Consider the following 57,671-nt stretch of genomic DNA (forward strand, 5'->3'; position numbering starts at 1 on the left):
TGTCGCTGCAGTATCAAACTTCTCTGCTAACGGAGGGACGCAAACTAGTGCTATTACATCAAATGTAAACTGGACCGTATCAGAAAATTCAAACTGGGTATCTATTACGCCTACAAGTGGTAGTGATAACGGAACTATTTCTATTACAGCAGCAGAAAATACAAACACAACCACTAGAACTGCGACTATAACAGTAAGCGGTGGAGATATTACAACTTCATTAACCATAACTCAAGAGGGAGCTGATATAACTACTGATTGCGATACCTTTGATGCATTTGAAGTTATTCAGGCAGAGAATTTTTGTGAACAATCAGGTATACAAACGGGAGCCACAGATTCGTACATAGGTTGGGTCAATAATGATGATTGGGTACTTTATGAAAATGTAGATTTTGGATCAGGAGCAATCTCTGTACAGGCTAGCGTATCAAGTGAAACTAATGGAGGGACAATCGAAATCCGAAATGGAAGTACGTCGGGAGCTCTACTTGGTACTATAAATGTATCAAATACAGGTTCTTGGACATCTTGGGATACGGTAACTGCAGATATTTCTAATGCTAGTGGAGAACAAGATATTTATTTAGTCTTTACAGGTTCTGAATCTGGGTACTTATTTGATATTGATTGGTTTCAATTCGTAGCGTCTACTACAGAATCTTTTACTCCAGATCCAGATAAAACCTACTACATAAACTGTCCTGTTCATAACTTACGTATTGCAGCTACAGGAGAAAGTGAAGATCCCTATACAACATCAATGACTACTACTGGCGAAGATGTAGAATGGAAATTTGTTGACAAAGGAAATGGATCATGGCATATTCAACGTGCCGCAGGAGGAACCATGCCAAGAATACGTACTGATAACACGCAATATGCAGATATGCAACCAACTGGCTGGTCAGGAACATATACCTATTTTGATATAACAGACGGAGCTAGTGATGGCACTTACTTCATAACATTACCTGACGGACCTACTAATTTTAAAAGGTTGCAAGTTGACAATACGGGAACTATACTTATGGTAGAAAATACCAGAAACGGAACCTGGGAATCTTTTACATTTACAGAGGTAAATGATTCATCTGTATCGTGCACTGCGGGAACAAATCTTGCATTAAACTCTAGTATTCTTGACTATAGTGACCAACAAAATGATGAGAATGGTGTTCTAAACGCAATAGATGGATTCGATAGTAACCGTTGGTCGGCATATGGATTCCCCCAAACAATGATTATCGATTTAGAAGCTATCTATTCTATAGATCAGATTAATCTATTCCCTTATAATGAAAGAGCATATCAATTTTTGATTGAAGGGTCTTCTACTTCTTCAACTACAGATTTCGAAATTATTACCGACGCAAGCAATAATACAGAAGGTGGTGATGTAATTAACAGAAGTTTTGATGAGATATCAGTGCGCTATATTAAACTTACTATTACAGGTGCTTCTGACTATACGGGTTCATGGTCATCTGTCGAAGATTTTCAAGTACTTTGTGCAGGAGGTGAAGCCTTTCAAAAGGAAACTCTCCAAAATGAAATTAGTATCAAGCTGTATCCTAGCCCTGCAACGGATTATATAAATATTGATGTAACAGGAGAAGCAGACCAACTACAACTATACTCACTAACTGGTAAGCTGGTTCACACGGCTCCTATGCAATCTGGAAATAACCAAATAGATATTAGCAAACTGGCTAAAGGTGTATATTTTGCCTATACAAAAGGTTCATCTTCAACCGAACCTTTGGTAAAAAAGTTTGTGGTAGAATAATTAATGGATATCATTATGTCTTTGTGTAAGTTTGATATCACATAAACTTATATTGGATTTGACAAAAAAAGCCCTGTAATTGTTACAATTACAGGGCTTTTTATTGAATCTTTCTCAGATGTTACTAGTTTCGTCCTTTTTCATCAGGATATAAATCGGGTAATGAATCACTTTGCCAAAATTCTTTGGTATCTATATCAAGTAGCGTAAGCTTTCCTGTAAAAGCAGCTCCTGTATCAATATTCCAGACATTGACACCTTGCATAGGAAATTCAGATTTATAGTGTAATGTTGGCGTATGCCCAATGTAAATTTCGTTGTACATTTTTAGTCTTTTTGGATACAAAAATGAATGTTTTACTATCCTTTTATCTGCCACCATAGCCATTTCCCAGAGGGTTCTATCCCATCTATAGTTTGTAAGATACACCTCATTCTCTGGGCCTTTCATAGACGAAAACCCTGCATGAATGAATAATCTATTCTCTGAATCGACCACATAATTTTTTAATTCTCTAAAAAAGTTTAAATGCGCAGTGGTATCATAATCATTAGATAGATATGATTTTATGGTTTCGTCACCTCCGTTTCTAAACCAAGTATAATTTTCTCTTTCCCGATCTAATAACCATTCATGACACCATACATCATGATTTCCCTTAATAAAAATGCATTTTTGTTTTTTATTGAGTTCAATAAGAAAGTCTACGACCTGTGCCGATTCACTCCATCCGTCTACATAATCTCCTAAAAAAATTAAGGTGTCTTTTGGGGTTACCTCAGCTCTTTCTAATACTTGCAGTAATGCTCTAAATCCTCCATGGATATCTCCTATGACTAATGTTCTCATTTATAATTTATACATTATATCAGTTCTTAAAACATATTTTATTCCTGACAAAATAGGTTTTCCTTCATGACGCAGTGGATGACGAAATAATAACGCATCTCCCTGATTTGGTGTAACAGTAACTCCAGACTCAAAATACGTTTCTCCTCCCTCAAATCCATCATTAAGATAAATCAAAAATGACAAAAAACTACATTCTTTTTCATTTCTTTTATAACTTCCATCACGATGCATTTTAAATCGCTGACCCTCTTCATATTTGTATATTCTAAACATCTCATTCAGGCCCACCGAATTATATAATCCTATCGTATCTGGTACATGAGGTCTAATTTCTTTCCATATTTTTTCCGCTAAAATTCCATCCTTAAATAAAATTCTTTTATTATTCCGAATTCCTTTAACTAGGACTTGTCTGCCATCAATATTTACCTTTGCTTCTTCAAAAGAAACTTCTTCTCCCTTATTAATAAAATGAATACACATATCATGTGAAAGGAATTCTTTCACCAAAAATACTTCAGGATGTAATTCTATTTTTTTCATAGTACAAATTTTAAAACTCAATATATTCAGGTAAAACATGATCTGTTAGCCAAACCCCGTTTTCTGATTGAAAAAACGCTGCTCCTTGTGCATGCATTTCTCCTGATCGTACGGTAAGAATAATAGGTTTCCCTCTTCTTTCTCCAACTCGGGTGGCTGTAATTCTGTCCTCACTAAGATGTACATGATGACGGTTCATTTTCAACAATCCATTTTCTTTGATTGCACTCATAAATTTTGCCACTGTACCATGATACAAAAATGCAGGCGGTTGCTTTGCTTCATAGGCTAATTCAACCGATACCGAATGCCCTTGACTGGCTCTAATTTTGGTCATATCCTCATTGAAGGCAAAGCGTTTTTTATCATTAGTAGCAACAATCTCTTTTAATAGCTTTAAGTTTAGAGTAGGCTGATATTTCTTGATTTTATGTAATAATTCACTAACATCTACCCATCCGTTTTCATCTAATTGTATCCCTATTTTATCAGGCGTATGTCGTAGAATAAGACTTAAAAATTTGCTTATTTGGTTATTATTTGTTTTCATGATTTTCTATACTTCTTTTTAACTCTTCATTATCTGGATGCTTATATTTATCACCAAAATATGCTTTGGTGACTCTTATATTACCCACTATATGTTTGTTAAAGTCTTCTAATTCTTGGGCAGGAATCCATAATTCATTATGAATTGCACCGCCCACATTTTCAATTTTATATCTACTTAAAAAAGTAGTATCCAGATCAAACTCAAGAACAAAACCCGAATATCCAGACCCTTCATCTTCTAAATTCCATTTTGTTGCAATTTCAATAGCATATGCTTCATTCATAACGGGATAAAAAATCGGTTGCCAGACTAATCGTGGTGGAAAATATTTCCAACCAGAATCAAAAATTAATTCTAATTCTTTTAACCCAACAGGTCTATACAATCTTGTTGTCATTTCATTACTTGTTTCTGGTATATTTCATAATTCTCCCAATCGAAACAGACAAAAATTATTTCCTTAAACATACCTATCTCTTTAAAATCTTTTATAGTATTTATTGCTATTTTGGCTGCTAGTTCCTTAGGGAACCTATAAATCCCTGTACTTATATTTGGAAAAGCAATAGTCTCAACTCCATTTTCTATGGCTATTCTCAGAGAATTAACATAGCAATTTTCTAATAGTTGTTCTTTTTCCCTTCCTCCCTGATTCCAAACAGGACCAACAGTATGAATTGTGTAACGCGAAGGCAAATTCCCTGCTGTAGTAATTACCGCTTCACCAACCTTACATTTTCCTTGTTTTGATATAATTTTTCTGCAAGCCTCAAGAATTTCTTTCCCTCCTTTACGGTGAATAACCCCATCAACACCACTACCTCCCATCAATGAAGAATTCGCTGCATTAACAATGGCATCAACTTCGATAGTGGTGATATCTGCTTGGATTACTTTTAACTTCATCTTATTTTTTTTAACCAAAGTCATAAACAAAGACTTCGATACCTTTAATTAGTAATGTTTCCTCGATTATAGGTTCTATTTGATCCCATTTACCACCAGCTAACCCACAACCTATTCTAGGCATATGGATACTTGCTTCTAACTTTTGAGCCTCTAAAGCAATTGTCCTTAAACATTTCATTACCGCATCATATCGTATAGGTACTTTACCACTATCTGTAACTTTTTTTATCCCATGCTGCGCGATCATATTACCAACATAAATATCATCCGAGACCTTAATGAGCTGAGTTGCCCCTAAACCAAAATCATTTTCTTCTCTATTTCTATACCAGCTTCTATAGGCTAACTCTGGTTCAGACCATTTTCGAGAAACTGCAACGACAAATCCCTTTCCCCAACCACCGATATCATTACAGATATGGACAATAATTTTATTTCCTTCCTTTTGAGGCGAGGTGGCATCACCTTTTAAGTAATTAATCTGTTTCATTCTAGCATTAGGTATTGATTCAACTTTTCATCGTCGAACACCAAAGGTTTTTCTTTGGGGGTCATTAGGTTTTCTAAAGTATTTGATGTTACGAATTCATATTGTTCTTTTACAAACTCTGAAATATCTTCTATTTCTATAATATCATCTTTGGCATAAGATGCTATATACTCTTTTCTCAATCCTATTTGGATGGCTCTTCTTTGCAATTTTCCACCATTAGGATTGTGATCAGGGTCCCATTGTAAGCGTACATTAGATCTTTGCACATCTGCTTGCCAAGCATCATATGAATCATATAATTCTGGTCGAAAAGATGAATACACTGCATTCTGTAGATACGACTCAAAAGCTTTTCTTTTGAGATGAATTGCTAATACTACTTCTTGACCTACTTTTGTTCCCCAACCATTGCGAAACATCATCCATAAAAAATTCGGTTTGATCCATGACATTCTATCAAGGCTAAAGGCTCCACCAAAATATTGATTTTTGGCAGCAAAATGTCCAATTGCTGGTCGGTAGGACTGGTACACAACAATTTTTTCTTCATTGTATTGGGCCATGATATGATATCCTTCATGAGGCCATTCTTTTTTTTGTTCTATATATTTTTCTAATTGTAATTTCATTTTAATTTCTTTTTAACGACACTAACCAATTCATCCAAATCGGCAACTTGCGCTACTCCATATCGTTCACAAACGACATCTACATTTCCTTTTCTCCAAAAACCATCAGCACAACAGACCACTAACTTGCCGCTTTGTGCATATAACCCTAGTTCTAATAAACTTATAGGTGATTTTGAGGCTTCATCCAGATACATAATAACCATATCAACTCGCTCTAGAGCATCTAACTCCCAACCTACTTGTTTATTAATTTTGGTAGTGTCTCTTGTATCATTATAATCCAAATTAGCTCCGTTATGTACCCAAACCGGATCAATTAATGTTACTTTTTCGTCACTAAGTTTTTTAATAACACGTGTTCTCCATTTTTCTGTAACATCTGCACTTTGCACACTCCCCGCAAGGAAAACACTAAACTCTCCCGCTACCTCAACCTTATCTATTGCTGTTATGACTCTCATTATAGTACCGGTATTTGAACAACTCCTTCTTCATCTATATCTCTAAAAGAGTTCGTTGTAAAAACAGTGTCAAAGTCTTCTCCCAGAACTTCTAGCCCTTTACTAAAAATACCATGACTAACCACTAAACTTAATTTACCAGCATTTTTTTCTTTTAATGCTTTTGCCAACCCTATAAAAGTACCCCCTCCGTCGCAAATATCATCAACAATCACACAATGCTTACCTTCCAAGTCCTCTTCGTATACCCTAAAACCAGAAAGTTTTCCTGTTTTTACATCTCTCTTTTTAGAACACTCGACCACCGCGATACCTCCCAAATATTCAGAAACCTTATATATTTTCTTTAGAGCTCCGCCATCAGGAGAAATCAAAATCACCTCTTCTCCTATCGTTTCCAAACACTTTTTTACAAAATCATAGTTATTAATTACCTCAACGTTATCTAAAACAGCAGGTGTTACCTCAGAGTGCGGATCAAAAACGGTAATCTTGTTGTAGTTTTGCGCATTCAAAATATCTGCATATACCTTTACAGACAATGATTCTCCTGCAATCATCACTCTATCCTGTCTTGCAGCCGGAAAATAAGGTATAAATACATCTATAAACCGAATACCCATTCTGCGCAATGCATCTGTAGTAATTAGTAATAACCCAAAATCATTAAAGGAGTTAATACGATGAGTGATCGTTACCTCATCTCCCAGAGACTGATCAAGAATTTTTATATGCGGCTCTCCACCGTTAAAAACAAATGCTTCAAAAGCAATAGATTCTTGAAAAGGCGTAAACGATTGATCCAGATGCAAATATTTCATAATTGTGTTATTTTTACGCAAATTTAAAACACAATTTGATATCTACCAAATATTTTGCGTAAAAACCACATTAAATAGATTAAAAAAACATAATTCTGCTCAAAACAGGCATCATGATCTACTTTATGTCAAACAAGAATCCTTCTTTTAGATGCTTAAAGTATTGTTTTTTATTAAATTGGAATAGATTGGCAGGTCTCCCTCTGCCTTCGGATACTTTTTCGTCCAGTTCTTCTAGGATATTGAAGCTTAGAATTTTCTTTCTAAAATTTCGTCTATCAATCTGTTTTTCGAGAATGATCATATACAACTTTTCGAGATCCGAAAACAAAAACTTGTCATTAAGCAGGTCAAAACCAATAGGCTCATAGGTTAACTTATTCTGAAGTCTTTTTTTTGCCATTTCTAAAATGGTTTGGTGATCAAAAGCCAACTCAGGAAGCTTTTGAATATTAAACCATTCTACATCATTAGCATCTGTATCTGCCTTAATTGTATGGTGCTCTGGTTTCACCAATGCAAAATAGGTAACACTAACTACTCTATTTCTAGGGTCTCTTTTTGGAGCTCCGAATGAATATAACTGCTCCATATAATCTACCGTTACATTGGTTTCTTCTTTTAGTTCTCTTACCACAGCATCTTCTAGACTTTCGTTTTCTAGAACCAATCCTCCGGGAAGTGCCCATGAATCCTTAAATGGCGCTATATCTCTTTTGATCAACAACACATTCAGCGCTTTATCTTTGTACCCAAAGACTACAGCATCTACAGCAACTTTAATATTTTGGCGTATCATACACGCAAAATTATGAATTTACTAGACATTCTATACCACTTATTAAAAAAAAGCGCCAATACAGATTATATTGACGCTTCAGACACCTACCTATTCACAGAGAATATATCTTTCAGTTGTTTTACCATACCACCATCTCCAGAGACACTAATCTCACCGATCTTATCAGCGATTTTTTCTACATACTCCATTTCTTTAAGCTTGTAGAGCATCTCATTCTCCTCCATAAGTTTTGCTGTATTTAGCAAACTACGTGTAGAAGCTGTCTCTTCTCGACGTGTGATACTGTTAGCCTGAGCTTTCTTTTGTGCTACCAATACCTGGTTCATAATTTCTTTCATATCCCCAGGTAAGATGATATCTCTAATACCACAATTCAATACTCGTACACCTAACTTTACTACCAAATCTTTGACATTTTCTTGTACTGCCCGGGCAATACTTTCCTTTTGTTCTAATAGTTCATCTAGTGTGTAGTTTCCTACGAAAGTTCTCAGTGCTAACTGCATCGCAATGTAGAGTTGTTTTTCATAGTCTTTATTCTCCAACATTGCTTTCTCGATATCCACAACCTTGTATTGTGTATCGAAATTGATACGCACAGCGGCTTTATCTTTGGTCAATAACTCTTGACCGGCAATTTCTAATTGCAACTGACGCAAATCTACCTTGGCAATTTTGATTGAAGTATCATTTTTCCAGAAACGATATACCCCACTCTCTAATGTCTTAGTATAAACATCATCCACAAGCAATACTGCCTTTTCGTATGCTGCTACCTCAAAAACTCTGATATATTTATTCAATGCATAATTGCTAAATAACGATTTATCAATCTTCTCGGTAATATAGATTTTGCTAAGGTCTACTTTGGTAAATTCATATGTAAAAACCTCTTTCCATAAGGTATACCTACCAGCACTAAATACGCTTTTGAAAATGCCATTCTCATGTACCAATACGATTTCATTATCCTTTACCTCGACCACATGTAGCATAGCCTCTAACTCCTGATCCTGTAGTAAGAACTCCAAGGCTATTGGTGCTGCAAAAGGCTGTGTAAGATCATATTGAATTACATTTTCATTAAATCCTAACCAATGGATTCCTTTAGTGATTACCCTACTGTAATCTCCTTTCTTGAAAACCAAACCTACTTTTCCCGCATTAATTCTTACTCGTTTCATTTTTTTCATTTTTAAATTAACTATTCAACAAATGACAATTCCTCTAACAGAAATCTTGTCAACTTTAATCAAGAACCACGGGTATAGTTCTTTTATAAAGTATATTTTTTGGGCGTGTCCTACGCTACACTTCGGTCGGGCTATCCGTTTTTACTCCTCGTAGTGCATACTTCGACAAGCTCAGTATTACACCACTGTGGGGTAACCACTACTATCCCTCACGCAAATTCATTCTTTTTATAAAAAACAGTGATGATTAATCATCCTTTTTATACGGAAATACAGGTGTGTTAGTATATCCATAATCCGTTTTAAGAAAGGGGTATAGACCTGTATTTGGTAGCTTACGCTTACTAATTACACTATCTACTACGCTATTCAGAAAAGGAATTATTTCTCATGCTAAGCATTCCAGTATTTCAAGGTACCATCCAGATTGTTTTACAGCTACTTATGCTGACAACCGATCTACCATCACCATTTTTTGTCATGTTTAACAGCGTGACAGGCTGGAGATCCGTTTTATAAGATGATCAGCTTACTAAAAATGGATTTTGAGTCCATATCCTACATTATGAGTGTAGTGCTCTACCAAACTGAGCTACAAAGCTTAAAAATGGTTGCTTTGACAGGATTCGAACCTGCGCTTCTAAACGTCTGTCGTTCTATCCACTAAACTATCCTGAAGTTATCAGGAGTGGGATTCGAACCCACGATTACAGATCCGGTGATTATTTTTTGGAAAATAACCAAAACCTTCAAGTCAAGTTGCATATAAGCTAGTGATACAAAACTGCAACCTCTTATACAATGGTGTTATACAGAAACACACAACAAGACTTGCTTGATATTTTTAAGAACTTGAATTTTGTACCAATCATCTACTAAATATTCTTACATTTCTTTTTTTCATTGCCAAAAAAAGAAACAAAAAAGTCTAGGCTTACAAAACCTTGTCTAAATTTATAGTTCAACACCTAAATTTTAGAAACTCGCTATCGCTCAAACAGTCTAAAATTTCACGGTATTTTCACTTCAAATTTTACGACAAACTTTTGATATGCCGAAAAATGACAAAACTCAATATAGGCGTTCGGGATCTCTAGAATTTACTCCCTAACTTATTCTAGTATTTTCTTCGGAAAAGTATCTAGTATTTTTTCTTCTCCCTCAATGTCAAAAATACTTACACAACATCCACATCCCAGTTCTTCAGAAACAAAAACTAAATCACTTCTATTCTTCTCTATCCAATCGTATAAAATACTTTGATTATCACCCTCTGCAACAACTATAAACTGCCTTTTATTTATCATATTTTTCTTTATCAAAACCCTACTACATCCCGATCTGGTAGCAGGGCACTACAACAACCCTCTGCGTATTTCCCCAACACACATGAAAAGTTTGTTTTTGTAAACATTTATCCTGTGTTGCTTTCCAATCACAGTACAAAGGTGAAATCACACTACGCAATTATTTTGCGTAGATAAAATTTTACTTATAAAAAGTTCGATGCCTATCATTTTTACTTTTTACTCCCTTGGTTTCTTCTGGATACAGTGCCCCAGTCATTGCATTAATGTATTTTGAAGCCCACTTTAGTACTATCTTAGTAATAAAAGGCTTCTTTTTTGCAATTTTTCTTTCGGTACTAGTTACGTGAGTTTTCATAATACGTAGATGAATTGATTAATTAATTTAGTTTTGATGTATTAGCAGAAATAGCAAGACTCGAACTCGCATCTTTGGGACCGTACCCCAATGTTCTATCCTTATCCGATGTATACAATAGAAAATCTATTACGTCTTTAAACCACTGCAAAGGCTATCGCCTTGCTATATTTTTTAATTTAACCGTAGTGATGCTACGCTTAAATCAATAAAATAGTAGCCTTTATTGTGTTTTAAATCCTCATAACGAAGTTCTATTACATACTCCGAATTGAACTATATTTCTTTGATTTTATAATTGTGGTACTGATCCCGCCTAAGCGGGATCAACATCCGAGAGACAGTCGGATATTTCAGTACCTTTTTATTAGTAATATTACCTTACAGATTTGGTGGGAGTTATAGGATTCGAACCTATTCAGCTTTCGCAACAGATTTACAGTCTACCTCGGCTCTCCAACTCCGACGAACTCCCATTATTGAGACAAGGACAGGGATCGAACCTGCAAATAATGGTGTTGCAGACCATTGCCTTAACCATTCAGCCACCTTGTCATTGAGATACCGGTAGGACTCGAACCTACATCTTGAGAGTTAACAGCTCCCAGCTCTACCGTTAACCCGGATTATGCAATAGAAAATCTATAATGTCCTTAAATCATTTCAAATACCGTCGCTTCGCTATATTTTTTAATTTAACCGTAGCGGTGCTACGCTAAAATCAAGAAAACATCGGTTTTTATTGCGCTTTAAGGCCTCATTACGAAGTTCTATTACATAACCCGGGTTTGAGCTACGGCATCTTTTTCTTTATACTTCTGATCCGAAACGGATAAAAAATTATTCCTTTTTGATCTTATATAAAGTGATGTTAGTTTTCAATATGTCAATGAACTATAGGCATAAAAAAAGACGCCTTGTTCGGGCGTCTTCATATATTTTTCGAGATTTGGATAAGCTATTTTCTTATCCTCTTCTTTACTATACAATAGACGCCCTGTTTATTCTCCACAGTACAATATGCTCTTTGTTTGCTAAAGAGGCGGGTAATTATATGTGCTGAAGTATTAGGTATCATTTGTATTTATTTTTGTTTATACTATTTCTATTTTTTTATTAAAGTAATCCAGATTTTTTTGTTTTGATTACGGTGCAAAGATCAGATCATTTTTTTTAAAACACAAATATTTTTATAATTAATTAATTGATAATCAGTTACTTATTTTTAAATTTAAAATATAGAATCCCTGTCCGTCTCTCAACAGATTTTGGATATTTTGGCAATAGACTGTCTCTCTGATGCTTACTTTCCAAGTACTACTTTTTATGTTTTTAATTAATTTCTAATCATATATTAAAAAAAATTCCGATTTTATTTCATTTGTTAGTGTTCTGTACTATCATTTGTTGTTTTTAAAAGTATTTGAGGTCACTTATTTCAATTATGAGTCAAAAAAATCCACAAAAAAAAGCGTCCAATTTCTTGGACGCTTTTCGTATATCTGGTTTTCTATTTTAAATCACTTTATCAAATGTTTAAAAAAATAGCTATACAACGCCCTTTTCGTCTAAAGACTTTAATCGTCTTACGATAGTCAGACTGACAATTCAGTAGTCCTTCTGTTACGGTATGTATTCTATTTGTTCTCATTTTGTTATACAAATATTTATTATTTATGGGCTAACTTCCAAATTTATTTTCAAAATATTTTTATTATACCGAAGTTTCACCTAAAACTAATCATCTAATTCTTTTTACTTTGCTCAATTAATTTGTCATTTTTCCAAACCCCCTGGGTCATTATATTTTTGTCCTTACCATAAAATGTTCCTTCGCCATTTCGTTGGTCATCTTTCCACTGGCCTGTATACTTTTCTCCATTGGGCCAAAAATAGGTTCCTTGACCAGTACGCCTATCGTTTTGATATTGTCCGACATAATACTCTCCATCGGTCCAGTAAAATGATCCATCACCATGTCTTAGATTTTCTTTCCACTCACCTTCATAACGACTTCCGGTATCAAAAAAAGCAATGCCATATCCATTGGCTTTATCGTTTCTTACCTGACCTACATAATGTACTTTATGTCGTTTTCTATTCGTAAATGTGAGGTATTCTCCGTACGATTTCTTCTGTTGCTGCTTTTTTACTCTATTAAGTTGTGCTTTTACTTTTTCTAGAGCAAAATGTAATGAATCATACTTGCGAACCTCACCCTTAGTAGTTGCTATTTTTACAGTACTGGTATCTGCTACTTTTTGTTCTATTGATATTGAGTCATCAGGATGTATACCTTTACTAAGTTGTATAAACTGTTTTGCCAGTTCAATGCGAAGTTTAATATATGTATTATCATCATCAACAATAGTCTTAAGTTGTTGTTTATACTCCTGTAAAGCAGTTTTATATCGCCCTTTTAGAAGCAACGAATCTATTTGAAGTAGCTCATTTTGAGAAGCCAAATTACTAGAAACCAATGCTTCTTTTGCTTGTGTCTCTCTTAATTGTTTTTTTAATTTTTGCTCCCGAAACTTACTACCTATCCCAACTACAAGTACTGTTAACAATAAGCCATACAAAACAACATTGGTCTTTTTTATTTTCATATTTAGCAACTTATATTATTGTTCTAAATTACACACTAATCATCTAAATGAATAGCAGGAAGTTTATTTTTTACTTTTCTGAAATCCGGTGAAAAATATACGTGAAACCTTGCTGTCCAGTTCTGTTTGTATACGGTACCATCACTTAAGTCTTGTCCTTGAGAATACATAATCCCTGTGGCTAATGTTACTCTGGGGGTGAGAATATATCCAAAAGAAGCATGTAATCTTAGGTCTTCAAATGGGCTACCTACCACAGGTTTTCCACTTTGCATGATCAATTCGGCTTCTGGTGAAATGTAAAAGGTCTTAGGTGCTAATTTATGAGAATTGACAGGGATTTTAGCTTTAAACATATATCGCCAACGATTTCGGAAGTCATAGTCACTATCTTCAGCAAAATCTTGAGTCCAACGATGTTCGATACGGATACGATGATAGAACATCATAGTAGACAGTGGCATCGCAAACATATACTGATGCCAAATTCGCCATTCGGGAACCAAATTTCGATCTACTGATTCGGGATCTGTATTAAAATTAAGTCGTAGTACACCTCCTAAACTAAAGTTGAACTTTTTAGAGTAAATATATCCTATAGCGTGTCGATTATAGACTTGTGCTACTTGACCAACAAAGGGAGTATCCTCGGTCTCCTGAAATCTAAAATGTGTCTGGGCAACCCAAAATAAGCGTTTTGAAATCCTTATATTTCCGTAGGTGTTGATCCACACCTTTGTTACTGGATCTTTAAATTTGGATTCTAGAGGCGCTTCATCGGCCTGAGCTTGTATAAAACAAATAGGACAGATCCAAAGCACAATAAAAACCAGGTATTTCCAGTAGTTTTTTATCATCTGTTATTTCTCTTTGTTTTTATCATAAATCTGAAAACGTTGCAGAAGCACTTGGGGGTCGTTCTCTTTTTTAAGTTTTCGCTCTAGCTTTTTGGTATCTTCCGTTCTCATTTCTAACATTCGTTGATGGGTCTTGTTTACCAAATCAATCCATTGGGCTGTATCTTCACAACTTAATCCTTCCTCTATTTCCTTAAGAAAATAGGGTATCAAAACACTCGCATAGGCCTCTGTAATGCGTTTCTTGACAGTTTCATTCATTATGGTAGCTGTAAACGGATTCCAAACAGCATCGACATATTTTTGTTGTATCTCGTTTTGTTGTCCGGGGAGCTTTACAATGGTATCTCCTATCTGATCTAATGCATCGAAACAATTAACCAGCTCACGCGCATATGTTAATTTTGCATCTACATTTTCTATAGCAGAATATTGACTGAGTTTATCTGCGGCATTCTCTCTAATATTTTGAAGTGTTTTTACATATACCTTAGGAATCGTATCTGTTTGAAAAGATGTTTCTAATTCTTCTAAATACTGAAGTTGAGCAATCATCTTTTCTTCTAAGTCAATGGCTTCTTGCTTCCGTTTTTGCTTGTTTATTTTTTTAAGAAGTATCTTCTGAACGGAATCTAAATACCTAAAAGTTTGGTTCGCGAGCTCTTCTGTACTGATAAGTGAATTTGTATTTTTTCCTTTATTTTGTGTGACCCATTGATTTTTGCGTACCTGCTGAATTGTGGGAACACCCGTTGACCAAGCCTTTTGGATCAGCTCACCCCTTGTAATATACTGAATAACAGAATCTTTATAGCATTGAACAATCTGTTCGATAGGATTAAGAATTTTTTCTGAAACAGCACTTACAGATTCTTCTAGCGCTCGTACATTATCATCTGACAGTTTCAAGATAGTTAGCTGCGTATCACCCAACAACGAACTAGTAATTTTTCTAGATTTCTTATATGCATTTTCTATGGATACCAGACTACTTGTTTCTGAAGCTTCTAAAGGGAAAAAAGGAACTTTTACCTTAAATTCAGGTGAAAACGAAGATGTGGTACTAAGTGTTGACAAAATACGATCAATACTTTGGTAATATCGATCGTTTTGATCAAGTAAATCTAAAATACCGCTTTGTGTTATCCTAGAAATATCATCACTTTTCAATTTAAGCTTTAAGATATTTAGATATGCCTTATCAAGTAAAATTATTTTGGTTTTCCCTGTTAGTTCAGGGTATATTTTAATAACATCAATATTACCTCTTGATTGTATTTGGATACGTTGTAATACACCTTCCTTAAAACTCCAGGATTCTGCCTCACCTATTTCATTATCTGAATATAAAGTCCAGTCATCATGTGCCACTCCATTTCTTAAGAACCTGCCGACTAATTCTTGTTGTTCATCCTCAATCCTAAAACTACGCTGAGGGATTCCATTCTCAAAATCAATAACACTTTTAAAAGTGACCTTATCGATCTCTGAATCTTTTATCTCTTGTGCACTACAGGTCCAAGTACCATGGGGTTTTCCTTTTTCTATATTTCCTTGGGCAGTTCGTTGTACCCCACTTACATTTACAACGTATTGATATCCTTCTACCTTACTTTTACGATCGGATTGAAATGAATTAAATCGAAACGCCCAAACACCACTGGGATAGTCGTTCTTGAAATTTCCCTTAATAGAAAAAGAAGTATCTTCCTTTTCTAATAAAGCTTCGATATCAGTACTTTGGAACCGAAATGAACCGTTGAGAATAGTATCGCCGTCTATAACACTATATTCATAATTGGCGTCGCCGATTAGTTTACCAACTTGTAGTGAACCACTATAATCAAGTTGATCTTGACTAAAAAGCACTAAAGGAAGATTTAAAAAAATTCCTAAAATCCAGATATATGGTAGATTTTTATGGTTCATAATTATACTCGTTCAAACATAGTAACACTTTTTGAAACGATTTATTATTGGGTACAAAAAGACTATAAAATTTGACCTAACAAGCTGCCACGCTAATTTACACACTTTATCCTAAGTTACAAATTATAGGAATACCCCAGATTATAAGTGTATTAGGGTTTATTTATACACTATACATTTTTGATGGTGATTTAAAAAAAAGCGTTGCGTAGACGCTAGAATTTAATGTAATTTTTAAATTCGATTTCTTTACGTATTGTAATTCGTGTACTGCTACATTTTCAAAACAAAAACCAAATCAATATTTTTTTATTCTTTCTTGTGCTTTTTACTTAAGGTAACCACACCAACCGACCAAACTTTATCAACTTAGTGGTTTATTATATTAAACTCATCTCGACTTTTTATAATTTCCTGCAAAATGATCTTTTTCACCTATATTTTACCTTTTTATCACTCCTTAGTGCTGCTATGAAATTCAAAAAAACCTTTATCTAAATAAAAAAACCTACGTTTTCGATCAAATGAAAAAAGTCGAGATGAGTGTATTGACTTCTTATTTGTCATTCCTTTTTGTTATTCCCTGTTTTTTTTTGAAGACTTCTTCTTTGCCTTTTCCTTCTTCGTCATTTTGGTTTTAGAGTTCTTTTTTTTCTTAGGCATTTTATCCCTAATTCGCTGTTCATCTCCTTCGACATCTGTAATAAAGCAGTTATTATAGGCATTTTCTTTGGCCAATTTTAATGCCTTTAATGCTTTTTTATACTCCTTTCTTTGTTCAAAAAGGATGCCTTTCTTAAGATAAATCAATGCTTTATCTATTCCTTTAATAGTTAATGCAAAATCAATTAGTTTTTCTGCATCCTTATCATCTTCATTCCATAATAATACATTAATATACTTAGGATATACATCTAATGCATATAGGTTTTCTGATAATGCTTCTTGATAGTACTGCTTTGCGGTTGCATAATCCTTAAGATTTTCTGCATATATCTGCCCCATTAAACATAAGGCTACTGGATTTTTGGCATCATAAGACAAGGCATAGTTTAATGACTCGACAGTTTCTTCTAAATCATATGGGTATGCATCTAATGCCTGAAAAAGATATTTATCTAGTAAATTACTCATGATGTTTATTTGTTTAACTGGTTTCTTAATTCTTTTTTTAATTGATTTCTACTTTCCTTAAAAGTTTTTACCTTTTTTTCTTTTTTGAAATCTGTTCCTCTGAATATCCTAACGGGGTTACCTCTCTGGATACTGAGGTGATTTTCCCACTGGTCGTTTAAGGATTGTTTTAGTTGTTCTAGCTGTATTTCTATCATCTTTTGTTGTAATCGCTGTATAGCAATTTTCTTATTTTGATATTGTGAACGACTATCCATAACGACCACACTTGTTCCTGTGGGCTGATGTATTGCTCGTACTGCTGAATTGACCTTATTTACATTTTGCCCTCCAGGCCCCGTACTCCTCATGGTTTGGAAAGTGATCTCTTTTTCTTTTATTTTTTGTTCTTTTACCTGATCTACTTCATATACTCCGATAAACCAGTTTTTTCGTTTGTAATATTTTCTAAATGTTGACTTACCAATCCATTGAATGGTTCCTATCCAAGAGTCTATGAAGGGTTTTAATTCTTTGCCTTCTATTGCAATGGTTGCAGATTGTACTGTGCCATTTTCTAATCCCTTTATTCTCTGAATTACCATATATGATAATCCTGCTTGCTGTACTTCTTCTAAAAAAAATTTGAGTACTTGAGCAGCGACCCAACAACATTCTGTTGGTCCTCTACCCGCTGTTATTTGTATGATAGTTTTCATTTTATTTCTATTTTTTTGTAGACCTGACCGGTTTTCGAAAACCGGTCAGGTCTTTTATCTACTCCAGTAATTTCATCTTCTTAGAAGTCAAATATGCTGCTACACCCTTCTAGGTCAATGCTACTGCATTATGATATAGGTTTGCTATTATACTATTGCTCCAAAAAATCGCTTGTTAGCCGTTGATCTAGTGCGTTTGCGTTAGGGATTGAGGCTTTGTTGGAGCTCCTCGTAGAGAGCGACTGCCGAAAGCCCGACCCGTAGGGTAACGCCCTACTCATTACATTATTTATCCATTCTGACAATCTTAGGTGTAAATGTTCCTACTACCTCTACGAGTTCTTGTTGATTTGCCATTACTTTATTAATATCCTTATATGCCATGGGTGCTTCATCGATTCCCCCTCCTATGAGTGTTACATCATTGGCTTTTAGCTCTTTTTTGATGTCACTTTTGGTGAATTTCTCTTTGCACTTTCTACGAGAATGTAACCGTCCGGCCCCATGAGAGGCAGATTGTAAACTTTCAGGATTTCCTAAGCCTCGGACTATAAATCCGGGTGCTGTCATGGATCCTGGGATAATCCCCAATTCGCCTTGGGCAGCGGGTGTGGCTCCTTTTCTGTGTACAATACATGTTTCTCCATTTACTTCTTGTTTCCATGCAAAATTGTGGTGGTTTTCGATTTTTGCCACTGGTTTTGCTCCTAACAATTTGCCTAATCGGGCATGTATATTATCATGGCATGCCTGTGCATAGTCTCCAGCCAGATTCATTGCTAACCAATATTCCTGACCATCATGTGTATTAAGGTCTAACCATGCCAATTGTTGCACATGTTTAGGTAAAGGACATTGTTTGGTTGCTAAATAAGTATAGTGCTTGGCAATATTGGCTCCTAATCCACGTGATCCACTATGGGATAATATGCCTATGTACTCTCCTATATTCAGTCCCCATTCGTTATTGGTATCGGTAATACTTACGGTTCCAAATTCTACAAAATGATTGCCTCCACCAGAGGTCCCTAATTGTTTATATGCTTTGTCTTTTAATCTTTTTACGAGTGGAATATTCATAAACTCATCTCGCTCAAAGATCTCATGATCATGCTTTACTTTATGGGTTTCATACATTCCGAATTTGGTATGCTCAGAAAGCATGTTCTCTAGCTGATGTTTTTTTCCTTTGAGATAAGAGATGGCTATAGGATATATTGTAAGACACATTCTACATCCTATATCTACTCCTACCCCGTAAGGAATCACTGCATTTTTGGTTGCTAAGACACCACCTATTGGTAGTCCATATCCTGCATGAGCATCGGGCATCAAGGCTCCTGCCACGGCAACGGGTAATTTTAAGGCATCATATAATTGATATTTTGCCTGTTCATCGATTTCGTTTTCGCCATAGATCATAAATGGAGATCGTCTTGTTTTGAGCTGATGTTTTTTGACCTCAACGGGTTTTAGTAAGCTCTCTGCAATTTTTCCCCAAATACCATCTCCTTGATATGCTTCTGGATTAAGTAATACTTTTTTGGCTTCTGATAATATTTGTTCTTTTTTTATTCGTTTTTGGTATCGATTAATCTGACCCAACGTCACATTAATACTATTATTTTTTGGAAAGCCTAATTTGATTAGGTCTTTTCCGCTTAGTTTTTTTCCCATGATTATAGTTTTCTTGATTTCTAATCTACCTTGGCTTCATTATTTTCTTTTTTTCATTGCCAAAAAAAGAAACAAAAAAGTCTAGGTTTACAAAACCTTGCTTAAATTTATTGTTCAATACCTAAATTTTAGAAACTCGCTATCGCTCAAACAGACTAAAATTTTGCGGTATTTTCACTTCAAATTTTACAGCAAACTTTTGATATGCCAGAAACATTAACTTTCTCACATATCGCTAACGATTTGATTTTGAAATGAGATTCATAAAAATTAGTGATGTTGTTTCGGGATTTTTGATAGAACTTATGTATTTCGTTTAATACGAAAAACTAAATTTTAATAAAGGGATAAAACAAAAAATCCGAAACGTTACTGGCTTCGGACTTTTCATATCATTTTTGCTTTTGTTCTAAATATGAATGAAGTCCCGAAGCATACTCAATAAAAGACCTTGTCCTTTTGGAGTATGTGTATATGATATTGTACATGTCATTTTACTTCGGTTTTTATTGATTAAACAATCTATTGTGTATTATCTTCTAAAACATGGTCACCTTTGGTCGTATTAACAACTGGGAGCTTATGTTACAATACTACTGTTTTGACGGTGCAAATATGAAATGAGTTTTTGAATTATGCAAATTAAAAATTAATTTAATTTATTGATTATCAATTACTTATTGTCAAATTTAGGCAAAAGGGTTCCTGTCCGTTTTTCAACAGATATCAGCTTTTTGGGTAATCAATTGTTTTGCAGAAATTTATCTTTCAAACTACATTTGATTTGGTTTGGCGTAATTTTCTAAAAAAAGATCAAAAAAAAACGTCCATTTTTATGGACGCTTTTGCTTTTTATATCTAATTATAGTTTTACTACCTATATTCCTGACTCAAAAACAGCTTGGCTGCGTCCTTTTTATGTACAAAAATCGATAACATAGGCTTAAAACTTTTTTTTTGGTTGATAATTCTGGTGCAAATATGGGATTTTTTTTAGTATGAGCTTTTTATTTTCGAGATTTTTAAAATAAAAGTTAATCATATCACAGAAAGTCGTTTATTCAAATATGTGGGTAACATAAAACAATATTTACTTTTATACCTCGTATCTTGAATAAAGTTAAATTTTAAATCCTTACTCTAATTGATGATATATTACTTCATTTGTTTTTCTTCTTTATAATTCAATGTCGTTTTTGTAATGATAATATACTCAAAATACCGATATAAGATATACGTAATACAATTAGCCCCCCTAAGTATTATATCGATTCCAAAACCCAAACAACGCTCGAGGCACGCATTTTATCGATAAAAAATGTCATTTTATCGATATTAAAGACATTAAAATTACTATATTAGCATACCTTTATTACGGTATTACCATAATTTTATTTAAAATGACCTTCTAAAAAATTAACTTAAAACATGAAAAAAACTACTTATACTATTTTATTATTACTATCAGTACATTTTGGTTTTTCTCAAACCGAGGATGACTATAAAAAAGTGATAGATCAAATAACTGAGAATTACAGCACTAAAGATTCAGAGAAATTGTTCAATTTATTTTCTTCGGATCTGCAAGCTACATTCACCATTGACAAGGTGAAAGAATTTATTGTTACTAATCACCTTGAAAAAGGTGTAATGGGCGAGTCTTCATTTTTGATGGATGAAGATAATTGTAAAAGGTATCTAACCGAATTCGAGAATTCTTCTATGCTGTTAATCATTTGTTTATCAAAAAATTTAAAAATAACAAAGTTAGAACTTCAAGAATACTAAAATAAGCTTGATTCAAAAAGTTCGCCAAAAAAAAGACTATCCAAAATTTAAAATTTCCATGAAAAATAACTACATGAATATAAAAATGATGTTAGTAGTATTAATATTAACATCAGTATTAACCAATGTAAATACGGTTAATGCACAACAAGAAAACAAATTCGGAATATTAACTTTTAACAAAGCTGTTAATATTTCTGGTAAGCAACGAATGTTAAGTCAGAAAATGGCCAAATCTTATTTATATTTGGTTTCAAACCCAAGTGATACAAAAGCAAAAAGAGACCTGATAACCAGTAAAATAATATTTGAAAAGCAAAATAAAATTATTTTACAAAATTCTAAATATAAGGTAACCAAAGATAAATTGGTTCAGGTAAATAATTTGTGGGAAAAGTACAAGAAAAATTTAGAGAGCACTCCTAATTATGAAAATGCAAAAATAATTATTGATCTTAATACTGACTTGTTAAAAGCAACTAATGATGTAGTTTCTGCCATAATCATAGAATCTAAAAGAGCCAACGAAGGTAAGGATAATGTATTTGATGAGGGTGGCGATGAAACGAGTACAGAGCTGAAACAAATCATTAATACAGCAGGTAGGCAAAGAATGCTTTCTCAGAGATTGGCCCTTTATTACTTCACAAATCAGGCAGCTTTAAAATCTCAGGATTATGAGCAAATGCTAAAAAATGTATACTATGAATTGGATGGAGCCATCACTATGTTATTGATATCTGAATTTAATAATTCTCAAATCGATGAAAAGCTGGGCATAGCAATGTCTAAATGGGAAGAAGTAAAGAATAATAAAGAAAAGTTATTCAATCAAGGCTTTCAACCTAAAGAAATGTATAGAATCAGTAATGAGTTAACAGCTGCCTTTAATGCTGTTACAGTGTTATATGAAAAAGTAAAACCATAAAGTTGAGGAATGTGTAGCTAATAAAAAGCACTTAGAATAATTAGCATATTTTGAAACTTAAAAATTTATTAATACAAGAAAGAGCGATAAAACCGCTCTTTCTTGTATTAATATAATTCTAATGACTATTTGTATTACTAATACCTGAATTCCATGTGACCTTTTAAAGGTTTTATACTCGTATTGATTATGGGCTGAATCCATTGAGGTATGTCTGGTAATTTTCATCCAATCTATCGGGTAGTCCTATTTTAAGAAACAAAAAAGTAGATAAAAGATACGTTTTACATTTCTTCAAATACAATTACATCAACTTCTCCTGATAAGAATAGATCATTTTCTGTATCATTATTGTCACCTGCTATCTGTAATGAAAAGGAAAATATCAGTTGATTGGTTTCATCGTCAAAACTATAATCAGTAATCTCTATATTAGAAATGCCATCTCCATTGTTCAAGAAGGCGTCATTGATTATAAAGTACTTGTAGTCGCTAGAGACAACTAAATAATTCCAAAGTCCAACGTCAAGCTCAAAGGTTTCTGTTGTTTCTCCAAAGTTATTTATCGTTAAGAAGATTTCACAACCCGGGTCTCCGGCAAAATCTTCTTCATGGGTTAAGAATCTAGTAAGATCAAAGGTATAATTATTATCGTTTGTAGTAAGGGTACTTATATTTTCTGCTAAAAGAGTACTGAATTTAAACTCTTCTGTCTTTGAAAAATCTACCCCATCGGGTCGTTTTCCTTCTATTAAAATTGAGATACTTCCATATTGAGTAAGTTCTTCATAGCTCGCAGAATTTTCGCCATCAACTCCGTCAACTCCATTAGTACCATCAATTCCATTGATTCCTGAAGCACCAAATGAACTTGTCCCATCAGTTCCATCTTCTCCTTCGCAATTCAAAAAGAAAAGAGCAAGACAACATAAAATTATTGTTTGTATTTTAAAATATTTCATCCTTTATTTTTTTTGATTGTATTAATTGGAATTTGTCGTCTCAATGAGATCTCTTAATAAAACATCGACCTCTCCAGATACAGTAAGCTCATTTCCTGTTTTGTTATTGGCAGGAGCTATACTAAAAGAATAAGAAAAAATAAGATGATTCGTCTCATCATTAAAACTATAATTAGTGATGTTGAGAGCCGTAATATCTTCTGATTCGAAAATATCAGACCACAAAAAATATTTAAGATCCTCTGTAATAATTGTATAATTATCTATATAAAAGCTAAACTCAAAAGGTATAGCACTCTCTGAATGGTTTGCTGTTAATGTAAAACCAATATTAGAGTTTCCAATTCTATCATTAGGAGCATTCTCAAATCGCGTCGCTACATAAATTGATGACTCTTCCTCGATATCTACCTGCTCAAAAACAGTAATGAGGTCGGCTGATACAAAACCATATTCAAAAATTTCGTTGTTACTCAAAATTCTTCCATCTGGGAAGGTTCCCTCTAGATTCATCGTGATACTACCATATTGTAGTAAGTTTTCGTTGAAACCCAAACCATCTGTCCCATTGATACCATCTCTACCATCAATTCCATCTTCTCCATTAATGGCAATCTCTGCATCCATCCCATCTTTACCATCCTCACAATTCGAAAGGAAAACTCCTAAACATAGGACAAGAGCGATTTTTATATAAAAAGTTTTCATTTTTGTTTTCTAATTAGAATAAAATTATCTTGTTTTTTAGTTATTCGAGATCTTAGTCTTCATAGAGGTCTTGATCAATTTTTTCCAAAACCGTGACATCAACTTCTCCAGAAATGGATAGGTCATAATCCAAAAAGGCATCACTTTCTACATCTAGAGAAAAGGATAACTTTAGATGATTGGTAGGATCATCAAAGCTAAAATTAGTAATTTCGAAGTTTGAAACACCATCGGGAAAGGCTGTATGAAAAGTGTCTTCTGTTAAAAAGAAGTAATCAACCTTATCAAAAGCAATTCCATAATTTTTGAAACTCAAAGCTAACTCATACGATTCTGTAGATTCTCCCATATCAGTTACTGTTAATCGAAATATACAGAATGGAGCAAAATATATGTCATCCATACTACCCTGGAATCTCCGAAGATAAAAATGGGTTTCATTAGAATTAAATTCAACTTGATTAGTGTTCTCAACTAAATATGCACTAACCGAAGTGTACTTAAATTCGTCTGAATGGATAAAAGGTATTCCATCTGGTCGTGTGCCATCCAATGTAATAGAAATACCCCCATATTTGGTTAGTTCTTCAAACCCGAGACCATCGTTGCCGTCTGTCCCTACTGTGCCATCGATTCCATTAGTACCGTCTATACCGTTAATAATTAAACCATCTTCTCCATCTTCTCCATCACAATGAGCAAAAAATACGGATAAACAACAGATCACAATAAAACGTAAGTATTTGTTTTTCATTGATTTTAGAATTTCAAAAAAGTTATTACTTGTAAAATTTCATGATAATTTATGTACTACGGATAAGAAAAATTCTTCGGGAAAAATTGATCTTAAACCTCTTCTCAAAAGAAATAAATCTATTAAATCTAATTTTTTGATTTAAGATTTTTTAAGGTTGCCGAAACTAGTAATTTTTGATTAAGGATATAGTTGGAATAACATTTTTTTGGGTTTCTATTAACGAAGTTGGTTAATCACGGTATACAGGGAGGTAATAGAAATAATATTTTTCTATATCTCTTTTTTACTTCGAAATCAAGGCTATAAAAAACTTGAGTTAAAATGTGATTTCTGATGAATTAAACACCTAATCATTAATGGATAAAGGATATTAACTTATCTATTTAGAAGGATTAATCGCTGTACTTAAAACATCAGTACTCAGTAAGCAAAAGTAACAAAGTCATTGCTAACGAATGTGTGAAAGCTTGGATATGCCTGCGGTGAATTTTATTCACTATCCTCAATATCTAAACTCCATGTGTCCTTTTAAAGGTTTTGTACCCGTATTGATTATGGGCTGAATCCATTGAGGTCTGTCTGGAATTTGGTTATTCTTTATTTGGTTTCTCCATTCTTCATCATTAAAGATTTTTCCGGTAAATTCGTAATACGAAAATACCGATCCACGGGCAATATGATATTCGCCTTTTATCGGAACTATTACATATATATCATCTGAATGACCTACAGCTACATTAAGATTTACTTGATTATAACTATATACATCAGCAATCAAAGCCATTGATTTTTCGCGCTCTGGGAGATGATCTGTTTCTAACAATCCTAATAATATATATTCGATGGTTCCTCCTATGTAATGCAATTCGTTATATTCTTCTGCAGTGATTTCTCTTCCTTCAATCTGTTTATAAGCAACCAATTTTAATAGTTCTCCTACCTCTTTTATCCGTCTTAATTCACTTTTATAACTGGACTCAAATTCTGAAAAATTTTCTAACCAATCCACCAATTCTAGTGCTGTGTCCCAAAATTTTAAATTTGGTTCTACATAACTATAGTGTTTTGGCGGCTCTGGCCCTCCTCCCTGTCCGGATTCTGCCGCAAATGGTTTTTCTTGATATAAAATCAAATCATGTTTGATATGCGTCCAAGATGCCAGCGAAGTTGATAATTCTTTCCTATTATAAGCATCAGTTTTCATATAATCTGGATAATTATCTTGCTCTGATGATGCCGATAATGCTGTATGCACTCCCTTAAAGCCATAATTATGTTCCCAATCCTTAAAAGTGCTAAACTGTTCCTGAAGCTTTTTTAATCTCATACCATATTCTGACCATTTTTCTTCTTCATTATACTCCTCTACTAGTATTTTTTTTGCTGTTTTATTATTAAAAACTGTGGGGATATCTAATCCATTAGGAAATGGTCTTTTGGATTGCGCTCCATCAACATGTACTAACTTTGAAAAAATCTCACCACTCAAAGAATAGGTGCTTGATAGAAAAAACATTCTTTTAATTTCCTTTTCTGGTGTTTTAAACGATTTTCCGAATACTTGTTTTATTTTTTCTTTCTCTAAATCATCAAGTTGATTCGCTATCTTAGTTATATGATCATCAGAAAGGGCATCAGTAAGAGTTTGCACAACTAATAACTTCATAATATCTGAAAGTGACAGATTATCTTCTTGCCCAGCTAATTTTTCTATAACAGAAACATACTCATTGTATTTTCGGTATAAATCATTGTCGCTTTTTATGACATAGGCAAATGTTATTAATCCTTTTAGTTGTTCTTTATTTTTTAGATTAATACCATTAAGGCTCATCCACTTAAAGGCTTTAAAATATTTTTGAAGAGTGTCACTTTTAGTATAATGCCCTCTTGGTTTTAATTCTTTATAACTCACTAAGCTATTCGGTATAAACTCTGCTTTGCCGCTTTGATTGTCAATATTATTTTTTTCTAAAGCAAATATCGATTTGTATGACTCTGGAACAACGACTTTATCTTCACCTATGGCATATTGTGCCAATGCACTGTACATTTTCGCCCAATCTACAGTCTTTAAAAATTGCGAATGTTCTATTTTGGACAATTTATCAAGATTCTCAGTAGCTCCTTTTAAAATTGATTTTAGTTGACCATACATATAATTCTCATCTAACTTTTCTAAACTTCTAGAGAAATACTTATGTAGTATAAACAGGTATAAATCGGTAGTAATATAGTGCGGGATATACTGGTAGGCATTCTCATCATATGCATAAAAAGGCATGGCTCTATTTGCTTCTAAGATGCTAAAATTCTGGTCTTTGAAATCTTTCTCTATGCTTTCAGGAATTTTTTCGAATTGCTTTTTATTTACGACTAAATCTGAATTATATAATTGTAATTTCCCGTTGGCTATCTTTTTATGTTCCTTTCTTCTTTTTTCTTCATCAAGAATCTTATTAATTAACTCTTTCTCTTCTTCATTAAGTACGACCTCAAAATCATCAACATCGAATATTGGCATGTACCACTCTTCTTTATTAAAATGTCCTCTCAAAAAACCATCATTAAATAAGTGTCCATTACGAGCATATATTTCGTTTCTCAATAGTCGTAATTCATCATATGGCAATGTCGATAAATCGTCTGGAAAATCGGGACTCCAAGGCTGATATTCCATACCCTCCCAACTGTAAAACTCTTTGATATGAGGTATTTCGTAATACTCTCTTAAATACTCTTTATCTGTAAACAACTCTGCATTGAATTCTTCAATTGATTCTCTATCCTCTGCTTTCGTTGTATCAGGTTTTTCTTCTTTGTCTTGTCTACTTTTATTTTTACAACTTATGCTAAAAGAAAGAAGTACAAATAAAAAAACAATAATCTGGTTAGTTTTCATGACTATTAGCTTGATTTGTGATTAATCCGAACCCAAAGTCATCCCACTCATAAGTTCTATAATATCGTTTTCCTTTTTTATCTATTTCGATAGTGGAAAGATAATTAAAATCTTGATTGCTATAGGTATCAAAATTTTGGACATCGTCAATAAATTTTGTTCCTAACCAAAGTGGTTTTAAACTTTTATTTTGATAACTATAAATATTAATCCTTTTCCTGTATACGGGATCAAAATTTACTTTCTTACTTATTCCCAAAAGTAGATCTATTACTCCGTCATTATTAATATCCGAAAACTGCATTTCTGATAAATCACCATGAAGTCTTACGGTATTTGAAGCATTATCTGGTGTCTCCAATTTTATTACATGCGTACCTGTCTTCATACGTTTTACCATAGACAATATCGTATCTGCAGACGCTATCCAAAGGCTAGTATTTTCTTTAAAATCTACTTTACTGAGAGGCTTTAATAACCAATCATCTTGCATTTCTAAAGCACAGACTTTATCAGAAAAAGATAAAAACTTTTTTATTTGAACATGCTGTTCTTCTTTATTTAAATTAAAAGGAAAATACCTTTTTATCTGTATCGGTGTTAGATATATCTCCTCGATCTTATCTTTAATAGAAAATCTAATAGTATAAGAAAAATCGGTATTGGGTAAATATGCATCTGCAATATAATTACCTAAACTATAAAATACAGGAACATCTTCAATAAACTCTATCGTCTGAACTACATGTGGGTGATGCCCAATAATGGCATCTACACCCGCATCAACTAGTTCTTTTGCTAATTCTCTTTGCCACCTCTCTGGTGTTGACTGTAATTCTAGCCCCCAATGAATGTAAACTATTAATGGTAGTAAGGGTTCTTCTTTAGAAAACTTCTTAACGCTATTTTTTAATTCTCTAACCGAAGAAATACATAACTTATCATTATGTGTTGTTAAGGAAGCTGCTAATACCGCACAAGAATACTTTCCTTTTTTTAATATTTGTGGCGAGCATTCATTGCCAAGCGTTATAATATTATTTTCTTTGAGCGCTTCTATTGTATCCTTAAAGCCTTTTTCTTTATAATCATAACTATGATTATTTGCGACAGATACATGAGTAACACCTCCTTCTGATAACAAAGCTGCTTTTTTGTGACTTACATTAAAATTAAAAACATCATTTTGATGGTCATCTGTATTTGTAAATGTTCCTTCATAATTAACAACCAAAAAATCTTCTGACACTACCTTTTGCAAAGCACTAATTAATAAGGAATCACCATGAAGATTCATCTGATCCTTAACGCCTCTGTCTAAAATTACGTCACCAGTAAACTGTATACTCATTTCTGACCTCTTGTTTTGGCAAGAAGTCAGAATACTAAGTATAAGTAGTAAAGCTCTAACTACTTTTATAGTGTCTTTAAAAAATATTGACATTTAGTTTATTTATCTAAAATTACCATATTGGTTGCAGGGTAACTTTAGTTTCATCAATCCCAATAAAATGGGAGGTCCAACAATCTGCTACTAAAATACCTATTTCATTTTTACACTGTGGACAAACTTGATTTAGTTCTCCAAATTGACTCGGTCCGCAACATCCTTGAAATCTTAATGAATCTTCATGATCTATAAGTAATAAACTTTTGGAATGTACAAGATACTTAATAGGGAAATCAAAATTATAATTTGCCTTATCTGTTCTTACATATTCCCATGCTGGTAAAAGTTCTTGTCCATCACCATACTGCACATCGATATATTTAGACTCTTGTAATGCTCTGGAGTGTATACGATACTTACATTTTTTACAATACAGTTCCATTATTTTCTTTTTTTATTCTGTCTCTTCTTTCTTCTCCATGGTGCATTTTTTTGCCAATCTCCTGCCATGATACAACCATAGGGCATCACCTCATCGATTACCGTTCCTAACCCGAACTCTTCCATCTGATGTCTCACGGTTTCTGCATTTTTATAGGCACTTGGTAATTCTGTAACATCAATCTCCTTAGAGAAAAACCGAACATCTAACCCTTGGGTTTCTTCTATAAATACTTCTTCATTAGTTTTCCCTTCTTTCGTTTTTCTATGCTGAGTTCTACTCATATTACGTCCTGCTCCGTGAGGCGCAAAGCCCAGATTAGTTGCAGTAGTATTACCTTCTACAATCAAGACTGGTTCAGACATATTTAACGGTATCAATCTTGGACCTGTAATATCAGGCATAAACTTAGGATCTAATGGTGTAGCTCCCTTGGCATGGTAAAACAAGTCTTCATCCTTAAAAACAAAATTATGTTCATTCCAATACCTATTCTTGGCCTCGATCTGTAATGCTTCTAAAGTAGCATCATGAATCACCTCATGATTCATTTTTGTCCACTTTCTTATGATTTGCAAGGCGTTCCAATAGATTTGTCCTTCTTCGGTATCAAAAGGTATCCATGCGTTCTGTTTTAGTGTTTCTGGAGATAGTTCCTTTCTAAAACGTTCAGCTATTTTCATCCCTTTTGTATACAAATTTGCTCCTGGACCTCTAGATCCATGATGTGTGATCATCATTGTATTACCCGTAATTTTTGATCGGCCGATGAACAAAAAATGATTGCCATCCCCTTGTGTCCCCAAATGTGATCTTGCAGCCTGAATCATTTTTTCATCATTCAGCATATAATTTCCCTTAAACTCCTTTAGTAATTCTTCTGGAAATCTGTATTGGGTATTTCTATCTCTTCCTCCTGGTCCAAAATGTGTATTGGCATGTGCTGCATCTAATACTTTTTTGGGCTCTGTTTTACCTAAATCAGTCAGCATTACAGAACAACAGATATCTGCACTATGCATCCCTGGATGAATTGCATTTTTGGCCACGGCTACTCCTCCTACCGGGATAGTGCCGTTTGATCCTGTGGGACATGCATCTGGCATAATCGCTCCATTTACCAATGTTGGAGTTTTCATTAAAGTATTCATAGACGCTATGACAGAATTAACATTGGTTTCTTCTAATTCATTTTCTGCTTTTATATTTATAATAAATGGTGCTGATTCTTTATGCAAATCAACTATAGGAGGTGATTTAAACTGTGCCAAATAAGTATGCATTGCTTCTCCTTCTAGTTGGTTGTCATTAATATGCGCTATGGCTTCTGGAAACCATTTCCCTGATCTAAACCCTAATGCTATTAATGTTTTCCCCGTTACGTTAATTTTGTTTTCCATACTTGTTCTTATTTATGAGACAAAAGTGAAATCCTTCTACGCAATCATTTTGCGTACTTTTAAAAATAGAAACCATTTATTAGTTTAATTGCAAATAAAATACACAAAAGCTTTTGACACGAATAATAAGTTCCTAATGTATATGTTCTCCCTTGTCATTTTGTTACTTCTTTTAGTTTTACTAAATGTTGACTAATTTGTGAGGTTGATTGACCAAAATTTGATGTTTCAATTTTGTTTTTTTGTACTACTAGTTTTTAATCAATTAGTGACAATGCGTAGCATATAGAAATATTCATTTGCAATATTTTATTTGGATCTAGAATATCATAAAAAAATAAGATGAAGCATTTAGAAATGTAAGAATTAGAATCAAACGACTAAAATCCAGAAATATTGAAAGCAATTATTTTAGAACATGAGCTAGTAAGTGCCCAAAGATTAACAAAGCTTATCCTAGAAATTGCCCCTGAAATCAAAATCATTAAAACACTCAAATCTGTTAAAGAAGCTGCACTTTTTTTTTCAAACCATAACCAACCTGATTTAATTTTTGCAGATGTTCAATTCTCAGACGGACTTGTTTTTGAGGTTTTTGAAAAATTTGAATTAAAGTCACCAATTATTATTACTACTGCTTTTAGTAAATACGCAATCAGAGCGATCAAAATATCTGCTATCGCATATATTTTAAAACCATTAGGGTCCCGTGAATTAAGAGAAGCTATTATGAAAGCTAAGCATATAAATGAAAAAAATAATTTCATCCAAAACTCTTTGCTAAGTCTAAACCATAATCTAAAAGAATCAAAAACATACCTAAAAAAAATCCTAATCGGAGATGCCTGTGGATATTTCGTAGTAAATGTTGAGGATATTATTAAGTGTCGATCAGAAAAAAATTACACCATATTTTTTCTAAAAGACGGAAAAGAGATTGTGTCATCAAAAACATTAAAAGAATATGAAAAGCTGTTGATTGACTGTAATTTTATCAGGGTACATAAATCAAATCTTATCAATTTAGAATGCATAAAACAGTATCTGAGAGGAGAAGGAGGTTCTGTTATTTTATCTGATGGGAGTGAAGTTGAGGTTTCTAGGCGTAAAAAAGGAGATTTGCTTACCGCTTTATCTAAGGGTTAAGTATATAAATTCTTAAAAACTCCTCCAAAATTAGGAGGAATTTTTAAGAATCTGAGATATTGATTTCAATCAATAATTTTGAACTTAATTAATAGGAATATTCCCTGCGCATAGTTCATCAGTATGATTCGTCTTAATTTGGCCCCAAATCCAGCAATCAATGTGATCCCAAGTTTGTAGTGATGGGACTTTATAAATGGCATAAAATCGATTATTGACATTGGATATATTCTGTATATAATTATTAGCAAAAACAGTATAACTACGGGATGAAGAACCTATCTCTCCACATTTACCAAAATTTATATCACCACTTACCCAAAAACCAACCTTATAAGGATTCCATGATACCCAAATAGGAATTCCAAATAAAAGATTTCTTTGTTTATATGTTCCTTTTACTATATAATATTGATTTCTGTTGTAACCTACTATGGGTCTATCACAATATGAACTGCATTCATCAATTATTTTCATGCTGTACGGATCCATACAATCAGGATCTGGCGGGCAATCTCCATAAATTGGAGTAGACGTATAATATAGATCTACTGTTGCATTAATTTTGTGTGTTGCAACCCCAATGGTTAATGTATTATTTTTGAAAGTATCTGATTTTGAAAAAGATGTAACCTTATTAGAATTAGAAACCTGTCCTCCCTGAATAGAAATTTCTTGTACAATAATATTTTGTTTACTATTTGATTTTGATGTACTATTCAGTAATGCTATTTTATCACTATCCCCATCAGTAATTATTTTATAATTATCTTCATTATATTGATATAAATCTCCTGCTACTTTTAATATTCCATTGTTATTCACCAAATAACTCAATTCTCCTGAGAAAATCTTAAGATTATCAATGAGTCCATCCTCAGTAAAATTAATCATATGAGCATATTCTTCAATTACATCCGGACGATTGAGAGTAATATAATTTGAAAGAGCCTCAGCGCTTTTAATATTCAACTTATCTCCCTCTTTCGATAATTCATCCAAAAATTCTGCTTCTGCGCTTATTAACTTATCATAAGTAATATGCATAGGATCGAAACCAAACTGATCTAACCATGCTTGTATCTCGCTATATTCAGCATTTTGGATAAAATCTTTTATTTGCTCCAACACTTCGGGTGATTCGAATTCTAGAAATTCTCCGTTATACCGAACCAATCTATCTTCACTGTAAACAAACTTACTAGTTTGATTTTTTACGGGTTCTTGTTCATCTATTACCGGTTCGGAACAGGAATAAATACTGCATATTGCAATACATATTGTTAGCGTTTTTTTTAAAATATTCATTTGTATGAGTTTTAAATTGTAATTTGAATTATGGTTGAGCATCCTCTGATCAAAGAATACACTAAAAGTAAACTGGAAACACCTATTAGTTTGACGAGTTTTATTGAGCGGTCATTAATCTTGAACGTTCGGATGTTCTGAGTTAATTAATGGAGAATCATATTTAAGGAAAAGTTCAGAAACAAAGAAAGCGCCTCTAAGCGCTCATATTACAATGGTAAAATTTCTATTACTTTACCATATACATTTTTAGTCCATCCGTTTAGATGTCCTCGATTATTACCTATTAGTAATCCTCGTTTTTCGTTCTTACCTTTTACTAAATGAGTAAAACAATTACCTCTTACTTTACAATACACGATATCACCTTCTTTGCAATCTTCCCATTGTATGGGGCTTAACAAAACCGGTTGTTTCGACTTAAGAATAGGCAACATAGAATTCCCTGGTTCTTTTGAGATAATGGTTTCTCCGTTCAGTAGCTTTTGAATTTTCCAATTCATCATTTTATAGTATTTAAATTAAACATAAATTCAAAGACTACTAACTAGCATAAATGATCAAGAACATTGCGCTTTTGCGCATAGCAAATATAAGGATCTTATTATCAATTAAAAAAAAAATCAATTTTCACAATATTTACGCAGGCAGAATACGTAGTTAAAAATTATTTTTATTTTACATCAAATATCTTAGATATGGCACTTAATAAAAATGCACTCATACGATATAAAACGATAGACAAATGTTTGCAAAATAACAATCGTAACTGGACTCTTAATGACCTAATCACGTCATGCTCTGATGCACTATACGAATATGAAGGAAGAGATATTAATGTAAGTAAACGAACTGTGCAGTTAGATATTCAGATGATGAGAAGTGATAAATTGGGATATAATGCGCCTATTGAGGTGTATGATAAAAAATACTATCGATATGCTGATGCAGACTATTCTATTACCGATATTCCCTTGACAGAAAATGACATGAATGTCTTATCAGAAACGGTTGAGATGCTAAAACAGTTTAAGGATTTCTCTTTATTTTCTGAACTCGGCGGAATCATACAACGTCTTGAAGACAAAGTATATACCGAAAAAACACAACAATCAGCTATTATTCATTTGGATAAAAATGAAAAACTACGAGGATTAGAACATCTAGACATTTTATATCAAGCAATTCTCAAAAAAATAGTACTAAAAATTACGTATCAATCTTTTACTGCCAGAAAAGCTACAGAGTTTGTATTTTACCCTTTTATCTTAAAAGAATTTAATAATCGATGGTTTCTAATAGGAAAACCAAATGCTAAAAAGCAACAACCGATCGTTACCCTAGCTCTAGACAGAATGATTGCTATTGATTTTGATACCAAAATCCCATATACAAACACAAGTTTTGATGGAGATGTTTTTTATAAAAACACTATAGGAGTAACGGTTCTTAATGATGAACAGCTACAAGAGGTTATTTTAAAAATTGATCGAAATAATGCCCCTTATGTAATTACAAAACCGTTTCATCATTCTCAAGAAATTGTAGAAAAACATGAAGATGGCAGTACAATTATTAAATTATTCGTTCACCTCAACTTTGAACTAGAACGACTTATACTTGGTTTTGGTGACGCTATCGAAGTTAGATCACCTAAGCTCCTTAGAAAAAAAATTCGCCAAAAACTAGAACGTGCACATAATCTATATAACCGCAATTAAGAAAACTGATAACGACGAATCTATTTTAGATAAAAAAATCAAAACCAATAGCAAGTAATCTAAATATTATATCGATTTTACAAACACACATCACCAACCTTAAAGATGAAAACTAAAAATACAGAAGCTCTAATATCAATAGTAACCGCAACCTATAATCGAAGTGAAATTCTGTCATTCACAATCAAATCTGTTCTTAATCAAACATATACTAATTGGGAATTACTAATTATTGGAGATTGCTGCACTGATGATACCGAATCTGTAGTAGCAAGTTTTAAGGATAAAAGAATTACCTTTTATAATTTTGAAAAAAACTTCGGGGAGCAATCTAAACCGAATAATTATGGGGTACAACATGCCAAGGGCAGTTATATTGCGTTTTTAAATCACGATGATATTTGGTTTAACGATCATCTGGAGGGTTTAATGAGTACTCTAAAAAAAAATGAATCTGACTTAGTTTATAGTTGGCACTATCCAGCTCCTATAGATGATGAGGTTGAGCTTATTAATTGTGTTTCTACCGATAAAACTCATCGTTATAATTTTGTAGCACCCGCTTCTACATGGTTATTCAAGAAAAGAATGTTTGATGAAATTGGCCCCTGGCGTTCCTACAAAGAAGTTTACGGCGCGCCCTCTCAAGATTGGCTTGCCCGAATGTATAAAAATGGTAAAAAAATCACAGTTCTTAACAAATTTACCGTAGTAGCCATACAATCAGGAAAACGAAAAAATAGTTACGTGAATCAGGAACAAACAGAAAATGCTATCCATTATGATCAAGTAACAAATAATCCATTTTTTAGAGAAGAGATCCTTACTAAGTATTTTGTCTACTATAGTAATCAAAATAATGACTCCGTTTTATTTTTTTTTAAGAAAGGTATTCTCAATTTTTTAAAAAAGACTATTTTAGTTTTTGGTATAAGACCAGTTGTACTAAAGCACTTTATTAGATATAGAAAAAAAGGAGCTTTTATTAATAAATTGAGAAAAACAAGAGGCTTAAAAGAAATCAGATGAAAAATTGGAAACTTCCGAATCTTACAAAAGATAAACAAGGTATTACCTCTGATTGGGAACTACTAAATCAAGAACTGATAGAAGGAGTTCAATTAAAAGAGGTTAAAAGTGTCATAAAGGATAATGGATTTTTGACTGAAGTTTTTAGAAAAGAATGGTTTTCTGAGTTTCAAGATGTAGACCAAGTTTTTCAAATTAGAATGAATCCAGGTGCTATATCAGGATGGCATGCTCATGAATCTACATGGGATAGAATTTTTGTCAATTTAGGAACCATAAAAGTTATTCTTTATGATTCTAGAAAAGAAAGCCCTACCTACGGTAAAATTAATGAATTTCGTTTAAGCGAATTTCGTTCTGGTATTGTTACTATTCCTCCAAAAGTATTTCATGCCGTATTCAATATCGCAGAAAAGGAAAGTGCTCTTTTAAATATTGTTGATGTAGCATATAATTATACGGATCCTGATCATTGGCGTATTCCCATTGATGATCCTTCTATTCCATACAAATTTTAGATGGCAAAAAAACAAGGGTTTTTAACATCTGGTGTACTCTATTTTGCCAATAATAGCCTTGTAAAAATATTAGGATTTCTTTTTACCTACTTTTCTAGTAACTATCTTGGTAGTGCATCTTACGGAGTACTTACTCTTGTAATATCTATTACTCTCCTTGCTGCATCCATAGGTGTGGGCGGTTTTCAGGTTGCCGCTCAGAAAATGCTGAATACCGGTAATAAAACTGAAGAAAACCAAATTATTGGATTCTTATGGATCACTACTGCTATTGTAAGCCTTATTTGCTTAGGATTTATACAACTAGCATTACCATATATTGATACTTTTTTTAGTAATGTTGAGATTTATGAAGTTCTAATGATTCTCTCTTTTGGAATCACTTTTGTAGCCTCTTCACAACTTATGCTTGGTGTATTTAAAGCAAAGGAAAAACCTGAATTTGTACTCATTGTTGATGTTTGCAATGCATTAACTGGAGTTCTAATTATTCTTTTAACAATTTTATTAAAATTAGATTTATATAAGCTGGCTTTATTATTATTGGCCAGAGATATTCTAACATTTATTATTTCTTCTTGTTTATTATTGAAGTTAGGGTTTACGTTTTCGAATATATTTAGGTTATCTAATAAGCTTAAAATTTTAAATTTTTCTTTTCATCTCTTCTTAATCAATCTGGGATACTTTTTCATATTCAACACTGGGCGCTATCTAAGCGGGTTTATTCTAACACCCAATGAATTAGGCATCTACTCCCTTGCATTATCATTAGGATTATTATTTCTGCTTACCCATGTAGCTTTTTCATCAGTATTTAAACCTCTAGCTTCAAGTTTTCATCAGACTAACGATCTAGAAACAATAGGACATTACTATCGATTGTTTAATCGTATTTCTTCGAGTTTTAATGGTATTATTTTTATGGTATATTTAGGTTTTAGCGCATCTGTATTATCTTTTTTTGGAGATGATTTTACAGTCAAAGAAGGGCAGCTAACCCTCATTATACTTGCAGGAAGCACCTATATATATTGCTGGACCGGATTGAGCAATGGATTGCTTCAAATGACAGAAAAACAAAAAAATGAACTCATTATAACTGTAATAGGGATACTTTTTAATGTAGTAGTGGGATACCTATTAGGCACTCTCTTTGGTTTGATCGGTATTGCGAGTGCTACATTCATTTCTATAGCTTTACGAACTATATTACAGCTCAAATTTATTTCTAGAAATTATACGTTCAAAACAATTCACCCAAGTCAATTATGGGGGCTATCGATCATTATTATTGCTTCGAGCTTAATCATATTTTTCGATTACAATATATTGATTTCTGCCAGTATGGCGCTATGTGGATTTCTTTTCTTCTTTTTCCAACTCTTTTTAATCTTAAAAAACTATAAGACCAATCTTCAGGCATTGATACATCGATTTAAAACGAATAGACATAATCCTAGGGTTTAATTCTATAGTAATAGAAAAAAGCATTCGTACGAATTCTAAATTGGTACCTAAAAAACCTTAAAAAAAGGAGCGGCTGAGATAAACTTCTAATTAGATGGAATATGCATCGGGGTTTTCTCTTTTTTAACAAGGCATAAAAAAGCTGCATTTCTATGATTGCCGACTCTAATTTCCCACATAATTCACTACCTAACAATTCTTTGTAAAAATCCTCTTTGACATCAAGATTTGCCAAATGTGAACTATTACCATCATGTATTCTGACATTTACATTGACTTTTTCAATGTATCCAAATCTAGCACCATTTTGTACCAAACTAAGAAAAAAATAACAATCTTCTCCCATAATTAGGCCCTCAGGAAACCTTATGTTACCAATTATCGATCTTTTAATAACAAGCGAATGTATAAGAGGATGATACATTAAAAAATGTAGACTAGGACTATTGCCTAATCCATAGGTATAGTTGGTTCTTAATGTTTCTTTTCTTATCAGAGCTCTAAGACTATTTACAGATGGTTCTCCCAAAGAGTTTACCACTTCTCCCCGACAACCAATTATATCGGTCGCACCATCTTCTCTAAATGCAAGTATTGCATCTTCGATCATATTAGTATGAAGTGTGTCATCATCATCCAGAAACACTACATACTGCCCTTTAGCTTCATTTAATCCAATATTACGACATGCCGAAACTCCTTTTTTGACCTGCTGCTTTAGCACTCTGATAAGAGGGCTTTTTTTAATAACTTCATCCAAAGCTTCTAGATGTTTCGTATCAGAGCAATCATCGACAATAAGTATTTCTGAGACCGAAAAACTTTGGGACAAGACAGACGCCACAGAGTCTGGCAACAAATTAGAACGATTGTATGTCGGGATAATTACAGATATACTTTCTCTCACTTAGCTACTACTTTGCCTAAAATTTATTATACATTGTCTTTAATTTCAAAGAACGTATTTATATCTCCTTATTCAAAATATTTACACTTCATTTTCTAAGGTTCGATAGGATATTACTTCTAATTTAAATGAAATAATTAGGCAGAAAGAGATCAAACTAACACCTCTATATTCTTAGTTACATATCAAAATACCAATATTTTCGCCCTAGAAAACAGGCCTTACGCGAAATTATTTCTTCAATAACAACATACAATCCTACCTACAAAAAAATTACAGATCATCTTTTTAAATGTTATAAACTCTAAACTTGATGAGTTATAAGTACTGAGTCCTTATTTTTTGATTGTTTTTTGTATGTTCTCCCATACCATAATAAAATACCACTCACCGGCAATGTTGCACAAATAAAACTCACTAAAAAAGCAATAATTTTACCCACAATACCCCCTATGGCTCCAATATGAATATCATAGTTCATACGGATTACTTTATCAGCAAATTTGGCATTCTTATATTTCCCATAAATACTGGTAGCTTCTATTTCTTTGAGTGTATTTTGATCAAAAAACAGATAATCCATATTATAGTATAAACCTCTAGAATTACTAACCTCTACTAATATTGAAGTAGTATCGTTTTCTGGGTAATGTAATTCAAAACTAAAGGCATCTCTATACTTATTTTTTAATAGCGGGACCAATTGATCGTAATTATGATTAGGGGATATAGTAGAAGTTATAATTTGCTCATTTTCGGGCATTACAAACCTAGGATCTTTATCTCCACCTGTAGCTTTATATGCTATAAAATAAAACCAGTTAAAGGCCATTACACATCCCGTAAATGCTAATATCAATCCAAAAGAAGAAACATAAAACCCTACGACTGTATGCAAATCAAAATTCTTTCTTTTCCATCTGGTTTTAGCATTCCAGTCAAACTTCAAACGTTGTTTCCAGTTTTTATTATTTCTAGGCCACCATAGAAAAAGACCACTTACCAAAATCACTAAGAACAATAATACAGAATATGATACAACTCTTGATCCTATGGCATCAGGTAGCCATAAACGCAAATGCCCTTTGAGCACAAAACCAAAAAAACCGGCATTATTATCAATTTGTTTGATAACATTTCCTGTATAAGGGTTTAAAAAAACACTGTGATAAAAAACTTCTGGTTCGGCCTCATAAAACACCACTTCGATTGCCTCGTTGGGTTTTCCGTAGACAACCCCATGAATACTCCTATTAGGAATCACATTTTCTGCTAATTCTTTTATTGTAGAGGCGGGAAGAAAGTCTTGATTTTGAGGAGTTACATATTTATAATCATCATAAAAACTTTCTATTTCCTCTTTGAACACCCAGAGGCAACCTGTTACAGACACAATAAAAATGACCAAACCTGTTGTCAACCCTAATATTTTATGAATATTCAAGATGGTTTTGCGAGTGTTCTTCTTTTTACCCATAGTATTATTTATATAAAAAAGGACACTCTCAGAAAAAATGAATGTCTAAGAGTGTCTTCTTTTCTAATCGAATGATTAATTAGTTACTTTAAAAATTCCTTTTAACCCTAAACCGAGAACCTTAGCGCCCTGAGTCGCTGAAGCCGTTTCTGGGTCTACTATATACACATGTGTTTCTGTATCTGTAGAACAGCTAATATATGCTTTACCATCTTCTACAAACATTGGTGATGTATAGCGATTACCATGATTAGGCACTCCATCAATATCGGTCACTGTCTTATTTTCTAAATCAATAACTACTAATTTGAAAGCATCCTTCAAGAAGAAGGCTCCCCATTCATAAGCGCCATTAGTATCATCCAAAATAATTCTTGCAATTGCCTTACCATTTCCTATATAATCCATCCAGAATAATTTACCTCCGTCAGTGGCATCTTCTATGTTAAAGAAATAATCTGCATCAAACTCCGTTTCTCCATCTTTAATCCTTAAGATCCCAGAAGGTTTTGTTGCCGAGGTAAATCCTGCACTTAATGCAGAGGTAGAAAAGGAATAAATATCACCATTTTCGGTAGCTTCTATACCTGTACTGTGACCATTGACACCGATAGGACTTGTTCTAGTATCTTCTATAATTTTTTCTAGTTCAAATTCTGGGTAATCAAAAACTGCAACATAGGCTCTATCTACATCTGGAGTAACATACAATCCATCTGCAGTCCATTTATGATAGGATACGAACAATTTGTCATCTCTAAGAACCATACCTGTTACCCACGGAGTAGATCCAGGATCTTCTTCGGTACCGCTTCCCATATCAGTATCAATAGGATGTTCTACTATCTCTTCTAACAGCCCTGTTTCTGCATTTACAACATGAAAACGTTTATCAGATAGTCCTCCGTACGTTAGTTCTACAGCTAATAAGGTATCATCATCTAGAGCAGCATAGTTATCTAGAGTAGATTGAAATGCAAAGTTTGCTTTTTCCTCTAGTTCTCCGTCTTCATTTAATTGATAAGCAATACAGGTATCGTCATCAGAATATCCTGCAGTAAAAATTGTATTTCCAGCACTATGAAAGAATCTCCAGCCTTTTAGAGGTGTTCCCTGACCCTCAACAGAAATTTCTCCCGTGGTTAATGATTCTAATGAAGATAGCTCAAGAATATAATCAACAGCAGCAGCGTCTCCTACAGGAAATGCCTCGAATCCAACCACATACTTAGAAATAGATGTTGGTTCTTCAGTACCTGTACCTTCATCGTCACTGTTACAAGAAAATGTACATATGGACAATGCCATAAATAACATTAGGTTTTTTATTAAATTTATAGTTTTCATTTTTGTTTTAGTTTAAAAAAATTAGCAATTATTTTAGTTTGACAAATAGTATCTCAGTTTTATATAAAAAGCTCTCCCTGGTTGCTGAATCTCGAAATTGTCATAAATTCTGGCATCCATAATATTACGAGCCAATAGAGAAATGTTGTATTTTCCATCTCCAAAAGAATACCCCAAGTGCATATTATGAGAAACTTGTTCAGGAATAAGGTCTCGTTCATCTGGATCTCCTTCTACAAAAGAAGTAAGCGGATATTCATGTACATAATAGGTACTCCATGAGATATTCAACTGATCCTCGTTTGTAAAGACATTTTTAAATCTCCCTCCCAACCTAGAGTTCCCGAATAAATAAGGAATATTTGCAATTCTCTGATTCTTTAAAAAATCTACACCAGCATTTTCTCCTGCATTACGATCTATGCTATTTTGGTAGGTTGCGTTGACGTCTAAAAAGTATCTATCCTTAAATAGTGTCCTAATTTCGCCTTCGACTCCTGTACTTCTTGCATCAGCAGTATTATAGTATCTAGAGAAAATACCTTCTGATCGAATGGCGATAAAGTTTTCTGATTCTCTTAAAAAAGTGTTTGTATCAACTTGCAATTTTAAATCATTAAAATCGGTAGAGAAAAGAACTCCTAAATTGGCATTGTAACTTTCTTCTGGCAATAACTGTGGATTTGATTTTAATAAAAACCCATCTCCAAATAGTTCGAATCCTTCTGGGATTCTAAATGTTCGTTCAAAAGATACTTTTACCCGAAGGTTCTCTAAAATTTTATAGGTAGAGGCGGCTCCATATCCCAGTTTATCAAAAGTATTTTCAAAACGCGTAAACCTATCTTCTTCTATATTGGTAAAAAGATCCTCTATTACCCCTTCAGAGTTGAGTAAGTAGCCCTTGGTAAACAAAGAAGTATTCCATTTAGAATCAAACAACTCAACATCATAGGATACTCCAAATATATTTTTGTTTACAATATGCGGGTCCTGAAAAGCAATTCTTCCTGATATTGCGGGATCCTCTCCCTTACGTCGAAAATAATTCTTAGTATAATTAAAATGTACCGAATGAGATTCGTTAAAGACATAAGATGTCAAAGCATTTATCAGGTGTAAATTATCCTCAAATTCAAACAATGTTTTGCTAGCTTCAAATTCTCCTAATGACTGATCGCCTCGTTCTACAAAACCTCCGAACCAATCATATTTTCTAGAAGAAGTATCTACTACTTTCTCGTTATTTTGAGTAACAGATCCATAAATTTTTAATTTGAGTTTTTCTTTTAGAAGCTTATTGTTTTCATACTCGATAGCCCCCGAGACGATATTGTTTTGAGTAAAAACTTCACCAAATGGGTTTTGCGGATCTATAGGATGTTGAATCTCATTCTTATTGGCCGAAGCGGTAAATCCTATAATCAAACGATCTGCATATGCCTTATCAACTACACCTGTTTTGAACTGTACCATTTGCGAATTATACGCATCATGAAAACGCTCTACATCATCTACACGAACACCTGTATCATTGCCTAGTTCATCTCTCACCTCTATACCATCAATGGTATAATTGTTATCAGAATAGTTATAAAATGAGGACACTTGAAACATCCACCCTTTTTTATTATAATATTGACCATTTACAGTGGCACGATGCGTATTAAATGAACCTATATCATAGGATACATCTAGAAAATCATTTTTACGCCTATTGGTTATAATATTTATTGCTCCTCCCAAAGCATCTGCTCCTAAATGAATAGGCACAACTCCTTTGTAAACTTCGGCTCTCTCTATTAACGTGGCAGGAAAATTATTGAGAGATAAAGAGCTCCCAAAATTCTCTATGGGGATTCCATCTATGAAGAACTTTACCTGCTTTCCCGATAGTCCATTTAGCGAAAAATCAAAAGCGGCTCCTAAACCTCCTCTCTGACGAACATTAACCCCGGGTATAGTAGTCAATACAGCATTCACATCAACACTTATATTCTTTAACTCTTTGGTTTGTATAACTTCTACCTCAAACGCTTTTTCTTTAATCTTTTGCGCTGCTGTCTTACTCTTTATAATTACGTCTTTTAATGCTTCAACGCTTTCTTCGAGAACAATGGTAATAGACTCCATCCTCGTATCAACTACCTCAATTGTAGTAGTCTTCGTTTTAAAACCAACGAAACTAGTTTTTAAGGTATATGTCCCCTTTGGAATAGCAATTTCAAACCTTCCGTCAAAATCACTTGTTGTACCAACATTTTTGAGCTCGACAACACGTATAGAAGCTTCAGAAACAGGATTTGAATTCTGATCTATTACTACACCTTGTATTGTCTTTTGGCCCTGACAAAAAAGAGCAACAAAAAGCAATAAAAAAACACTGTTTTTTCTTTTTAAAATAACCACTGACTATAATTATTTTTTGATTAATTTAGCGATCTGAAAATATTATTTATATTTAATCTAAATAAATTTAAAGTGCAAAATTAGTGTCTATAGCAAGAGAAAAATGACGCATTATGGATAAAAAAAGACGCAAAAAGACGTCGCTTAAAACCGAAGTATATACCGCAAAAATTGACACCTTACAAGAAGTTATTGAATTAACAGGGGTAAAAGAACATTGCGGAATTATATCAAAACGATACAAATTCCTTGAGTCTTACGGTATCGGCTTTTTTTTACATCATCAATTCGAAGGATTATCAATTGCAATATTTGATGTATTACTCAAAAAAGATATACTTCTTCAAGGGAATCTTCCTAAAGATTTCCTTGAACTATCATTTCTTATTGATGGTGAATTAATTATAAAAATTGAAGGTATATCAAAGGATTTTATTTACGAAAGTCAGGAATCGTATTTAGTATACCTATCTGAAATTCGGGGTTCGATTTCCTATCATAAGCGAAAAAGATTAAAGGAAGTCAAAATTAGGATGACCAAAGATTTTATTGAAAGACATCATCTTAATGATGAATTTAACATTTTAGAAACATTTTGTCTAACAAAACAGGAGCATAATTTCTTAAAACCATTATGCGCCAAAACACAAAACATTCTTTCTGAAATTTTATCGGATACCCGTCGAGGATTATTAAAACGTCTTTTTTTAGAATCTAAAACGCTCGAATTGATTTCTTTGCAATTAGAAAAACCTACAAAAGCAAAGCCTAATATATCTATTCCTGTCGACAATCTAATAAAAAAACTATATCAGACACAACATATCATTTCTTCTGATTTATCTATCCAATATTCTATACAACAATTGTCTAAAGAAATTGGTCTCAATGATTTTGTATTAAAAAAAGAATTTAAAAAGCTTTTTGGTAAAACCATTTTCGAGTATGCCATGGGGCTCCGTATGGATAAAGCAAAACAATTGTTAGATCATAGTAAAAAACCTATTTATGAAATTTCGGAACTGGTCGGATACAAAAACTCAACACACTTTACTGCTGCATTTAAAAAAATACAAGGTGTTACTCCAAAAAAATATAGAAACAAAGAAGTCTATTAATATTCTTTTTCGCTAGCCACCATCATTTTTCTATACTGAGCTTTTGCTAAGAATTCCATTTTTCGAAGGTCAAATGTTTTGGTTTTCATGCATGAAATTGCACATGGATTGTTTTTTTTCTTCTATTAATCCAAATGATTTCAAATATCTTAATTTATGAATACTATTCTCGTAATTACGATCTACATGACTCGACACTCACAACTATTTTTCTGGCCAAATAGGCTAAAGAAATACAATCAAATTGTCTCATAATATCATGTTTTTTGAACTGTTACTCGTTTGTTTATTATTGTTCGTTTTTTACTACTTTTATCAAGTAAAAACCAATCTAACAAGAATTTCTGAACTCCTAATGTCAATACCATATAAAAGGGTATTAATAAGAGTACACCTGTAACTCCAAACTGTTGATACCCCAAGACTCCCATTCCCCAACAAATGAGCACCCATTGGATAACATATATAGTAGTAACGTGCTTACTACAATAGTAAAAAAAGGTAATAATTTTATTTTCTTTTATTCTGTTTACAAAAAGATTTACCAACCATAGTAATACAAGATTAAATCCTGCCAAATACAAGGTTCCTCCCGGACCTAAATGAAAGTAATCTCCAAAATGATATTCAAAACTATAATAACACAATCCACCGCCCAACAACATCAAAAAGACTCCTGCAATCCCCATTTTATTAAAAAGATACGTTGTGTTATTGCCTTTCTCCTTATACCATCTTCCAAAAAACATCCCGATTAGGATAAACGAAAACCAAGGGAATACCGCAAAATAGACATTCCACTCAGCACCCCAAAGAAGATCTAATATATAATCAACACCGATAATTCCTAATCGAAAGCCATGTACTTCTTTGGCACCAATTACTATGAGTAAAGCGATCACCAGAAGTATATACTTACTCTTCGAAAACCTATTGATAATCCCCATGAATATTAAAGAAACTCCTGCCAATTGAAGAATATCTCCCGTTCCGAGCATATAGATCATATTGTCAATAGTAACCGGTGTAGTCCATCCATATGCCGCAATAAAGTTATCTGGTACTATATCTGCTAAAACTGGCAGTATGAACTTCAAAAAATTCATTAGATACCCTACTCCCAAAATATAAAAGGCTCTTTTTATAGAAAGTGCAACACTCTGATTACGTGATACTGTAAATGACACACCCATGGCAATTAAGAACATGGGAGTTCCTTTTCCGATAAAATGAATTAAGGACCCCAACCAGGTTTCTGATTGTGTATGTATATCACCATATATCCATAATGTGTGTACAACAATTACCATCAACACGCTTATTCCCCTTGCTAAGTCTATTGCTAAGATTCTATTGCGTTTTATATTCTCCATAAGTCTTTATTGTTAATTTTTAATTGCCTTCAACCAGTTCAGGTTGTTTGTTAGTTACTTTCATATTGTTAAACTTTGCAATTGGATTTTTTAATGTTCCTTCTAGAATCAAGCTATCGATTGGATCCGACAGATTGAGCATTTGTTGTGTATTTCTAAGCTGTAAACGATTTAGGCAGCATCGGTCAAATTCTGGCACAAAGAGATCATACCTTTCGTATTTTGATTGAAATTCGGGATGTTTTAACTGATATGTATGAATATTCTCTGCTACTAATTCCCAAAACCTGTCCTCTTGATATCCCAAATGTTTTTCTAGTATTGCAGACATAAACCTAAAATAGCAATCGAATACATCTGTAAATAACGCCAGTAATTTCATCTTATCCGAAGTTTGGGCATACAAGCGTTTTATTTTATTTGGTATATCTAAATCGGCATCAAAAACAATGATTTCTTCTGTAATATCTTTCATAAGGATTTTCACAGGAGTCTGATTTTCCATAACCATGATAATATTTTCGCCATGAGGCATAAAAACCAATTCATACGTAAAAAAACAATGTAATAAAGGGCTGAGGTACGTATGTAAATACTTGCGCAACCAATCTGTAGTATCAAATGTCGATTTTTTTATTAGTACTGCTAACAACGAGTTATTGTCCTTATCTATGTGCAGAAAAGCTGCCATGGTCATTAGTTGTTGTCCTTTTTTGATCTTTGAATAGGGACTTTCTCGCCATAATGCAGATAACATTTTGTTATGCGCGTTTGTTTTACCTAATACTTCATAATAGGTATTCTCGAAACCAACAGTTGCAACTTCGCCAAGCATGGCAAATCCTGTCTTTTTGAGATAGGTATCCTTTTCTAACAATGTGCTAATCCACTCCGTAATTTCTGGTGTCGTTTGCATATAATAAGGAGAAAGTCCTCTCATAAACCCCATATTCAAAATTGAAAGTGCCGTTTTGGTATACATCTTTTCTGGATGCGACATATTATACAACGTACGTATGGATTGTTGCGCAGAAAAATAGTCGTCTCCCTCTCCTAAAAACACAAGCATATTGTCAGCTATATCTCCAGCAAACACCTGTGATATTTTATTCTTCCATTGCCATGGATGCACTGGGATAAAAACATAAGACGCTATATCTAACCCTAAAGAGTTAAGCTTAGCATTAAATTTTGCTATGGTATTAACTCCCAATTCTTTTTTCATTAACGACTTATATCCGTGCTTCTTAGTCGCAGTAAACGTGGTTTTACTTTTATGCCCTGCCAACCAGAAAATGGTAAAAGGTCTATTGGTTTCAGGGGAGTACCTAATATAGTCCTCACTATTAAAACCAATCCGCCCATTATTAGCAACAAAACAAGGATGACCTTCGGTCATGGCATGCTCAATCGCCTGAAAAGAACTATTTACCAAGTCTTGAGAACAAAATATTTGATTATTTAACTTATAGGCAGCACTCGATAATGTACTCGAAACCTCTTCTAAATAAACTGAAAGTAAATGTTCAGGAATCCCCAATATGTATCTAAACTCGACAATAAACATAAGTGCAGAAATAGCGCAGATATCTCCGTTTTGTTTTTTTAGAATCGTATTTTCATCAATATCCCAATGATCAAGTGCTCTTTTTTGAGCCACAAACTCATACGTAATACCAGGTATATCTGAAATTAAGAAATAACGACTCTTACCCTCAACCTCTCCAATTTTTTTAGGTTTCAAAACCAATTCATGAGCAAATTCACTAATCGCTTTTTTTACAAGTGCAATATTTGCTTTTTCCCATACCTCGGGTGTTAAATGATTCACCGTAGATTCGATGTCAGTACTGGTTATATTCGTCATAGATTTTGATTGTGCTTTCAAAAATCCGTTAGATTCTTGATAATCGCTGAACTCGCAAAAGGCAAGTGCAGCAGTTTTTTCTGGTAACTCAATTTCTTTTTGATACTTGAATCCTGCCTTCTTATTGAGTTTATGAATTTTGTTATTTCGAATATCTGGTTCTACCACTACTCTATTAATATCGGGCTGCTCAAAAAAATATTCTAGTACGGTACTGAACACATTCCAGGTAAATCCGTGTATAATTTTTTGAGGAGGAGCAATCAGAATATGCATCCCATAATCAGTCTCTTTAGTAGTATAGTATGCCGAAATCCTATCTTCTGAAGCTTTATATTTTTCCATCAAAAAGATAGGCTCATTTTTATATATTCCTATAAACACCTCATAATTAGGTGTAGCAATGAGTTTTTTGTATTCTGAACGGACTTCTTCTAATGATTTATTGGTCATGCCCCAATATTGAGCATATGGTTTTGTCACCCAATTATGAATGACTTCTATGTCTTTGTCAAGATCCAAGCGATGTAAACGGATCTTGCCAAAATCTTTAATCGTTCTTGAAAACACAAGGTTTGATAAGGTTCTTTTTTCGTTCATATTAATATATATCAAGAAACTACTTCTACACTATCCTTTTTGAATGCTGCAATAGGATTTTTTAATTTCCCGGCAAATTGCAGTAGCGCAACCGGATCATCTAAATCAATCATTTGTTTATGATTATTGAGTTGTAGACGATTCAAACACGATAAATGAAAATCAGGAGCAAATAAATCATATTGCTTAAATTTTGATTCTTTTTCTGGGTATCGACCTTGATATTCCTGAATATTTTCGGCCACTACTTTCCAAAAAACTTCCTCTTTGACATTAGCATGCGCAACCAAAATATGCGCCATAAACCTAAAGAAACCATCAAAAACGTCTGTAAATATTGAAAGTAATTTAACATCTTCGGGAACTGGTGCATACATACGTTTCAGATGATCAGGTAATTCAAATTCTGGATTCAAAATACAAGCTTCTTCAGTAATATCTTTCATAAAAATGTTTACCGGAATATGATCTTCTAATACCATAATAATATTCTCTCCATGAGGCATAAAGACCAAATCAAAATGGTAAAAACAATGTAACAGCGGACTCAGGTAGGCTTTTAAATATTTTTGAAGCCAATGCTCAATAGATATCCCTGATTTCTCAATTATTTTAGGCAGTAAAGCTTCTCCATTCTGGTCTATATGTAGAAATGCCGCCATAGTCATCGCCTGCTGTTTTTCTGATATGTTTGCCATTGGACTCTCTCGCCAAAGAGAAGCAAGCATTTTATTATAGTCATTATGTGATCCGAACTCCTCAAAATATGGATTTACATAACTCACTGAGGCGATCTCTCCTAACATTCTAAATCCTGTTTCTTGTATATACGAATCTGTATATAGTATTTCTTCTAACCAAACTGCCATTTTGGGTGCAGTCCCCAAATAATATAGCGGAAGCCCCCTCATAAATCCCATATTAAGAATTGACAATGCCGTTTTTGTATAAAACTTTTTGGGGTTTGTGCTATTAAATAATGTACGTATCGATTGTTGAGCGAGGTATTGATCTGGGCCATAACCCAAACAAATTAAGTTTCCGGTAGCAATTTCTGGTGAAAAAAGATTTGCCAATTTATTAAACCATTGCCAAGGATGCATAGGTATAAAGAAGTAATCCTCTGGATCCAAACCTTTATTTTTGATGATCGCATTAAAAGATGATCGTGTTTTGAGATCTAACTCTTGTTCTATCAAAATATCATATGGCAGTGCATCTGTAGCGGCATATACCGCTCTACTTTTATGACCTGCTAACCATAGTAATGAGAAAGAGTTTCCTGCCTCTGGTGCATACGATCTATAATCACTACTATCAAAACCAATGCGCCCATTATTAGCGACAAACCCCGGATGACCTTCGGTCATGGATTGTTCTATAGTCTGAAAATCTGCTGTTACTAGCTCTTTTGCCGTTGGATTTCCTTTTAAAAATTTAAAAGCACTACCATATAGTGTACTAATAATTTCTTCTAAATATACTGGCATCTGATCATTCTTGATCCCTAATTGTTTCCTGAATTCTTTAATAAAAAGAACTGCATCTAAAACTACATGCTCATTATTGTCATACTTCTTTATTGAATCATGATCAATCCATAAATGTTGAAGAGAAAGTGGTTTTGCAATAAATTGATAGTGTATTTCTGTTTGATCTGTTTTTAATATATAACTATTCCAACCATCTTCTAGGTGTTCTAAAACAGTGGGTGTAATTAGAAGTTCGTGGGTAAATTCGCATATGGCTTTTGCTATTAATCCTGTATTTGCTTTTACCCATACTTCGGGTTGTAAATGAGCGATTGATTGTTGTGGTGAAACGGCATTGTCTAAAGTATTCATTGCACTTCGTTTGTTAAATTGTGAAATTGAGGTAAGTTGTTTGTATCGTTCTCTATCAAGAAAAGCTAACTGAGCAGTTTTATTTGGTAATTCTATTACTTTATCCTGTTGAAACCCTATTCGCTGACATAATGCAAACATTTTTTTATTGCGTATATCGGGCTCTACTAAAATTCTCTTTATAGTTGTATCCTCGAACACAAAATCCATTATCGCAGTAAATAGATACCAGGTAAAATTCGGAATCCTAACCTCTGGAGGTGCAACTATTATATGAATCCCGCAATCTCCTTTTAAGCCTTGATATAAAGAGCTAATTATGTCCTGTTGCGGGTCATATCGTTCGAGTACGAAAACAGGTTTTCCTTCGAATACTCCTACAAAAACATCATAATGATCGGGCTCCATGAGCATAGCATATTCTTTTCGTACTTCTTGTATACTTGCCCCTTGCATTCCCCAAAAGACTGCATAATCCTGATTTACCCATTGGTGTAATAACTCACTATCAGAAGTAATTCGAAAAAGTCGTATTTCTATAGTTCCAAAATCTTTAAAAGATTTTGTATAAACATTATTATCTATGGATTGTATATTATTATTAGTACGCTTCATTTAAAATATTCTTAGGTTTTTGCTAACGATCCTGAGGTTGTATTTATAGCTATTTTGAAGATCAAATAGTACAGGAGTATTGTAAGTACAAATCCTGCAAAAGCAATCATAAATGGAATTTGCAATCCATAATTATCAACAAAAAGACCCACAGAAAAAGAAGACAGTAATACTCCCAAGTTCTGAAAAAAATGAACTTTACTATAATCGACTGCGTATGACTCAGGAGTACTTAACTCAAATACTAAAACATCAAATTTTACAACTCCCTGAAAGATTGCCCATCCGTACACAATTCTTCCGATAATTATTGTTGACTCAGTTCCTACTCCTTGTATAAGCAATCCAATACTGCCCAAAAACAATATAGATATGATTCCTTGATAGGTATTTGTGGTCGTTTTCCTTTTGGTGTTTATCCATAAAGCGAATAATGCTACAAATCCAGGTATTGCATATATGGCTCCAGAAACAATCCTAGAATCATAATCCGAAACATACTCCCAATACCTGGAGAAAAAAGGGCGTATTAAAAAATCACTGAAATATAGGATCATTGTTATCAACCCTATTTTGAGAATAAATCCTTTCGGAATTATCCTTGTATCTGTTTGAACCGATGATTCTGTTTCTATGGCAATAGGAGTGGTATTGTAGGCATCACTTTTGATTAAAAACAAGCTCATACCCATCTGTATAAAATCACCTATCGCCATTATCAAAAAGATATAGCTTGCATCAATCATATCTACCGTAAAACCTCCGATAACGGCTCCCAAAATCCCACCTAAATGAACTACCACAGACAATAGCCCTATCGTATTGGGGTGTTCTTTTTTGGTAATAATTTTTAGAATATATGGGTAAACTAAAAGATAACTCCCTTTAAACAAAACCATTACCAATGAAATAATCCAAAAATTAATATACGAGTTCGTTGCATAACAGAACAAGGCCAATATCCCGGCAATGCATTGTGTATATACAAGGATATTAAGCTCTGCTACTTTTTTGGAAACATAGGCCCAAAACGGAAATGAAATCATTACCATAAAACAAATAGCCGCAAAATAATAGCCCACCCAAGCCGGATCGGTAACACCAAAACGGGATTCAAAAAACTGTGGATAAAAGGGATGTAATAAATAATCACTTACCACTGCCACTAGTGTCATTATTATTAGAAAATTCTTCATACGGTTTGAGTTGGCTCTTGCACTTTAATTTCCTCTTCTTCGGTCACCTCAAATTGTTGAAAAGCAATTCTTTTTTCTATAGGGTAATAATCTGTCCCAGTTAATTCTTTGATAATATAAGAGTTTCTGTAGCAAGCCATTCCTAGATCAGGAGTAACAAAACCATGAGTATGTAGCTCTGCATTTTGCACAAAAATATCTGTCCCCTTATGATCAATAGCATAGTTACGATGCACGCTGTACCTTCCCTTTTCATCCCAGCAAATCTGATCTTCTATTCCATCAATAAACTTAGGTTGTTGGTATTCATACCCTGTGGCTAATACAAGTCCTTCTGTTTGATGTTGATAGTATTTATCTTGCTCATGCTGATGTATCTCGAGATAGAATTTCTCTAAAGAATTGTCATACGTTGCTTTTTTTAATTCTGAATTTGTTCTAAGATTGATCTTAACTCTATTAGTCCTTTGTTTGGTATAGATTAGATCATAAATATTGGCGATCAAATCCTGATTAATCCCTTTGTACAAGTGTTTCTGATTTTTGATTAAATCATCTCTTTTATTCGAAGGCAGGTCATAGAAATAATCTACATACTCTGGGGAGGTCATTTCTAAAGTAAGCTTCGAATATTCTAAAGGAAAAAACCTTGAAGATCGAGTGATCCAATTCAATTCGTAGCCCTTTGTATCAATTTCTTGCAGAAGATCATAGAATATTTCTGCCGCACTCTGCCCGCTTCCTAAAACTGTGATTGTTTTTTTTGATTGTAGTTTTTCTTTATGAGATAGATAAGTCGAAGAATGAATCGCTTTCCCTTTTAGATCTGTACAACACTTTGGTACAAATGGCTGAGTACCGGTTCCTAAAACTAGTTTCCGCGTTTTATAGATTTTTTGTTCGTTGGTTGCCGTACAATTAGAAAAAACTGTGTAATACTTTTCTTCTTGATTGTATAAAATTTGATTCACTTCTGTCTGAAAATGAATATTCGATAATTTCTGTATGGCCCATTGACAATATTGATTATACTCATTTCTTAATACCAGAAAGTTTTCTCTAATGTAAAATGAATAGATCCGTCCTTGTTCCTTTATATAATTGAGAAAACTAAATGGATTGGTTGGATCTGCCAAGGTTACCAAATCTGCCATAAAAGGGATTTGTAGTGTTGTATCCTGAAGCATCATACCGGGATGCCACTCAAATGTATCTTTTTTATCAAGAAAAACCCCATCTAATTCGGCAATAGATTCTGTTAAACATGCCAATCCCAAGTTCATCGGTCCAACACCAATAGCAACAAAGTCGATGATATCTTCTTTATTTATTTTGGAATTTATTTTATCATTTATTTTACTATTCATCTTAATTATGGGTTTTGTAATTTCTACCTGTATCTTTAATCATATTAATGATATTCAATAAATCATCAATAGTACTTTTGGGATTAAGTAATGTAAATTTCAAATACACTTTTGCGTCAATTTTGGTACTTGCTACAGATGCCTGACCCGATTTAAAAAGTGTGTTTTTTATGTAAAGGTTAATGGTATCATGAATCGCATCACAATCTATTCCTATAGCTCTATACCTAAATACCAATGTGCTCAATTCTGGTTTATGAGCAATTTCAAAACAAGGATCATCTTTGATATTATAATAGAGATCTAAAGCGAGGTAATGTACTTTTTCTAAAAAAGAACCAATTGTCTTAGCTCCTGTCATTTTTAAGGTAAACCAAAGTTTCAGTGCATCAAATCGTCTAGTTGTTTGTATGGATTTTTCGATCAAATTAGGACATGTAGCATCACGATGTTCTAAAGGATTTAGATAATCTGCATAATGAGACACATACTTAAAATGTCGGGTATCACGTACCAAAAAAGCACTAGAACAAACAGGTTGAAACATCGTTTTATGAAAATCAATTGTCACAGAATCTGCATATTTCACACCTCTTAACAGGTGTTGATGGGTCTCTGTTAATATGTAACCCCCACCATAAGCTCCATCTACATGAAACCAAATATCATACTCTTTGGCTATTTTAGAAATAGTCTCTAACGGGTCAAAACTGCCAAAATCTGTAGTTCCTGCTGTGCCGATCACCCCAATAGGGATATTACCTAGTTGTTTCTCTCTTTCTATAGCTTGTACCAGTGCTTCAGGTTTCATTTTCATTTTATCATCTGTAGGTACTGAAATCACAGAAGAATATCCCATCCCCATTAATGCAGCATTTTTCTTAATACTAAAATGTGCTTTTTCAGAACAGAAAAAACGAAACTTTGACACTACATCAGACCAGCCATTTTCCTTTAGATTCAATCCAAAGTGTTTAAAAGCATACTCATCTCTAGCCAGAAGTAATGCCATAAAATTAGACTGGGTTCCGCCACTGGTAAATACACCGTCCGAAGTGTCAGGCAATCTCATCTTATTACAAACCCATTGGATCATTTCTTGCTCAATTAAGGTTGCAGAAGTACTTTGATCCCAAGTTTCGATTGCCGTATTTACCGATGATGCAACTAGGTCTCCTACGATAGCTGGTAGTAAGACGGGGCAATTAAGATGCGCCACATAGGTAGGGTGATGAAATGCTATGGTATGATCTAGATACAAATCTTTGATCTCTTGTAAAGCTTCGTCAATAGTCAAATTAACGCTATCATTAGCATTGATTAAATGATTTTTTGAAGCAAAATCACTTATAAAATCTCCACTATAAAACTGGTCTCTATCCAAAAATAGCTTTACTTGATGTACTGCTTTTTGAATGTATTCTTCGTAGGTATATTTTGATTGTGAATTAAAGAATTGTTCTTTTTCATCATCAATAACTAAGTTGGTTTGTGCGTCGAGGAACATATTATTTTTATTTAATCTAAATAAGTTTGAATGCAAATTTAGAATCAAGTCAAAATAAATTCATGACGTATTTAGGATAAAAAAAGACGTAGAAACAGAAATAAAGAAGAATTTCTAAATCGTATTACCCATACATTACCAAGTATTTTATGAATCAATATGTTATACCAATTTACCTCTACAATGCCCCATGCTGTCTTGTAGGTAACTTTACAAAATCAAATTAGAATAACCGGTATTATTCCCAGGTTTTGGATATCATTTTACCTAATTGTCCTGCAAATTCAATGGCTGTTTTATCATAATTAGAAAGGATACAAATTATATATTCTTGCTTTGGGAATAGAAAAAGTCCAGAGCTAGTGCCTTCTCCCTGTTCTGCAAATCCAAAATATGAAAGCGCCTTATATTCGCCTTTCTCCCTGACAAAAAAGCCATACCCATATCCTTGTTGTACATCTGTATATCTATTAGATGGGATTTGTATTGTCGAGAGTTTTTGTGTTGAGGATCTGGATATTAATTTATGTTCAAACAGTGCTGTTCCAAACTTATGTAAGTCCTGAACCGTCGAAAATATGCCACCAGAAGGCCCTTTATATAGAATAGTCGTATAAAAATTATTCTTCCACTCATCAAATTCATCTCTATAATAGCCAATTGCTAGATTCTCAATAGGCATATTCATATCATAGAAATTTGTATCCTGCATATCTAATGGTTCAAAAATATGCTCTAATATATATTCAAAATGCTTTTTTCCGGATACTTTTTCTAATAGCACCGCAAGTAATATCACTCCTACATTACTGTATTGAGTACTTGATCCGGGTTCAAAATTAAGGGTGTCAGTTTTTACGAAAGGAATATAATCTTCGAGATTGAAAAAAAGTTCTCTCGATCTATCTTTATAATCGCTATTAACAAGAAATCCTAACCCACTAGAGTGACTTAGTAAATGATGAATCGTTATTTTATCACTAATCGTTCTCGGAAGCCAATCCTCAGTAATATATTTACTGATTTTATCTTCAAATGTAATTAACTTTTGTTCGTACAATTGCATCATAGAAATGGTAATAAACATTTCACTAAGAGAGCCTATATTAAATCTTGTATCGATTTCATTTTTTATATGAAATCTTTTAGAAGCCTCTCCACAGGACCTTTCTAAAACAATCGAATCTTTTTTTGTAATCAAAATTGTTCCCGAAAAATCACCTTGTACCCCGCATTCAGCATCTAAAATATCAGAAGCTCTATCTACCAATTTTTGCTCCAAATTATGTTTTGTGATCTGAGCAGGACATTGTATAAAAAATATGAATAATAAAAAAGATAACTTTAGCGACGTATAATTCATTGTTTTGTGTGTGTTTTTAAAATAATCTACTGATAACAAATAATTTAATCACAGTGATGAACACGAAATTTCAATTTTCGGGTAAGAGTCCATTGATCTTCTTTTTTGAAATATACATCCATTCCTTTAAAATTATCGGTAACATAACCGATCAATTCAGGAGCGTTATTCTGGCTAAAAATAGGGCTGAATTTATACTCAAAACTTGTGGTGCCAAATTCATTATTATAGTGGTCAAATGTTTGTAGTTCTTCAAAAGTTGCATTGGTATGATCCCATAAGATTGCAATGTTAGCATAAAAATCCCCAAACTTTCCATAACTACAGGGATCCCCAAATATAAGATTAACATACGTATATTTATGATCATTACGTTCATAGGTAGTTAACACATGTACCCAACCTTTTTTACGTTGTTCTTCAAAAATATAAGCCTCCTGCTTTTCAGCAAGAGCTAGATTTTTTTTGAATATATCCGTTTCATAAACCTTGCTTAACACACTTTTTTCTGGATTTGTTATACTAAACTCGTAATTTTCCTTGATAGCATCCGGATGAGCAATACGTGCCTCAAAATCTTCATCAATATCCAGA

At 33.4% G+C, this 57,671-nt stretch carries 50 protein-coding genes and 3 tRNA genes (1 of these 53 running past the window's edge); 9 read left to right on the forward strand and 44 right to left on the reverse strand.

Annotated features, from left to right (window positions below; translation table 11 throughout):
- Positions 1-1,789, forward strand: a 1,789-nt coding sequence (locus DZ60_RS22420) for a carbohydrate-binding protein (RefSeq protein ID WP_034228613.1), incomplete at its 5' end; no start/stop codon positions are given.
- A 124-nt stretch (positions 1,790-1,913) separates the two neighbouring features.
- Here the strand turns inward: DZ60_RS22420 and DZ60_RS0103535 are convergent.
- From DZ60_RS0103535 to DZ60_RS0103635, 23 genes are all read right to left on the reverse strand, one after another.
- Complete coding sequence (locus DZ60_RS0103535) at positions 1,914-2,639, reverse strand: metallophosphoesterase family protein (protein ID WP_025740540.1); 726 nt, start codon at positions 2,637-2,639, stop codon at positions 1,914-1,916.
- Positions 2,640-3,185: a 2OG-Fe(II) oxygenase gene (locus DZ60_RS0103540; protein ID WP_025740542.1), complete on the reverse strand. Its 546-nt coding sequence runs from the start codon at positions 3,183-3,185 to the stop codon at positions 2,640-2,642.
- 10 nt (positions 3,186-3,195) lie between these two features.
- Positions 3,196-3,735 carry an RNA 2'-phosphotransferase gene (locus DZ60_RS0103545; RefSeq protein WP_025740543.1) on the reverse strand — a complete coding sequence of 180 codons (540 nt, stop codon included), beginning with the start codon at positions 3,733-3,735 and terminating at the stop codon, positions 3,196-3,198.
- On the reverse strand, positions 3,722-4,135 hold the full coding sequence (locus DZ60_RS0103550) for a hypothetical protein (RefSeq protein WP_025740544.1): 414 nt from the start codon (positions 4,133-4,135) through the stop codon (positions 3,722-3,724). Before DZ60_RS0103550 ends, DZ60_RS0103545 begins: the two co-directional genes overlap by 14 nt.
- Positions 4,132-4,644: an O-acetyl-ADP-ribose deacetylase gene (locus DZ60_RS0103555; protein WP_025740546.1), complete on the reverse strand. Its 513-nt coding sequence runs from the start codon at positions 4,642-4,644 to the stop codon at positions 4,132-4,134. The genes DZ60_RS0103550 and DZ60_RS0103555 overlap by 4 nt, the downstream gene beginning before the upstream one ends.
- 10 nt (positions 4,645-4,654) lie before the next feature.
- Positions 4,655-5,137 carry a macro domain-containing protein gene (locus DZ60_RS0103560; protein ID WP_025740548.1) on the reverse strand — a complete coding sequence of 161 codons (483 nt, stop codon included), beginning with the start codon at positions 5,135-5,137 and terminating at the stop codon, positions 4,655-4,657.
- Positions 5,134-5,769: a DUF4291 domain-containing protein gene (locus DZ60_RS0103565; protein WP_025740549.1), complete on the reverse strand. Its 636-nt coding sequence runs from the start codon at positions 5,767-5,769 to the stop codon at positions 5,134-5,136. The genes DZ60_RS0103560 and DZ60_RS0103565 overlap by 4 nt, the downstream gene beginning before the upstream one ends.
- Positions 5,766-6,233, reverse strand: coding sequence for a nucleoside 2-deoxyribosyltransferase domain-containing protein (locus DZ60_RS0103570; RefSeq protein ID WP_025740550.1), 468 nt, complete (start codon positions 6,231-6,233; stop codon positions 5,766-5,768). Before DZ60_RS0103570 ends, DZ60_RS0103565 begins: the two co-directional genes overlap by 4 nt.
- Positions 6,233-7,054 (reverse strand): ribose-phosphate diphosphokinase, encoded by an 822-nt coding sequence (gene prs, locus DZ60_RS0103575; RefSeq protein ID WP_025740552.1) that lies wholly within the window; start codon positions 7,052-7,054, stop codon positions 6,233-6,235. Before prs ends, DZ60_RS0103570 begins: the two co-directional genes overlap by 1 nt.
- A gap of 118 nt (positions 7,055-7,172) precedes the next feature.
- Positions 7,173-7,853: an NUDIX hydrolase gene (locus tag DZ60_RS0103580; RefSeq protein ID WP_034228616.1), complete on the reverse strand. Its 681-nt coding sequence runs from the start codon at positions 7,851-7,853 to the stop codon at positions 7,173-7,175.
- An 86-nt stretch (positions 7,854-7,939) separates the two neighbouring features.
- Positions 7,940-9,040 carry a slipin family protein gene (locus DZ60_RS0103585; protein WP_025740556.1) on the reverse strand — a complete coding sequence of 367 codons (1,101 nt, stop codon included), beginning with the start codon at positions 9,038-9,040 and terminating at the stop codon, positions 7,940-7,942.
- 534 nt (positions 9,041-9,574) lie between these two features.
- A tRNA-Met gene (locus DZ60_RS24820) sits at positions 9,575-9,651 on the reverse strand.
- Between the two features lie 510 nt (positions 9,652-10,161).
- Positions 10,162-10,356: a hypothetical protein gene (locus tag DZ60_RS0103590; RefSeq protein WP_025740557.1), complete on the reverse strand. Its 195-nt coding sequence runs from the start codon at positions 10,354-10,356 to the stop codon at positions 10,162-10,164.
- Between the two features lie 181 nt (positions 10,357-10,537).
- A complete protein-coding gene (locus tag DZ60_RS25065; protein WP_161634365.1) occupies positions 10,538-10,714 on the reverse strand; it encodes a hypothetical protein in 177 nt (58 codons plus the stop codon).
- A gap of 22 nt (positions 10,715-10,736) precedes the next feature.
- Entirely contained in the window at positions 10,737-10,865 is a 129-nt protein-coding gene (locus DZ60_RS25660) for a hypothetical protein (protein ID WP_262482369.1), read from the reverse strand.
- A gap of 239 nt (positions 10,866-11,104) precedes the next feature.
- Positions 11,105-11,189 (reverse strand) — tRNA-Tyr (locus DZ60_RS0103600).
- A 7-nt stretch (positions 11,190-11,196) separates the two neighbouring features.
- Positions 11,197-11,269: transfer RNA gene (locus DZ60_RS0103605), tRNA-Cys, on the reverse strand.
- A gap of 1,190 nt (positions 11,270-12,459) precedes the next feature.
- A complete protein-coding gene (locus DZ60_RS23995; protein WP_025740558.1) occupies positions 12,460-13,323 on the reverse strand; it encodes an MORN repeat-containing protein in 864 nt (287 codons plus the stop codon).
- Between the two features lie 35 nt (positions 13,324-13,358).
- The gene (locus DZ60_RS0103615; RefSeq protein WP_025740559.1) at positions 13,359-14,180 is read right to left on the reverse strand and encodes a DUF2490 domain-containing protein; all 822 of its coding nucleotides are present in this window, start codon (positions 14,178-14,180) and stop codon (positions 13,359-13,361) included.
- Between the two features lie 3 nt (positions 14,181-14,183).
- A complete protein-coding gene (locus DZ60_RS0103620) occupies positions 14,184-16,109 on the reverse strand; it encodes a hypothetical protein (RefSeq protein ID WP_025740561.1) in 1,926 nt (641 codons plus the stop codon).
- Between the two features lie 576 nt (positions 16,110-16,685).
- The gene (locus tag DZ60_RS0103625; RefSeq protein ID WP_025740563.1) at positions 16,686-17,243 is read right to left on the reverse strand and encodes a tetratricopeptide repeat protein; all 558 of its coding nucleotides are present in this window, start codon (positions 17,241-17,243) and stop codon (positions 16,686-16,688) included.
- 5 nt (positions 17,244-17,248) lie between these two features.
- Complete coding sequence (gene prfH, locus DZ60_RS0103630; RefSeq protein WP_025740564.1) at positions 17,249-17,941, reverse strand: peptide chain release factor H; 693 nt, start codon at positions 17,939-17,941, stop codon at positions 17,249-17,251.
- A gap of 285 nt (positions 17,942-18,226) precedes the next feature.
- Positions 18,227-19,618: an RtcB family protein gene (locus DZ60_RS0103635; RefSeq protein ID WP_025740565.1), complete on the reverse strand. Its 1,392-nt coding sequence runs from the start codon at positions 19,616-19,618 to the stop codon at positions 18,227-18,229.
- A 1,428-nt stretch (positions 19,619-21,046) separates the two neighbouring features.
- Between DZ60_RS0103635 and DZ60_RS0103640 the strand changes: the two genes are divergently transcribed.
- The gene (locus DZ60_RS0103640) at positions 21,047-21,406 is read left to right on the forward strand and encodes a hypothetical protein (protein WP_025740567.1); all 360 of its coding nucleotides are present in this window, start codon (positions 21,047-21,049) and stop codon (positions 21,404-21,406) included.
- 58 nt (positions 21,407-21,464) lie between these two features.
- Positions 21,465-22,334 carry a type IV pili methyl-accepting chemotaxis transducer N-terminal domain-containing protein gene (locus tag DZ60_RS0103645; RefSeq protein WP_081740381.1) on the forward strand — a complete coding sequence of 290 codons (870 nt, stop codon included), beginning with the start codon at positions 21,465-21,467 and terminating at the stop codon, positions 22,332-22,334.
- Positions 22,335-22,618: 284 nt separating this feature from the next.
- On the opposite strand, the gene DZ60_RS0103650 is transcribed toward DZ60_RS0103645, so the two are convergent.
- From DZ60_RS0103650 to DZ60_RS0103685, 7 genes are all read right to left on the reverse strand, one after another.
- On the reverse strand, positions 22,619-23,296 hold the full coding sequence (locus tag DZ60_RS0103650) for a hypothetical protein (protein ID WP_025740571.1): 678 nt from the start codon (positions 23,294-23,296) through the stop codon (positions 22,619-22,621).
- Positions 23,297-23,317: 21 nt separating this feature from the next.
- Complete coding sequence (locus tag DZ60_RS0103655; protein WP_025740572.1) at positions 23,318-24,004, reverse strand: hypothetical protein; 687 nt, start codon at positions 24,002-24,004, stop codon at positions 23,318-23,320.
- A 52-nt stretch (positions 24,005-24,056) separates the two neighbouring features.
- Positions 24,057-24,758 carry a hypothetical protein gene (locus DZ60_RS0103660; RefSeq protein WP_025740573.1) on the reverse strand — a complete coding sequence of 234 codons (702 nt, stop codon included), beginning with the start codon at positions 24,756-24,758 and terminating at the stop codon, positions 24,057-24,059.
- Between the two features lie 505 nt (positions 24,759-25,263).
- On the reverse strand, positions 25,264-27,663 hold the full coding sequence (locus DZ60_RS0103670; RefSeq protein WP_025740575.1) for a DUF3160 domain-containing protein: 2,400 nt from the start codon (positions 27,661-27,663) through the stop codon (positions 25,264-25,266).
- Positions 27,653-29,014, reverse strand: a complete 1,362-nt coding sequence (locus DZ60_RS0103675) for a CapA family protein (protein WP_025740576.1) — start codon at positions 29,012-29,014, stop codon at positions 27,653-27,655. Before DZ60_RS0103675 ends, DZ60_RS0103670 begins: the two co-directional genes overlap by 11 nt.
- A 112-nt stretch (positions 29,015-29,126) precedes the next feature.
- Positions 29,127-29,495 (reverse strand): hypothetical protein, encoded by a 369-nt coding sequence (locus tag DZ60_RS0103680; RefSeq protein ID WP_025740577.1) that lies wholly within the window; start codon positions 29,493-29,495, stop codon positions 29,127-29,129.
- Positions 29,495-30,895 carry an RtcB family protein gene (locus DZ60_RS0103685; RefSeq protein WP_174407709.1) on the reverse strand — a complete coding sequence of 467 codons (1,401 nt, stop codon included), beginning with the start codon at positions 30,893-30,895 and terminating at the stop codon, positions 29,495-29,497. The genes DZ60_RS0103680 and DZ60_RS0103685 overlap by 1 nt, the downstream gene beginning before the upstream one ends.
- Before the next feature lie 396 nt (positions 30,896-31,291).
- Between DZ60_RS0103685 and DZ60_RS0103690 the strand changes: the two genes are divergently transcribed.
- The gene (locus tag DZ60_RS0103690) at positions 31,292-32,041 is read left to right on the forward strand and encodes a LytR/AlgR family response regulator transcription factor (protein ID WP_025740581.1); all 750 of its coding nucleotides are present in this window, start codon (positions 31,292-31,294) and stop codon (positions 32,039-32,041) included.
- Between the two features lie 84 nt (positions 32,042-32,125).
- Here the strand turns inward: DZ60_RS0103690 and DZ60_RS0103695 are convergent, their stop codons facing one another.
- Both DZ60_RS0103695 and DZ60_RS0103700 read right to left on the reverse strand, forming a co-directional pair.
- Positions 32,126-33,349 (reverse strand): hypothetical protein, encoded by a 1,224-nt coding sequence (locus tag DZ60_RS0103695; RefSeq protein WP_025740583.1) that lies wholly within the window; start codon positions 33,347-33,349, stop codon positions 32,126-32,128.
- Positions 33,350-33,558: 209 nt separating this feature from the next.
- Complete coding sequence (locus tag DZ60_RS0103700) at positions 33,559-33,855, reverse strand: hypothetical protein (protein ID WP_025740584.1); 297 nt, start codon at positions 33,853-33,855, stop codon at positions 33,559-33,561.
- 192 nt (positions 33,856-34,047) lie between these two features.
- Between DZ60_RS0103700 and DZ60_RS0103705 the strand changes: the two genes are divergently transcribed.
- From DZ60_RS0103705 to DZ60_RS0103720, 4 genes are all read left to right on the forward strand, one after another.
- Positions 34,048-35,070, forward strand: a complete 1,023-nt coding sequence (locus DZ60_RS0103705) for a helix-turn-helix transcriptional regulator (RefSeq protein WP_025740586.1) — start codon at positions 34,048-34,050, stop codon at positions 35,068-35,070.
- Positions 35,071-35,175: 105 nt separating this feature from the next.
- Positions 35,176-36,099 carry a glycosyltransferase family 2 protein gene (locus DZ60_RS0103710; RefSeq protein ID WP_025740588.1) on the forward strand — a complete coding sequence of 308 codons (924 nt, stop codon included), beginning with the start codon at positions 35,176-35,178 and terminating at the stop codon, positions 36,097-36,099.
- Complete coding sequence (locus DZ60_RS0103715) at positions 36,096-36,617, forward strand: cupin domain-containing protein (RefSeq protein WP_025740589.1); 522 nt, start codon at positions 36,096-36,098, stop codon at positions 36,615-36,617. The genes DZ60_RS0103710 and DZ60_RS0103715 overlap by 4 nt, the downstream gene beginning before the upstream one ends.
- Positions 36,618-38,087, forward strand: coding sequence for an oligosaccharide flippase family protein (locus tag DZ60_RS0103720; RefSeq protein ID WP_025740590.1), 1,470 nt, complete (start codon positions 36,618-36,620; stop codon positions 38,085-38,087).
- Here DZ60_RS0103720 and DZ60_RS0103725 read toward each other — a convergent pair.
- The 4 genes from DZ60_RS0103725 to DZ60_RS0103740 all read right to left on the reverse strand — a co-directional run bounded on the left by DZ60_RS0103725 (position 38,077) and on the right by DZ60_RS0103740 (position 44,227).
- Positions 38,077-38,994, reverse strand: a complete 918-nt coding sequence (locus DZ60_RS0103725; protein ID WP_025740592.1) for a glycosyltransferase family 2 protein — start codon at positions 38,992-38,994, stop codon at positions 38,077-38,079. The two genes, DZ60_RS0103720 and DZ60_RS0103725, sit on opposite strands and share 11 nt — an antisense overlap.
- Before the next feature lie 304 nt (positions 38,995-39,298).
- Entirely contained in the window at positions 39,299-40,438 is a 1,140-nt protein-coding gene (locus DZ60_RS0103730) for a PepSY-associated TM helix domain-containing protein (RefSeq protein WP_241448706.1), read from the reverse strand.
- A gap of 108 nt (positions 40,439-40,546) precedes the next feature.
- Positions 40,547-41,818, reverse strand: coding sequence for a DUF4374 domain-containing protein (locus DZ60_RS22430; RefSeq protein WP_034228624.1), 1,272 nt, complete (start codon positions 41,816-41,818; stop codon positions 40,547-40,549).
- A gap of 33 nt (positions 41,819-41,851) precedes the next feature.
- The gene (locus DZ60_RS0103740) at positions 41,852-44,227 is read right to left on the reverse strand and encodes a TonB-dependent receptor (RefSeq protein ID WP_025740594.1); all 2,376 of its coding nucleotides are present in this window, start codon (positions 44,225-44,227) and stop codon (positions 41,852-41,854) included.
- A 113-nt stretch (positions 44,228-44,340) separates the two neighbouring features.
- On the opposite strand from DZ60_RS0103740, the gene DZ60_RS0103745 reads away from it, so the two are divergent.
- The gene (locus DZ60_RS0103745) at positions 44,341-45,345 is read left to right on the forward strand and encodes a helix-turn-helix transcriptional regulator (RefSeq protein WP_025740596.1); all 1,005 of its coding nucleotides are present in this window, start codon (positions 44,341-44,343) and stop codon (positions 45,343-45,345) included.
- Between the two features lie 257 nt (positions 45,346-45,602).
- Here DZ60_RS0103745 and DZ60_RS0103755 read toward each other — a convergent pair whose 3' ends face one another.
- From DZ60_RS0103755 to DZ60_RS0103790, 8 genes are all read right to left on the reverse strand, one after another.
- Complete coding sequence (locus DZ60_RS0103755; protein ID WP_025740598.1) at positions 45,603-46,718, reverse strand: heparan-alpha-glucosaminide N-acetyltransferase domain-containing protein; 1,116 nt, start codon at positions 46,716-46,718, stop codon at positions 45,603-45,605.
- A gap of 19 nt (positions 46,719-46,737) precedes the next feature.
- A complete protein-coding gene (locus DZ60_RS0103760; RefSeq protein WP_051477559.1) occupies positions 46,738-49,185 on the reverse strand; it encodes a GNAT family N-acetyltransferase in 2,448 nt (815 codons plus the stop codon).
- 11 nt (positions 49,186-49,196) lie between these two features.
- Positions 49,197-51,644, reverse strand: a complete 2,448-nt coding sequence (locus DZ60_RS0103765) for a GNAT family N-acetyltransferase (RefSeq protein WP_051477561.1) — start codon at positions 51,642-51,644, stop codon at positions 49,197-49,199.
- A gap of 11 nt (positions 51,645-51,655) precedes the next feature.
- On the reverse strand, positions 51,656-52,840 hold the full coding sequence (locus DZ60_RS0103770; protein ID WP_241448707.1) for an MFS transporter: 1,185 nt from the start codon (positions 52,838-52,840) through the stop codon (positions 51,656-51,658).
- Positions 52,837-54,207, reverse strand: a complete 1,371-nt coding sequence (locus DZ60_RS0103775; RefSeq protein ID WP_034228626.1) for a lysine N(6)-hydroxylase/L-ornithine N(5)-oxygenase family protein — start codon at positions 54,205-54,207, stop codon at positions 52,837-52,839. The genes DZ60_RS0103770 and DZ60_RS0103775 overlap by 4 nt, the downstream gene beginning before the upstream one ends.
- Position 54,208: 1 nt before the next feature.
- The gene (locus DZ60_RS0103780) at positions 54,209-55,714 is read right to left on the reverse strand and encodes a pyridoxal phosphate-dependent decarboxylase family protein (RefSeq protein WP_025740605.1); all 1,506 of its coding nucleotides are present in this window, start codon (positions 55,712-55,714) and stop codon (positions 54,209-54,211) included.
- A gap of 238 nt (positions 55,715-55,952) precedes the next feature.
- Positions 55,953-57,077, reverse strand: a complete 1,125-nt coding sequence (locus tag DZ60_RS24000; RefSeq protein ID WP_025740607.1) for a serine hydrolase domain-containing protein — start codon at positions 57,075-57,077, stop codon at positions 55,953-55,955.
- Positions 57,078-57,121: 44 nt separating this feature from the next.
- Positions 57,122-57,671, reverse strand: the final stretch of a protein-coding gene (locus DZ60_RS0103790) for a hypothetical protein (protein ID WP_152537357.1). It continues 797 nt past the right edge of the window; the window shows 550 of its 1,347 coding nt (coding positions 798-1,347); its start codon lies beyond the right edge, outside the window; it ends in the stop codon at positions 57,122-57,124.

Source organism: Aquimarina pacifica (assembly GCF_000520955.1).
Taxonomy (GTDB): domain Bacteria; phylum Bacteroidota; class Bacteroidia; order Flavobacteriales; family Flavobacteriaceae; genus Aquimarina; species Aquimarina pacifica.

What these genes read in the sequence shown, in the direction of transcription:
- DZ60_RS0103715 (WP_025740589.1), top strand. Translation starts at nt 36,096, where the DNA reads ATGAAAAATTGGAAACTTCCGAATCTTACAAAAGATAAACAAGGTATT.
- DZ60_RS0103650 (WP_025740571.1), bottom strand. Translation starts at nt 23,296, where the DNA reads ATGAAATATTTTAAAATACAAACAATAATTTTATGTTGTCTTGCTCTT.
- DZ60_RS0103660 (WP_025740573.1), bottom strand. Translation starts at nt 24,758, where the DNA reads ATGAAAAACAAATACTTACGTTTTATTGTGATCTGTTGTTTATCCGTA.
- DZ60_RS0103695 (WP_025740583.1), bottom strand. Translation starts at nt 33,349, where the DNA reads ATGAATATTTTAAAAAAAACGCTAACAATATGTATTGCAATATGCAGT.
- DZ60_RS0103615 (WP_025740559.1), bottom strand. Translation starts at nt 14,180, where the DNA reads ATGATAAAAAACTACTGGAAATACCTGGTTTTTATTGTGCTTTGGATC.
- DZ60_RS0103670 (WP_025740575.1), bottom strand. Translation starts at nt 27,663, where the DNA reads ATGAAAACTAACCAGATTATTGTTTTTTTATTTGTACTTCTTTCTTTT.
- DZ60_RS0103700 (WP_025740584.1), bottom strand. Translation starts at nt 33,855, where the DNA reads ATGATGAATTGGAAAATTCAAAAGCTACTGAACGGAGAAACCATTATC.
- DZ60_RS0103570 (WP_025740550.1), bottom strand. Translation starts at nt 6,233, where the DNA reads ATGAGAGTCATAACAGCAATAGATAAGGTTGAGGTAGCGGGAGAGTTT.
- DZ60_RS0103555 (WP_025740546.1), bottom strand. Translation starts at nt 4,644, where the DNA reads ATGAAGTTAAAAGTAATCCAAGCAGATATCACCACTATCGAAGTTGAT.
- DZ60_RS0103635 (WP_025740565.1), bottom strand. Translation starts at nt 19,618, where the DNA reads ATGGGAAAAAAACTAAGCGGAAAAGACCTAATCAAATTAGGCTTTCCA.
- DZ60_RS0103640 (WP_025740567.1), top strand. Translation starts at nt 21,047, where the DNA reads ATGAAAAAAACTACTTATACTATTTTATTATTACTATCAGTACATTTT.
- DZ60_RS0103710 (WP_025740588.1), top strand. Translation starts at nt 35,176, where the DNA reads ATGAAAACTAAAAATACAGAAGCTCTAATATCAATAGTAACCGCAACC.
- DZ60_RS24000 (WP_025740607.1), bottom strand. Translation starts at nt 57,077, where the DNA reads ATGAATTATACGTCGCTAAAGTTATCTTTTTTATTATTCATATTTTTT.
- DZ60_RS0103720 (WP_025740590.1), top strand. Translation starts at nt 36,618, where the DNA reads ATGGCAAAAAAACAAGGGTTTTTAACATCTGGTGTACTCTATTTTGCC.
- DZ60_RS0103685 (WP_174407709.1), bottom strand. Translation starts at nt 30,895, where the DNA reads ATGGAAAACAAAATTAACGTAACGGGGAAAACATTAATAGCATTAGGG.
- DZ60_RS0103760 (WP_051477559.1), bottom strand. Translation starts at nt 49,185, where the DNA reads ATGAACGAAAAAAGAACCTTATCAAACCTTGTGTTTTCAAGAACGATT.
- DZ60_RS23995 (WP_025740558.1), bottom strand. Translation starts at nt 13,323, where the DNA reads ATGAAAATAAAAAAGACCAATGTTGTTTTGTATGGCTTATTGTTAACA.
- DZ60_RS0103765 (WP_051477561.1), bottom strand. Translation starts at nt 51,644, where the DNA reads ATGAAGCGTACTAATAATAATATACAATCCATAGATAATAATGTTTAT.
- DZ60_RS0103560 (WP_025740548.1), bottom strand. Translation starts at nt 5,137, where the DNA reads ATGAAACAGATTAATTACTTAAAAGGTGATGCCACCTCGCCTCAAAAG.
- DZ60_RS0103655 (WP_025740572.1), bottom strand. Translation starts at nt 24,004, where the DNA reads ATGAAAACTTTTTATATAAAAATCGCTCTTGTCCTATGTTTAGGAGTT.
- DZ60_RS0103540 (WP_025740542.1), bottom strand. Translation starts at nt 3,185, where the DNA reads ATGAAAAAAATAGAATTACATCCTGAAGTATTTTTGGTGAAAGAATTC.
- DZ60_RS0103675 (WP_025740576.1), bottom strand. Translation starts at nt 29,014, where the DNA reads ATGAGTATACAGTTTACTGGTGACGTAATTTTAGACAGAGGCGTTAAG.
- DZ60_RS0103585 (WP_025740556.1), bottom strand. Translation starts at nt 9,040, where the DNA reads ATGAAACGAGTAAGAATTAATGCGGGAAAAGTAGGTTTGGTTTTCAAG.
- DZ60_RS0103780 (WP_025740605.1), bottom strand. Translation starts at nt 55,714, where the DNA reads ATGTTCCTCGACGCACAAACCAACTTAGTTATTGATGATGAAAAAGAA.
- DZ60_RS0103565 (WP_025740549.1), bottom strand. Translation starts at nt 5,769, where the DNA reads ATGAAATTACAATTAGAAAAATATATAGAACAAAAAAAAGAATGGCCT.
- DZ60_RS25065 (WP_161634365.1), bottom strand. Translation starts at nt 10,714, where the DNA reads ATGAAAACTCACGTAACTAGTACCGAAAGAAAAATTGCAAAAAAGAAG.
- DZ60_RS22430 (WP_034228624.1), bottom strand. Translation starts at nt 41,818, where the DNA reads ATGAAAACTATAAATTTAATAAAAAACCTAATGTTATTTATGGCATTG.
- DZ60_RS0103535 (WP_025740540.1), bottom strand. Translation starts at nt 2,639, where the DNA reads ATGAGAACATTAGTCATAGGAGATATCCATGGAGGATTTAGAGCATTA.
- DZ60_RS0103755 (WP_025740598.1), bottom strand. Translation starts at nt 46,718, where the DNA reads ATGGAGAATATAAAACGCAATAGAATCTTAGCAATAGACTTAGCAAGG.
- DZ60_RS0103625 (WP_025740563.1), bottom strand. Translation starts at nt 17,243, where the DNA reads ATGAGTAATTTACTAGATAAATATCTTTTTCAGGCATTAGATGCATAC.
- DZ60_RS0103590 (WP_025740557.1), bottom strand. Translation starts at nt 10,356, where the DNA reads ATGATAAATAAAAGGCAGTTTATAGTTGTTGCAGAGGGTGATAATCAA.
- DZ60_RS0103620 (WP_025740561.1), bottom strand. Translation starts at nt 16,109, where the DNA reads ATGAACCATAAAAATCTACCATATATCTGGATTTTAGGAATTTTTTTA.
- DZ60_RS0103680 (WP_025740577.1), bottom strand. Translation starts at nt 29,495, where the DNA reads ATGGAACTGTATTGTAAAAAATGTAAGTATCGTATACACTCCAGAGCA.
- DZ60_RS0103645 (WP_081740381.1), top strand. Translation starts at nt 21,465, where the DNA reads ATGAAAAATAACTACATGAATATAAAAATGATGTTAGTAGTATTAATA.
- DZ60_RS0103705 (WP_025740586.1), top strand. Translation starts at nt 34,048, where the DNA reads ATGGCACTTAATAAAAATGCACTCATACGATATAAAACGATAGACAAA.
- DZ60_RS0103745 (WP_025740596.1), top strand. Translation starts at nt 44,341, where the DNA reads ATGGATAAAAAAAGACGCAAAAAGACGTCGCTTAAAACCGAAGTATAT.
- DZ60_RS0103550 (WP_025740544.1), bottom strand. Translation starts at nt 4,135, where the DNA reads ATGACAACAAGATTGTATAGACCTGTTGGGTTAAAAGAATTAGAATTA.
- DZ60_RS0103580 (WP_034228616.1), bottom strand. Translation starts at nt 7,853, where the DNA reads ATGATACGCCAAAATATTAAAGTTGCTGTAGATGCTGTAGTCTTTGGG.
- prs (WP_025740552.1), bottom strand. Translation starts at nt 7,054, where the DNA reads ATGAAATATTTGCATCTGGATCAATCGTTTACGCCTTTTCAAGAATCT.
- prfH (WP_025740564.1), bottom strand. Translation starts at nt 17,941, where the DNA reads ATGAAAACTATCATACAAATAACAGCGGGTAGAGGACCAACAGAATGT.
- DZ60_RS0103545 (WP_025740543.1), bottom strand. Translation starts at nt 3,735, where the DNA reads ATGAAAACAAATAATAACCAAATAAGCAAATTTTTAAGTCTTATTCTA.
- DZ60_RS0103775 (WP_034228626.1), bottom strand. Translation starts at nt 54,207, where the DNA reads ATGAATAGTAAAATAAATGATAAAATAAATTCCAAAATAAATAAAGAA.
- DZ60_RS0103770 (WP_241448707.1), bottom strand. Translation starts at nt 52,840, where the DNA reads ATGAAGAATTTTCTAATAATAATGACACTAGTGGCAGTGGTAAGTGAT.